Origin of the sequence: Halomonas korlensis (assembly GCF_900116705.1) — a bacterium.
Lineage (GTDB): Bacteria > Pseudomonadota > Gammaproteobacteria > Pseudomonadales > Halomonadaceae > Halomonas > Halomonas korlensis.
The window spans coordinates 1-47,126 of sequence record NZ_FPBP01000019.1; the positions used below are offsets into that span (position 1 = coordinate 1).

Annotated in this window: 51 protein-coding genes; 19 read left to right on the forward strand and 32 right to left on the reverse strand. The window is 62.8% G+C overall.

All coding sequences use genetic code 11. The annotated features are described in order from the left end of the window. The first annotated feature begins 67 nt into the window (after positions 1–67). Together BM341_RS17725 and BM341_RS17730 are read left to right on the forward strand one after the other, a co-directional pair. A protein-coding gene (locus BM341_RS17725; protein ID WP_089792638.1) for an IS3 family transposase occupies positions 68–1,230 on the forward strand; the annotation gives its coding sequence in 2 pieces (ribosomal slippage) (positions 68–323 and positions 323–1,230; 1,164 coding nt in all). Positions 1,231–1,252: 22 nt separating this feature from the next. Then, the gene (locus BM341_RS17730; protein WP_089797460.1) at positions 1,253–2,095 is read left to right on the forward strand and encodes a nitrilase-related carbon-nitrogen hydrolase; all 843 of its coding nucleotides are present in this window, start codon (positions 1,253–1,255) and stop codon (positions 2,093–2,095) included. Between the two features lie 13 nt (positions 2,096–2,108). Here the strand turns inward: BM341_RS17730 and BM341_RS17735 are convergent, their stop codons facing one another. The 4 genes from BM341_RS17735 to BM341_RS17750 form a co-directional block, all read right to left on the reverse strand. Next, positions 2,109–2,333, reverse strand: coding sequence for a BrnA antitoxin family protein (locus BM341_RS17735; RefSeq protein WP_217646257.1), 225 nt, complete (start codon positions 2,331–2,333; stop codon positions 2,109–2,111). Next, on the reverse strand, positions 2,311–2,604 hold the full coding sequence (locus BM341_RS17740) for a BrnT family toxin (protein WP_089797462.1): 294 nt from the start codon (positions 2,602–2,604) through the stop codon (positions 2,311–2,313). The genes BM341_RS17735 and BM341_RS17740 overlap by 23 nt, the downstream gene beginning before the upstream one ends. A gap of 148 nt (positions 2,605–2,752) precedes the next feature. Beyond that, on the reverse strand, positions 2,753–4,036 hold the full coding sequence (locus BM341_RS17745; protein ID WP_089797464.1) for a M24 family metallopeptidase: 1,284 nt from the start codon (positions 4,034–4,036) through the stop codon (positions 2,753–2,755). 13 nt (positions 4,037–4,049) lie between these two features. After that, positions 4,050–4,973, reverse strand: coding sequence for a HalD/BesD family halogenase (locus BM341_RS17750; protein WP_245784325.1), 924 nt, complete (start codon positions 4,971–4,973; stop codon positions 4,050–4,052). A 111-nt stretch (positions 4,974–5,084) separates the two neighbouring features. Between BM341_RS17750 and BM341_RS17755 the strand changes: the two genes are divergently transcribed. Genes BM341_RS17755 through BM341_RS17765 form a run of 4 tightly spaced genes read left to right on the forward strand, consistent with a single transcriptional unit; the run spans position 5,085 to position 6,774 of the window. Then, positions 5,085–5,960, forward strand: coding sequence for a LysR substrate-binding domain-containing protein (locus BM341_RS17755; protein ID WP_089797465.1), 876 nt, complete (start codon positions 5,085–5,087; stop codon positions 5,958–5,960). 37 nt (positions 5,961–5,997) lie between these two features. Beyond that, the gene (locus BM341_RS19405) at positions 5,998–6,174 is read left to right on the forward strand and encodes a hypothetical protein (RefSeq protein ID WP_217646258.1); all 177 of its coding nucleotides are present in this window, start codon (positions 5,998–6,000) and stop codon (positions 6,172–6,174) included. Further along, positions 6,158–6,421, forward strand: a complete 264-nt coding sequence (locus BM341_RS19410) for an MBL fold metallo-hydrolase (RefSeq protein ID WP_217646259.1) — start codon at positions 6,158–6,160, stop codon at positions 6,419–6,421. Before BM341_RS19405 ends, BM341_RS19410 begins: the two co-directional genes overlap by 17 nt. Next, on the forward strand, positions 6,418–6,774 hold the full coding sequence (locus tag BM341_RS17765; RefSeq protein WP_089797467.1) for a type II toxin-antitoxin system HicB family antitoxin: 357 nt from the start codon (positions 6,418–6,420) through the stop codon (positions 6,772–6,774). The genes BM341_RS19410 and BM341_RS17765 overlap by 4 nt, the downstream gene beginning before the upstream one ends. A gap of 95 nt (positions 6,775–6,869) precedes the next feature. Here the strand turns inward: BM341_RS17765 and BM341_RS17770 are convergent, their stop codons facing one another. Together BM341_RS17770 and BM341_RS17775 are read right to left on the reverse strand one after the other, a co-directional pair. Beyond that, the gene (locus tag BM341_RS17770) at positions 6,870–7,253 is read right to left on the reverse strand and encodes a diguanylate cyclase domain-containing protein (protein WP_089797469.1); all 384 of its coding nucleotides are present in this window, start codon (positions 7,251–7,253) and stop codon (positions 6,870–6,872) included. 96 nt (positions 7,254–7,349) lie between these two features. After that, complete coding sequence (locus BM341_RS17775) at positions 7,350–8,321, reverse strand: GlxA family transcriptional regulator (RefSeq protein ID WP_089797471.1); 972 nt, start codon at positions 8,319–8,321, stop codon at positions 7,350–7,352. Between the two features lie 175 nt (positions 8,322–8,496). Between BM341_RS17775 and BM341_RS17780 the strand changes: the two genes are divergently transcribed. Next, positions 8,497–8,922 carry a GFA family protein gene (locus tag BM341_RS17780; protein ID WP_089797473.1) on the forward strand — a complete coding sequence of 142 codons (426 nt, stop codon included), beginning with the start codon at positions 8,497–8,499 and terminating at the stop codon, positions 8,920–8,922. A 110-nt stretch (positions 8,923–9,032) separates the two neighbouring features. After that, on the forward strand, positions 9,033–9,926 hold the full coding sequence (locus tag BM341_RS17785; RefSeq protein ID WP_089797475.1) for a DMT family transporter: 894 nt from the start codon (positions 9,033–9,035) through the stop codon (positions 9,924–9,926). Positions 9,927–9,961: 35 nt separating this feature from the next. Here the strand turns inward: BM341_RS17785 and BM341_RS17790 are convergent, their stop codons facing one another. Next, entirely contained in the window at positions 9,962–11,476 is a 1,515-nt protein-coding gene (locus BM341_RS17790; protein ID WP_089797477.1) for an FAD-dependent oxidoreductase, read from the reverse strand. A gap of 449 nt (positions 11,477–11,925) precedes the next feature. Here BM341_RS17790 and BM341_RS17795 point away from each other — a divergent pair, with 449 nt between their 5' ends. Continuing rightward, positions 11,926–12,417 carry a YciE/YciF ferroxidase family protein gene (locus tag BM341_RS17795; RefSeq protein ID WP_089797479.1) on the forward strand — a complete coding sequence of 164 codons (492 nt, stop codon included), beginning with the start codon at positions 11,926–11,928 and terminating at the stop codon, positions 12,415–12,417. A 502-nt stretch (positions 12,418–12,919) separates the two neighbouring features. On the opposite strand, the gene BM341_RS17800 is transcribed toward BM341_RS17795, so the two are convergent. The 4 genes from BM341_RS17800 to BM341_RS17810 form a co-directional block, all read right to left on the reverse strand. Beyond that, positions 12,920–13,360 carry a DUF411 domain-containing protein gene (locus BM341_RS17800; RefSeq protein WP_089797482.1) on the reverse strand — a complete coding sequence of 147 codons (441 nt, stop codon included), beginning with the start codon at positions 13,358–13,360 and terminating at the stop codon, positions 12,920–12,922. Then, complete coding sequence (locus BM341_RS19295; RefSeq protein WP_175507904.1) at positions 13,357–13,500, reverse strand: hypothetical protein; 144 nt, start codon at positions 13,498–13,500, stop codon at positions 13,357–13,359. The genes BM341_RS17800 and BM341_RS19295 overlap by 4 nt, the downstream gene beginning before the upstream one ends. Before the next feature lie 76 nt (positions 13,501–13,576). Beyond that, positions 13,577–13,879 carry a hypothetical protein gene (locus tag BM341_RS17805; RefSeq protein WP_139233036.1) on the reverse strand — a complete coding sequence of 101 codons (303 nt, stop codon included), beginning with the start codon at positions 13,877–13,879 and terminating at the stop codon, positions 13,577–13,579. 119 nt (positions 13,880–13,998) lie between these two features. Beyond that, a complete protein-coding gene (locus BM341_RS17810) occupies positions 13,999–14,568 on the reverse strand; it encodes a Spy/CpxP family protein refolding chaperone (RefSeq protein WP_089797486.1) in 570 nt (189 codons plus the stop codon). 213 nt (positions 14,569–14,781) lie between these two features. Here BM341_RS17810 and BM341_RS17815 point away from each other — a divergent pair, with 213 nt between their 5' ends. The 7 genes from BM341_RS17815 (at position 14,782) to BM341_RS17845 (ending at position 21,377) form a co-directional block, all read left to right on the forward strand. After that, positions 14,782–15,279 (forward strand): cupredoxin domain-containing protein, encoded by a 498-nt coding sequence (locus tag BM341_RS17815; RefSeq protein ID WP_089797488.1) that lies wholly within the window; start codon positions 14,782–14,784, stop codon positions 15,277–15,279. 9 nt (positions 15,280–15,288) lie between these two features. After that, on the forward strand, positions 15,289–15,954 hold the full coding sequence (locus BM341_RS17820; RefSeq protein ID WP_089797490.1) for a response regulator transcription factor: 666 nt from the start codon (positions 15,289–15,291) through the stop codon (positions 15,952–15,954). Further along, a complete protein-coding gene (locus tag BM341_RS17825) occupies positions 15,935–17,269 on the forward strand; it encodes a sensor histidine kinase (protein ID WP_089797491.1) in 1,335 nt (444 codons plus the stop codon). The genes BM341_RS17820 and BM341_RS17825 overlap by 20 nt, the downstream gene beginning before the upstream one ends. Before the next feature lie 71 nt (positions 17,270–17,340). Beyond that, positions 17,341–19,146 (forward strand): copper resistance system multicopper oxidase, encoded by a 1,806-nt coding sequence (locus BM341_RS17830; protein WP_089797492.1) that lies wholly within the window; start codon positions 17,341–17,343, stop codon positions 19,144–19,146. Between the two features lie 9 nt (positions 19,147–19,155). Further along, positions 19,156–19,926: a copper resistance protein B gene (locus tag BM341_RS17835; RefSeq protein WP_245784326.1), complete on the forward strand. Its 771-nt coding sequence runs from the start codon at positions 19,156–19,158 to the stop codon at positions 19,924–19,926. 223 nt (positions 19,927–20,149) lie between these two features. After that, a complete protein-coding gene (lgt, locus tag BM341_RS17840; RefSeq protein ID WP_089797493.1) occupies positions 20,150–20,959 on the forward strand; it encodes a prolipoprotein diacylglyceryl transferase in 810 nt (269 codons plus the stop codon). A gap of 76 nt (positions 20,960–21,035) precedes the next feature. Next, on the forward strand, positions 21,036–21,377 hold the full coding sequence (locus BM341_RS17845) for a hypothetical protein (protein ID WP_089797495.1): 342 nt from the start codon (positions 21,036–21,038) through the stop codon (positions 21,375–21,377). Positions 21,378–21,717: 340 nt separating this feature from the next. Here the strand turns inward: BM341_RS17845 and BM341_RS17850 are convergent, their stop codons facing one another. The 8 genes from BM341_RS17850 to BM341_RS17875 all read right to left on the reverse strand — a co-directional run bounded on the left by BM341_RS17850 (position 21,718) and on the right by BM341_RS17875 (position 27,939). Next, entirely contained in the window at positions 21,718–22,824 is a 1,107-nt protein-coding gene (locus BM341_RS17850; protein WP_175507905.1) for a YncE family protein, read from the reverse strand. Positions 22,825–22,897: 73 nt separating this feature from the next. Then, the gene (locus tag BM341_RS19300) at positions 22,898–23,230 is read right to left on the reverse strand and encodes a hypothetical protein (protein WP_175507906.1); all 333 of its coding nucleotides are present in this window, start codon (positions 23,228–23,230) and stop codon (positions 22,898–22,900) included. Between the two features lie 111 nt (positions 23,231–23,341). After that, entirely contained in the window at positions 23,342–23,593 is a 252-nt protein-coding gene (locus tag BM341_RS17855; protein ID WP_089797498.1) for a hypothetical protein, read from the reverse strand. Beyond that, on the reverse strand, positions 23,590–26,142 hold the full coding sequence (locus tag BM341_RS17860; protein WP_245784327.1) for a heavy metal translocating P-type ATPase: 2,553 nt from the start codon (positions 26,140–26,142) through the stop codon (positions 23,590–23,592). Before BM341_RS17860 ends, BM341_RS17855 begins: the two co-directional genes overlap by 4 nt. A 77-nt stretch (positions 26,143–26,219) precedes the next feature. Further along, a complete protein-coding gene (locus BM341_RS17865) occupies positions 26,220–26,819 on the reverse strand; it encodes a Spy/CpxP family protein refolding chaperone (RefSeq protein ID WP_089797501.1) in 600 nt (199 codons plus the stop codon). 169 nt (positions 26,820–26,988) lie between these two features. Continuing rightward, positions 26,989–27,447: an ATPase gene (locus BM341_RS17870; protein ID WP_089797503.1), complete on the reverse strand. Its 459-nt coding sequence runs from the start codon at positions 27,445–27,447 to the stop codon at positions 26,989–26,991. A gap of 57 nt (positions 27,448–27,504) precedes the next feature. Then, a complete protein-coding gene (locus tag BM341_RS19695) occupies positions 27,505–27,627 on the reverse strand; it encodes a hypothetical protein (protein WP_281246507.1) in 123 nt (40 codons plus the stop codon). A gap of 66 nt (positions 27,628–27,693) precedes the next feature. Continuing rightward, complete coding sequence (locus BM341_RS17875; RefSeq protein ID WP_089797505.1) at positions 27,694–27,939, reverse strand: DUF2933 domain-containing protein; 246 nt, start codon at positions 27,937–27,939, stop codon at positions 27,694–27,696. Positions 27,940–28,423: 484 nt separating this feature from the next. Here BM341_RS17875 and BM341_RS19415 point away from each other — a divergent pair, with 484 nt between their 5' ends. Together BM341_RS19415 and BM341_RS17890 are read left to right on the forward strand one after the other, a co-directional pair. Beyond that, a complete protein-coding gene (locus BM341_RS19415; RefSeq protein ID WP_217646260.1) occupies positions 28,424–28,654 on the forward strand; it encodes a hypothetical protein in 231 nt (76 codons plus the stop codon). A 100-nt stretch (positions 28,655–28,754) separates the two neighbouring features. Continuing rightward, positions 28,755–31,073, forward strand: coding sequence for a heavy metal translocating P-type ATPase (locus tag BM341_RS17890; protein WP_089797509.1), 2,319 nt, complete (start codon positions 28,755–28,757; stop codon positions 31,071–31,073). On the opposite strand, the gene BM341_RS17895 is transcribed toward BM341_RS17890, so the two are convergent. From BM341_RS17895 to BM341_RS17950, 12 genes are all read right to left on the reverse strand, one after another. After that, positions 31,057–31,161 carry a serine dehydratase beta chain gene (locus tag BM341_RS17895; protein ID WP_089797510.1) on the reverse strand — a complete coding sequence of 35 codons (105 nt, stop codon included), beginning with the start codon at positions 31,159–31,161 and terminating at the stop codon, positions 31,057–31,059. The genes BM341_RS17890 and BM341_RS17895 overlap by 17 nt on opposite strands. A 4-nt stretch (positions 31,162–31,165) precedes the next feature. Continuing rightward, on the reverse strand, positions 31,166–32,410 hold the full coding sequence (gene sstT / locus BM341_RS17900; RefSeq protein ID WP_089797512.1) for a serine/threonine transporter SstT: 1,245 nt from the start codon (positions 32,408–32,410) through the stop codon (positions 31,166–31,168). Between the two features lie 120 nt (positions 32,411–32,530). Further along, entirely contained in the window at positions 32,531–32,719 is a 189-nt protein-coding gene (locus tag BM341_RS17905; RefSeq protein WP_342713902.1) for a UTRA domain-containing protein, read from the reverse strand. Between the two features lie 15 nt (positions 32,720–32,734). Further along, positions 32,735–34,114, reverse strand: a complete 1,380-nt coding sequence (locus tag BM341_RS17910; RefSeq protein ID WP_089797516.1) for an L-serine ammonia-lyase — start codon at positions 34,112–34,114, stop codon at positions 32,735–32,737. 37 nt (positions 34,115–34,151) lie between these two features. Then, positions 34,152–35,018, reverse strand: a complete 867-nt coding sequence (purU, locus tag BM341_RS17915) for a formyltetrahydrofolate deformylase (protein ID WP_089797518.1) — start codon at positions 35,016–35,018, stop codon at positions 34,152–34,154. Between the two features lie 66 nt (positions 35,019–35,084). Further along, positions 35,085–35,735: a sarcosine oxidase subunit gamma gene (locus BM341_RS17920; RefSeq protein ID WP_089797520.1), complete on the reverse strand. Its 651-nt coding sequence runs from the start codon at positions 35,733–35,735 to the stop codon at positions 35,085–35,087. Continuing rightward, a complete protein-coding gene (locus BM341_RS17925) occupies positions 35,728–38,778 on the reverse strand; it encodes a sarcosine oxidase subunit alpha (protein ID WP_089797522.1) in 3,051 nt (1,016 codons plus the stop codon). Before BM341_RS17925 ends, BM341_RS17920 begins: the two co-directional genes overlap by 8 nt. Next, a complete protein-coding gene (locus tag BM341_RS17930; RefSeq protein WP_089797524.1) occupies positions 38,775–39,167 on the reverse strand; it encodes a sarcosine oxidase subunit delta in 393 nt (130 codons plus the stop codon). The genes BM341_RS17925 and BM341_RS17930 overlap by 4 nt, the downstream gene beginning before the upstream one ends. 14 nt (positions 39,168–39,181) lie before the next feature. After that, positions 39,182–40,432: a sarcosine oxidase subunit beta family protein gene (locus tag BM341_RS17935; RefSeq protein ID WP_089797525.1), complete on the reverse strand. Its 1,251-nt coding sequence runs from the start codon at positions 40,430–40,432 to the stop codon at positions 39,182–39,184. Between the two features lie 24 nt (positions 40,433–40,456). Further along, positions 40,457–41,764, reverse strand: coding sequence for a serine hydroxymethyltransferase (gene glyA, locus BM341_RS17940; RefSeq protein WP_089797527.1), 1,308 nt, complete (start codon positions 41,762–41,764; stop codon positions 40,457–40,459). 300 nt (positions 41,765–42,064) lie between these two features. Further along, entirely contained in the window at positions 42,065–43,102 is a 1,038-nt protein-coding gene (locus BM341_RS17945) for a GlxA family transcriptional regulator (protein WP_089797529.1), read from the reverse strand. Positions 43,103–43,256: 154 nt separating this feature from the next. Continuing rightward, entirely contained in the window at positions 43,257–44,363 is a 1,107-nt protein-coding gene (locus BM341_RS17950; protein WP_089797531.1) for an FAD-binding oxidoreductase, read from the reverse strand. Between the two features lie 343 nt (positions 44,364–44,706). Between BM341_RS17950 and BM341_RS17955 the strand changes: the two genes are divergently transcribed. Then, positions 44,707–45,993 carry an aromatic ring-hydroxylating oxygenase subunit alpha gene (locus BM341_RS17955; protein WP_089797533.1) on the forward strand — a complete coding sequence of 429 codons (1,287 nt, stop codon included), beginning with the start codon at positions 44,707–44,709 and terminating at the stop codon, positions 45,991–45,993. An 83-nt stretch (positions 45,994–46,076) separates the two neighbouring features. Here the strand turns inward: BM341_RS17955 and BM341_RS17960 are convergent. Continuing rightward, positions 46,077–47,126, reverse strand: a 1,050-nt coding sequence (locus BM341_RS17960) for a molybdopterin oxidoreductase family protein (protein ID WP_175507907.1), incomplete at its 5' end; no start/stop codon positions are given.

Genomic DNA, 47,126 nt, shown 5'->3' on the forward strand with positions numbered 1-47,126 from the left:
TGTAGTGGTCCAATGAAACCGGACACCAACGTAGGTGGTAACATTGCCACCGTTCACGAGGTGTCTGATGACCAGGAAACGACGATCTTTTACACCGGAGTTCAAGCAGGAAGCGGCCTGTCTGGTGCTTGACCAAGGCTACTCTGTTGCCGAAGCCAGCCGTTCTTTGAATGTCGGCGAAAACGCCCTCAGGCGATGGGTGAAGCAGCTCTCTGAAGAGCGTGGCGGGGTGACTCCCCAGTCCAAAGCGCTGACGCCGGAGCAGCAGCGGATCCAGGAATTGGAAGCCCGTTGTGAGCGCCTGGAACGGGAAAAATCGATCCTAAAAAAGGCTACCGCTCTCTTGATGTCGGACGAGATGAATCGTACGCGCTGATAGACCAGTTAAGTGAGCAGGAGCCGGTTGAGATGGTCTGTAAAGCGTTTGAGGTATCCCGGTCCAGCTATTACGACTATCGCCGCAGACGGTCCGTAGTGGATGCCGAAAGAGTCGTGCTGCGAGCCGATGTGAGCCGGATATTCCGCAAGAGCCGAAGCTCAGCGGGCAGCCGGATGATCACCAGCATGCTCAATGACGAAGGTGTCAAAATCGGACGCTTCAAGGTCCGTCGACTGATGAGTGAGCTGGGGCTGATCTGCAAACAGCCAGGGCCACACGCTTACAAGCAGGCCACCGTGGAGAGGCCAGACATTCCTAATCGGTTGAACCGTGAGTTCAGCGTCAGTCGCCCAGACCAGGCGTGGTGCGGCGATATCACATATGTGTGGGCCGGCCAGCGCTGGAGCTATCTGGCGGTCGTTCTGGATCTTTACGCCCGTCGTATTGTGGGTTGGGCATTATCGGACCGACCTGATGCCGAGTTGGTGGTAAAGGCACTGGTTCATGCTTACGAGCAACGAGGCAAGCCGACCGGGGTTCTCTTCCACACTGACCAAGGCAGTCAGTACGCCAGTCGATTGTTCCGTCAGAGGCTCTGGCGTTATCGCATGGAGCAAAGCATGAGTCGCCGGGGAAACTGCTGGGACAATGCCCCGATGGAGCGAGTCTTCCGAAGCTTGAAAAGCGAATGGATCCCTTCACTCGGTTACCGCTCAATTCCTGATGCACGAAAGGATATTGGCGACTACCTGATGGACTACTACAACAGGCAACGTCCTCATACCTTCAATGACGGCATGCCACCCGTGGTCGCTGAAGAAAAACTTAAAATACTGTCCGGGATTAGTTGACCACTACAAGGGGAGTTTTCCCATGCATTACCAGGATACGCTGCGCGTTGGCGCCGCTCAGATCAACGCCTCTTTAGGCGACATCAACCTCAACTTGGAACGCCACCTTGAGGTGATTGCCGAGGCCCGGGAGCGTCAGCTGGCGTTGCTGGTGTTTCCTGAGCTCTCGCTGACCGGCTATGGGCTTGGCAGCGACGTGATGCAAGCGGCGATGCCTATTGAAGATCCGCGCCTCGCCCGGCTGGCCCGGGCCGCCGGCGAGATGCAGACGATAGTGGGCTTTGTCGAGGAGGCGAGTCCCGGCGAGTACTACAACGCCTTGGCTATCCTCCAGGACGGTGAGATCGTCGCGGTGCATCGCAAGCTCAACCTGCCGACCTACGGCGGGCTTGAAGAAGGCAAATGGTTCACCCACGGCAATGCGCTGACGCAGACCACCGTGCGCCCCGGCTGGTCGGCCACGCAGCTGATCTGCGCCGATCTTTGGAATCCTGCGCTGGTGCATGCCGCCCTGCTGCCCCGCCCCACCGTGCTCTGCGCGCCGATCAATTCGGCCAGCGGCATCGTCAGCGAGGCGTTTTCCAACGAGCAGAACTGGGCGCTCAATGTACGCTTCTACGCCATGACCTACGGCACCCCGGTGATCATGGCCAACCGCTACGGCAGCGAGGGCGAGAGCTACTTCTGGGGCGGCTCGCGCATCCTGGGGCCGCGCGGAGAAGCGCTGGCCGAGGCCGAGGACTGCGAGATGCTGATTACTGCCGAGCTGTCACGCACCGCCATCGCCAAGGCGCGCTTCGAGCTGCCGACCCTGCGCGACGCCGACACCCCGCTGATTCGCGAGCTGATGGCGGGGTATCGTTAGCTGGGCTACTTGTTCACTTCCACTCAATCTTGAGATCTTTATGCGATTGGGCACAGTCTCTGAGGTAGAGGTTTATGAGGCTCTGGTAAGGTAGGTCTTTTTCATCGGCAAGCTTCTTGAAATACTCAATAGTATCTTCATCGAGCCTTATCGTGACCTGCTTTTTGAGCTTTTTTGCATAGGGGTTCTTGACCGAATCAGAAAAATCATAATGATCACGCATGCCTGTACCCTTCATAAATCTTTCGTTCACGCTTGTCGGCTTTACGCGCAGAGATGATGCGTATGGTCTCGCCACTTCTAGCACAATGGCACACAACCAACAGGCGAGAGTGAATACTCGTACCAAGGAGTATGAACCAGTCCTCCTCGTCAGAATGATCCGGATCCGCGATTAAGCGAGCGTACTCGTCCGTAAAGGCGGTTTTTGCTTCGTGGAATGAAACGCCATGCTTCTTCTGGTTAGAAGCATCTTTCTGTGGATTCCATTCGAAGCTCAGGCGGCTCATAACTACAGTGTAATTATATTGTAGTTAATGCCAATATTGGCATGGCCAAAATGCACTCTAAAGGATCGTGATGAAGGGCCCTGAGGCTGACCGTGCCCCTCCCAGAGCCAGAGAGGCGTAGTCGTTTTCCTTCAACATACCGCTGGCCTCAGAACTCGCGGCCGAGCAGCGCCTCGCTGAAAGGGTAGCGGCTAAGCTTTGCAATTCCAGTCTCGGTGACCAGGACCTCCTCCTCGAGCTTGACGCCGTCGGCGCCACCGACTTCGCCGATATAGCTTTCCACCGAGACCACCATGCCGGGCTCCAACTCACCATCCTTGGAGAAGCGGTCGAAGTCCATGTGATGGGCGACCAGCGGCGTTTCGCCGTGCATGCCGACCCCGTGGATGATCGAGGGGTAGCGGCGATCGAGGAAGCGCTCGGGGATCTTCCAGGCGCGTTCGGCGATCTCGCGGTAACTGATCCCCGGCTTGAGGATCGCCATGTTGTGATGCACCTGTTCATAGGCCATCCGATACAGGCTCTGCTGGTAGCCGGTCGGCTTGCCCGGCCCGACGTGGAAGGTGCGCGAAAAGTCGGAATAGTAGCCATGACAGCCGATGGTGTCGGTATCCAGCGCGACCAGTTCGCCGGGGCGAATCACCCGATCGCTGGCCTCGTTGAACCAGGGATTGGTGCGCGGGCCGGATGACAGCAGCCGGGTTTCGATGAACTCGCCGCCCTGCTTGATGACGTTGCCGTACATGATCGCGAACAGGTCGTTCTCGGTGAGTCCCGGCTTGATCGCCGCTTCCACTTCCGCCACGGCCGCTTCGCTGCCGGCCATAGATTGCGCCAGGCAGGCGACCTCTTCCGGGGTCTTGATGCGACGACAATGCAGGGTGTCCTGCATGCAGTCGAACACGTCCAGGCCCTGGGCCTCGAGCGAGCGCGCCAGGTTCAAGGTGCAGCGGTCGAGCCCGACCTTGCGGTTTCCTTGGCCGTGGGCATTGACCAGTTCGGCGATCTCGATGCCGAAGGGGTCGGACGACAGGTTGTCGCGCTGATTGACGGCGGACCACACCACTTTTGAGGTGCGTGCCTCGTCGATCGTCTCGAGCCAGGTCGATATATGGGCACTGCCCGGATACTCAAAGAGGATGATCGGACCGTCCAGCGGTACATAAATGTAGCGCGTGGAATTGCGCAGGAAGTAGCCGAACATGTTGCGCGAGCCGGTGGCGTAGCGCTGGTTGTTCGGGTCGAAGAGCACTACTGCCGCATAGCCTTGCTCGGCCATCATGTGGCGCAGCCGCGCCAGGCGTCCGGCGCGCAACTGCTTGGGGTCGAAGGCCGTGGGAATGCTGTCGCCATTGCCCATCGGGGCGGAGGGCACCACGGGAATGCTGTCCGGCTCACGGTCGGATAGCTGCTCGAATTCTACTTGGTTCATTGAGAGTTTCGCCTTAATCCTGGAGGTTGTCGCTGCGCTGCATGCCGTCCTTGAGCAGCTGCTCGTGGATCGGTGCCATGCGCCCGAAGATGCGCTTGGCCCGCTCGGGACGACCGATGAAACCGGGCTCCTTGGCGTAGGCGAAGATCACCGTATGGCGCTCGCGGTCGCCCTCGACGGGCGTGACGCGGTGAAGCGAATAGCGACCGAAGAAGATCTGAAGATCGCCTGGTTGCAGATCCAGCGACTTGAGCGACGAACGATCGCCATCGAGCACTCGTTCGACCGCGTCGAAGTTCTCGCCTTCGGGGCTGCGAATGCCCGGCGAGTATTCGAAACGCCCGCCACCCTTGGCCTGCTTGGTCATCATGGTGACGATGAACTCGTTGGTGTCGTAGTGCCAGGGATGCTGGCAGCCCTCACGCAGCACGTTGATCACCAGGCCCGCCAAGGGATCGGCGTATTCGTGGATTTCTTCCATGCCCACCACGGTGGCGATGAAGCGCTGGAATTCGGGGCTTTCATAGATCTGGCGGATGATGGTGCTGTCGTCGATGCGATCACCCGCAACGAAGCCGTTGGTGCGATCGCCGAAGCGATTCTTGGGATGGGTGGGCGGCAGCGCGTCATCGCCATCGGAATTGTAGGGGTTGGTCTCGTTCTGGTTGTAGTGTGCTTCGGGCGACAAGCGCACGGTTTCACGCTCCAGGCGCGCCAGCGCCGCTTCCGGCACGAAGCGCTTGAGCACGATACAGCCATCGGCCGCCAACTGGCGGCGGCACTCGTCCACCAGCTCGCGGCCCTGATCTCCTTGCAGTGAGGTAATCGGGTAGCGCTCGAGATCGATAAGCCCTTCCAGCGCCTTTGCCTGACCGTCAGTACGCGTGGTTGCGGAGCTTCCACCTGGTAGAGAAGATCCTTCAGCTTGGAGAGACATGAAGTCGACACCTGAACAGAAAAAATTCATAACCAAGCACAGCGTAGTCCGGGTTGATTGATCATAAAAATGAATGGTTGATATGCAAACCATTTCGATAAATCATAGGTTATGGATACCGAACTTCTACGCGCCTTCGTTGCGGTGGCCGAGTGCGAGGGTTTCAGCGCGGCAGGAAAGATCGTCAACCGCACTCAATCCGCCATCAGCCTGCAGATCAAGCGGCTGGAAGACCGCATGGGTGAGTCGCTGTTCAAGCGCACCAGTCGCAGCGTGCTGCTGACCCCGGCAGGTGGCCGGCTGCTGCCCTACGCACGCCAGATCCTGAAGCTTCAGGACGAGGCCCAGCGCCTGCTCGGCGCCGAGCGGCAGGGCGAACTCATACGCTTAGGAATATCCGAGGAGCAGGCCACGGCCTACCTGCCCGAGCTGTTGCCGCGCATGGCCGAGTTGTTTCCCGAGGTCCGCATTCAGGTCACTTGCGACATCAGCAGCACGCTGGTCCGGCGCTTTCAGGAAGGGCTGCTGGACGCGGTGCTCGCCGTGCGTCACGCGCCCACCCAGACAGGACAGCTTCTCGGCCGTGAGCCCATGGTATGGATCGCAGCCGATGACACGCGGCTCGATCAATGGGATAGCCTGCCGCTGGCGCTCAATCCCGAGGGCTGCATCTTTCGCGCCCACGCCTTTGCCGCCTTGGGTCGCACGAATCGGCAATGGGAAGTCTGCTATACCAGCCCCTCGCCCACCGCCATCAATATCGCCGTGCAGGCGGGGCTGGCCCTGACCGTGAAGACACCGCGCAGCGTGCCGGTGGGTTGCCGGATCGTGGGCGCGGAGGAAGGTCTGCCGGCGCTCGAATACGTCGAGATCGAACTGCATCGAAGCCCAGGCCAGATGAGTGAAGCCTTTTCCACCTTCTGCGACACCCTGACCGAGATCGTGATGCATGGGAATTCGCTAAAAAGCGTTGATTTGGGGGTGTGAGCATCTTTACCCCATTAGCAGCAGAGGAGACCGGCCCATGTTGATTCGCGCCCGACCCGACGAGTGGTACACCACGGAAAACGTAGGTGACGGGATCACCCACATCGGCGAGCCGTTCATCCAGACGTTCTATCGTTGCAACGTCTGGCATATCAGGGGCCGGGAGCGCGACATGCTGGTCGACAGCGGCATGGGGGGTGGTATCACTGCGTGAGTGGGTGCCGATCGTCACCGAGCGGGAGCTGGTTGCCGTGGCGAGCCACACGCATTTCGATTATATCGGCTGCCACCATGAGTTCGACCACCGCGTGGTGCACCGCGCCGAGGCGGACATTCTCGCCCACCCCGGGCGGCGTGAGACGCTGACTGATCCCTACGGTGGGCATTTCCCTAGTTACGACGGTCAGCGCCATCACACGATCATCCGCCAGTGGCTGGACGAGAGAGGAATCAGACCATGACCAACGTGATCAAGTATCAGGGCTATACAGCCCGCATCGAGTTCGACGCAGAAGATGAAGTGTTCGTCGGCCATGTGCTCGGGATCACCGATCGGATCAGCTTCCACGGCGCGAGCGTCGCCGAGTTGACCGACGCTTTCCATATGGCCGTCGATCACTATCTGGATGACTGCCACGCCACCGGCCGCGAACCGCTCAAGCCGGCATCCGGCCGCGTGCTGCTGCGCATCCCTCCCGAGGTGCATGCCGCTGCCAGCATCGCCGCGCAGGCGTCCGGCAAGAGCCTGAACCAGTGGGCCGCCGACGCCATCGCCCGTGCGGCCGGCAAACCCGGTTCGCACCCCGACCATTGATGGAAGGCCTCGATCTGGGCCAACGAAGGTGAACGCGGAAATCGTCCGTTAGGAAACCTCCTCCTCATCACCAAACGAGCAGCGCGGCCTCGTGGCTACGCAGATAGTCCGCACATTCCGTGGCAGGGAAGGGCCTGGCATAGAGATACCCCTGCCCCCTGTGACAGGCCAAAGAACGAAAGTCGAAGGGCCACCTCACTCAGCACACCATCGCCCAAGGCGTGCCCGAAGACGTCGTTCACGTTCTTGAAACGGTCGAGATCCATAAAGAGAAGTGCGAGAGGCTTGCCCGAACGTTTCGCCTGCACAATGGCGACTTCCAGGCGGTCGGTAAACAGGGCTCGGTTTGGCAGGCCGGTCAGGATGTCATACTGCGCCATGTAGGTGAGTCGCTGGTTGGCCACGCGCGCGCCAGGTTTGGCAAGAAGAACCAGGGCGCGCGTTTCGCGAAAGTGGGCGAAGCCGAAATCGCGGGACATGATGACGTCGTTGACGCACTCGAGTTCGCGCCCGAGATCGGCATCGGTGTGCCACCAGGAGGCCAGCTTGGCGACGTCGGCCCGTGTCGGGCAGGGTCAGCCGGCAGGCTGGCGGCGTGCTTCGCGAGGGGACAGGCCGTAGCGAGCTCTGAAGGCGCGCGAGAAACTGGAAGCGGATGCAAAGCCGCACGCGAGCCCTACCGACAGCACCTCCCTGTCAGACTCGAGGAGCAGATGCCAGGCACGCTCGAGTCGCAAGTTCAGGTACCACTCGCGGGGAGAAGTCTCGAGATGCTGCTCGAAGAGTCGCTGAAGCTGCCTCGGGGAGACACCGCTGCGACGCGCTACCTCACTCAGGGGTAGCACCAGCTCCTGATGTCGCTCCATCAGGGAGATGGCCTCCACTAGACGGCGGTTGTGGATGCCCAGCCGCCTGGCCAGCGACATGCGCTGCTGATCGTTACGGGTGCGAGTCCGCTCGTGAATCAGCTGCTCCGAGACATCGACAGCCAATCGCGATCCGTGGCGACGCGCGATCACTTCGAGGGCCATGTCCATGGCCGCCGCACCCCCCGCACAGGAAAAACGCCGCTCACCAAGCTCGAAGAGCTCATCGGACGTCTCGATACCCGGGAAGCGTTCCTGAAAGGCCGGCAGACTTTCCCAGTGCAGGGTAACTCGCTCGCCTTCGAGCAACCCCGCCTCGGCCAGCAGAAAGCCGCCCGTGTCGAGACCACCCAGCACACAGTTAGCCTGATCCAGGCGATGCAGCCAGGCCATCAGGTGGCGGCTCAAGGTCTGCTCGGGCCCGAAACCACTACACACCGCCAGCGACGGCAGCTGGTGTATTTCTCCGATGGCGCAATCGGCCAGCAGTGTCATGCCGTTGGAGGCGGTGACGGGCTCGCCGTCCTCGCTGATCAACGTCCAGTCGAACAGCGGTCGCGCGGCGATTCGATTGGCGATCCGCAGCGGCTCGACCGCCGAGAAGAACGCCATCATCGAGAATCGCGGCAGCAACAGAAACCCCACGGTTTCGGGCAAGAGCCCTTGATAGTCCAGGCGCAATAACCGGCTCCTTGGTATCGATGGTCCGAGGATAACAGCAAGCGCTGCTGACACAGCATTCGAGCACCCCTCCTCCGATGCCGGCAATCACGCCATCCTCGACCTAGACTGAAGGGCGTCGAGGGAGGCGACCACGTTGCCCCTTTCCTGGAACATGCCGATAGGGAGGTCCCATATGGACGACTTGATGACGGCCAGCGGCCACTGCCTTTGCGGTGCCGTGCGTGTGAGCATAAGGGTGAACCGACAGAATGTGGCAGCCTGTCACTGCCGGATGTGTCGCACCTGGGGCGGCGGCCCGCTTCTGGCGCTCGAGACGGTCAGCGAGGCGCAGATCGAGGGCGAGGAGAACGTTACCTTTTACACCTCGTCGGATATCGCCGAGCGCGGATTTTGCCGGCGCTGTGGCACCCATCTCTTCTACCGGCTAAAGGCGGACGGGCAGTATGCCATTCCGGCCGGTCTTGTCGACGGCGGCGAGGCCTGGACCTTCGATACCCAGGTCTTCATCGACGAGAAGCCATCCTGGTATGCCTTCGCCAACTCGACCCGCGACCTGACCGGGCGAGACGTGATCGAGGCCTACACCAAAGGGAATTGATGAGCCGTCATGAGTCGAGCGCGAGGCCATGGTGGTCTATGGCGCGGCGGTGCTTAGCGCCAGCTCATTAGCCTGCTAGTATTAAATTCCCTTCTTTTCTCCAGGACCCCATGGCGACCTCACCGACTCCCGCATTGCCCCTGCCAGCCGACCGCCCCCTATTGGGCATTGCCTTCATGCTCGCCGCGGGGCTGCTGTTCACCCTGCTCGATACCGGCGTGAAGTGGCTCACCCAGAGCTATTCTCCCGTTCAGATCGTATGGGCGCGCTACACCGGCCACATGCTGGTGCTGGGGGCCTACCTGCTGATGCTTGGCTGGCCGCGCTGCCGAGCGATCATGACCTCCGTCGAATCGCTGCCGGGTCAGTTCCTGCGCGGCCTGCTGCTGTTAGGCGCCAGTACCTTCGCGTTTCTCGCCTTTCGCGAGCTGCCACTGCTGCAGGTCTACGTGATCAACTTCAGCACGCCGCTGCTGGTCACCCTGTTGGCGATCCCGCTGCTCAAGGAGCGCGTTACCCTGGCTCGCGGCCTGGCCGTTGCCACCGGTTTCGTCGGCGTCATCATTGCCATCGGCCCCGTGGACTGGCGAGCCCAGCCCGCGGCCCTGCTGCCCTTTGGCATGGCTTTCTGTTTCTCGCTCTATCAGCTGGCCACGCGACGCTTCGGCCGCAATGACCATCCCCTGGCCTCGCTGTTCTACGCGGGCCTGGCCGGGGCCCTGGCAAGCTCGATTATCGTGCCATTCTTCTGGTCGCCGATCGCCATGGGCGATATTCCCCTGTTCCTGGTGGTGGGGACCCTGGGGGCGGCCAGCCAGTTGGGGTTGATCATGGCCATGCGCTGCGCGCCCGCCTCCCTGGTATCGCCCTTCCTCTACCTGCAGATCGTCTGGGCCACTATCTCCGGTTATCTGGTGTTCGGCGATGTGCCGCTGATCGAGACCTATCTGGGTGCCGTGCTGATCGTCGGGGCGGGGATCTACCTGGCGACCCGGCGCGGGTAAGACCAGTCCGGCAGATACCCCCGCTTTGAAGCCCTCTAATGAGGCTGCTCACGACGCGCCAAGGGGTGATAGGCTGGCCCTTCGATGACCTCACCCTGGATATCGAAGCGGCTCCCATGGCACGGGCAATCCCAACTCGTTTCGGCACCGTTCCAGTGCACTAGGCATTTCATGTGCGGACACACCGCTGAAAGCACGGAAAGCTCGCCGTCATGGCTCATGTAGATAGCGAGCTTTTCGCCCTTTAGCGTCATGACCTTGCCTTGGCCTGGCGAAACGTCTGCCAGTTCCTTGAGATTGCGTGTGCCCAGGTAATCCTTGGCGAGGTGCTTGGTCACCGAGGCATTCTCTCTCGCCCAGTTCATGGCCGACTTGCCGGGCGTGAAACGCCGTGAATCGAAGCGGCTGGAATCGAAATGCGTGCGCCAGGGGCTGTCTCGCCGCGTGACCAGGTCGGCGATGATCATCCCGGCCAGCGACCCCCAGGTCAGGCCATCGGCGGCAAAACCGGTCGCCAGGTAGGCGTTATCCTTGCCGTGCATCCGGCCTATGTAGGGCAAGCCATCGGCGGGGCTGTATTGCTGGTTTGACCAGCGGTAAGCGATGCTCTCGACATCGAAGTGCTCGCTGATATAGGCGTGAAGGCGCTCGAAATACGCAGCGTCGGCCTGTCCCTCACCCGTCTTGTGTTGCTCGCCAATCACTACCAGGTAATGTTCGTCCCCGTGCCGGTAGCTGCGAAGCGAATGAAACGGGTCATGCACGAAGAAAATGCCTTCGGGATAGGCACCGCTGTTCAATTTAACGCCGATGCCGTATTCACGGGAGGGCAACAGGCTAGCATGCAGGAGATTGATCCCCTTGGGCGTATGCGTGGCATGAATGATGTGGTGCGCGGTAACGGTTGCCTTGTCGGTCACGACAACCCCCTGTGGATACTTCACTTCGCGAACCGGGCTTCCTTCAAAGATCCTCACGCTCTGTTGGCTGACTGCGCGGGCCAGCCCCTGGACATAGCGTAAGGGGTTGAATTGAGCTTGCCCCTCGATTTTGAGCCCATGCGTCATCTGGAACGGCAGCATGGCGTCTTCCGCCGACTTGACCTCGAGTCCGGCGCAGCGCATGGCCTCACGCTCCGCATCGAGCGTCTCGAGGATCTGCTTATCCTCGGCTTTGGCGATATGGTACAAAACGCGGCGATGGAACTGGCAATCAATACCGAAGCGCTCCACCAAGGCCTCGATATGGTCGATGGCCAGGGCGCGGGCGTTGACCACGTCGCGGATGGTCGCGTCGTCCCACGTCTTGCGCAACGGCGCCAACCCCCTCGCCACGGTGCTGTAGAGATTCCCTGTCGAACCTCCCGTGCCCCCTTGCCCGACGGCCAGCGCCTCAAGTACCACCACGTCCATTCCGGCGTCCGCCAGTTGCAGCGCCGTGGTAATCCCGGTGATGCCCGCGCCGATCACCACCGCGTCGGCGCTGATATCCTCATTCAAGGTCGGGTAGTGGTGTTGATCAGTACCGCCGATTCCCCAGATGGCTTCCATGCTAATGCTTCCTTGCAAAAGGTTGACGATCTGTAGACAGGTGTCGCGTGTCGGAGCGAGCCATTACTTATATACGGCTTTTTTTACTTACCCCGCTCAACTTTCCCTGCCCAACGTTCCCTGTTCAACTTTCCACCAGCATGGCACAAAGCAACAATAGCGGCAGGCTTTCTGTACCGCTTGTATAAATTATTTAATCAATATTTAGACAACTAAAATTTCCCAGGAAAGACAACCACATGGGGAGCAGTGGCTGAAGGGGCCCATGATCAAGCCGTCTTTTAAACAAGAAAAGCTTTTTTAAACTTTATTTATACGTATTACCGACTTTGTCGCGCTAGAAGACATCAGATACAAAACGTAACGCATTGTCACCATGAGACCTTCAGGACATTGCTACGTTATAGAAGCCAACATGGAACGATGTATCACGCGTAAAGGAGCCACGCATGAAGATCGAGAATCCTAACGACCTGTTCATTCGCCTGCTCTCGGAAGCCAATAGCGCAGAGAAGCAACTGACGCGTGCACTGCCCAAGATGGCTCGTGCGGCTGATGACGAATCGCTCGTGGAGGCATTCAAGGAGCACCTTGAGGAAACCCGCGGACAGGTTGAGCGAATCGAGCAGGTAGTGGAATCAGATGACAGTATTCGCACCAAGCGCCTCAAGAACTACGCCATGGAAAGCCTGATTGAGGAAGCCCAGGAGCTGATCGACGGCTCCGAGAAAGGGCCGGTGCGCGATGCCGCTCTGATTGGAGCTGCCCAGAAGGTCGAGCATGTGGAGATCGCCACCTACGGCACTCTGGCCACGCTCGCCGAACAGCTCGGATACCAGAAGGCCAAGGAGCTTCTCGCCGAAACCCTCCAGGAAGAGAAAGCTGCCGATGAGAAACTGACCAAGCTGGCCAAGAACGATGTAAACCGCAAGGCCGGATAGTTAAACTTTCCTTCCCTTATTTCTTACCTTACTTAAAAGCAGGCCAGACACGCTGGCCTGCTTTTTCATGCCGGTTTTTCATGCTGATGATGCTGACCTTGGCCAGTGAGGCTTGTCTAAAGATTAGACTTTATTAGTTATGATAACTATTACAAATATGTCTTAAATTAAAAAGAAAGCCCAACCTTCACAGGTTGGGCTTTTACCTTTTCATCCTTGTTCGCTTATCGCGCACATCCTGTCCGCGCATCCCTGTATGTATCGAGCGGTCCATGCTCGGTCTTCCTAGTTGAGCCCTCCATGGCTCTATAGATTTAGCTTACGGCTATTCAGCGAGAAAAACATTAATGCACATTAAAACAGCGTGTAGGAAATTGCCGACAAAAAGCGGCAGATATTGCCCTTGCTCAGCCCATGCTTATAGTGCCAAGAAGAAATCAAAGTTCGAATCGCCCCGATAGCGGCCGGGGCGACATCTGTTGGCGGTGGGTTAAATGTGCCTTCAAAGGGTCATGAAGGTTGCCTCTTGTCGGTCGGTGAACTGGTAGACCTCGTAGGGCGCCTGCTGGGGACCGGGCATACCGGGTGTGCCGATGGGCATACCGGCCAGACCGATGCCATCGATGGCTGGCAGCTCTTCGAACAATTTCTCCACCGCCGCCAGCGGCACATGACCCTCGATCACGTACTCGCCCATCTCGATGGTGTGGCAGGAGCCGAGTCCATAGGGGAGGCCGGAAGCTTCCTTGATCTGGCCGAGATCGGCATCATCGATGGCGGTAACCGCGATGCCCATCTCCTCGAGATGCCTGGCATAGCCATCGCAGCAGCCGCACTGGGGATTCTTATACAGGGTGGCCTCGTTCGGCATGGCGGCCTGGGCCGTCGCGGCGCCGAACATCAGAGCGCCGGCGAGCAACAAGGAAGTGGTATGGCGATTCATGAGCGATCCTCCTGGGGGTGACGGGAAGTAAGCAGGTATTTGACGAGGGCGGAGATACCGAGGCCCAGCAGCAGCAGGACGGCGAGCGGCATCAGCCAGCCCATCCAACCCATCAGGGCGAAGCAGTCGGTGGTCATCATGGTGAGACTCCTGACGAAAACGCGGAAATTTCGGTGGCGGGCGGTTGCCAGCATCACCGAGTTAGCGGATGCGCCGTCAGGGTCTAGGAGGTTGCCGGGGCGGTAGGGGAATGTATTCGACCACGGCCGGACGGGAGGCGTCGGCCAACGTGTCGAGGCTCACAGGGGCGATGGCGCGAGTAGCGGTCAAGGTCGTACAGGCGCTGCACTCGTGGTCGGTGTTATCCACCATATCAACCTGAGCCGTCGTGCAATCGGAAGCGCAGGCGTCCATGGCCGCATGGCCGGCCAGGCTGGTCACCGACAACAGCAGCGCGAGCATCAACGCCAAAAGGCGTCCTGCTCGTGTGCGATGTAGCGGTGTGGCCTGAGTGGTCATGATGATTGCCTCGTCGTCCTTGCGTCATTCTGAGTCAGTCATGCAAGTCGCCGCATTGATCCAGCGCAAGTGAGAGCGTGATGGACGAGAGGTGCCCGCCAGGCGGCGGGCACCAAGGGTCATTGCTGGCTTTTGCGAGAAGAGGCGCCCTGCTTCATTTGTTCGCGCTGCTCGTCGGTCAAAAGGTCCTGCATCTGATTATGCATACGCACCTTGTCCGCCATCATCTCGCCGTGCAGGGTGGCCATTTGACCATGGAGAGCCTTCACTTCCTCCGGATCCGGACGCTCCGCCTGCATCAGCAGCATCATGTCGTCACGCAGATTCATCATTTCGGCCATGCGTTCGAAGTGGGAGGTGCGGTGCTCCTGGCGCATCTCGCGCAGAGAGTTCTGCTGTTCTTCGTCGAGCATTCCGGCCATGCCAGACATGCCGCCCATGCCAGACATCATGGGGCAGGGCATCATTCCGCCTTGTCCGCCCATCATCATGCCGGAGTTCATGCCGCTCTGGCCGCCCATCATCATGCCGGAACCCATGCCGCCCTGGCCGCCGCCCATCATGCCGTGGCCCATGCCGCCCTGCATGCCCTGGCCCTGCTGCATACCTTGAGCAGAAACGGCGCCGCTGGCGGCGACCCCCATGCTGGCGGCTAGCGCTAAGGCGAGAAACTGCTTGTGCTTAACCATGGTATTTCCCCTCATCTTGCTGATGGTAGAGAAGTCGCCTTCCCTGCTTGGAGAAGGCGGGGCTAGCTTCAATTATAAGCTTACAACCTATGGGTTGCCCCATGGTCAAGACGGATTTTCCTCTTTGCAACCCTGCGGCCCCGGGTTCAGTCTCGTTTCAGGTTCGTACGGTATAAACGAGCTTCCCCCAGATCCCACTCGAGAGGTAACAAGATGCGCAAGACACTGCTGGCCTTGGCACTGGGCCTGACCACCACGACGGCCTTCGCTGCCGGTGAGCACGGCGGCTCCCACGCTACGGTGAGCGACGCCGACATCGATCGCACCATTCGCTTCGAGGCAGGCGACATGTGGTTCGATCCCGAGCGTCTCGACATTACGCCTGGCGAGACCATCAAGTTCGAGATCGCCAACACCGGTAATCTCGAGCATGAATTCGTCATCGGTGATGCAGAGGCGCAGGAAGCGCATCGCAAGATGATGCAGGAAATGAGTGGCGACCACGGTGATGGTGGACATGGCAATCATGGCGGGCATGACATGGCCGAAGGTAAGCATGGCGGTAGCATGCCGGCGATCACCATCGCGCCCGGGGAGACCGCCGAGCTCGTCTGGACCGCCCCCGAGAACGTCGGTGAGCTGGAGTACGCCTGCAACATCCCGGGTCACTATGAAGCCGGCATGTCAGGGAATATCGATCTTCAGGGATGATGCTCCCGCATGAAATTGTTGCTGCTCGAAGATGACGACCTGCTCGCGGAGAGCCTGGCCGAGAGCCTGAAGGACAACGGTTACCGCGTCGACCTGGCCACTTCCTTGAAGGCGGCCAAGTCGCTGATGGCGACAGAACACTATGTGCTGGCGATCCTCGATCTCGGATTGCCAGACGGTTCCGGCCTCGCGTTGCTGTCTCAGTGGCGCAAGGAAGGGCAAGATCTCCCTGTGCTGATCCTCACCGCCCGCGACACCTGGGAAGACAAGGTCGTCGGCCTGGAAGGCGGCGCGGACGACTATCTCACCAAACCCTTCCACGAGGGTGAGCTTCTCGCACGACTCAAGGCACTGCTGCGTCGCCGCTCCGGCAGCATGTCGCAGGAACTGTTGCTCAATGGGGTCAGCCTCGATGAAGCCAACCAGTGCGTCCGCATCGATGGGGGTTCTTGGCAACCGCTGACAGGTACCGAATTTCGACTGCTGCGCTACTTCATGCATCATCCCGATCGCGTCCACTCGAAGGAGAAGCTGATCGATCAGCTCTATGCCCTGGAACAAGATGCGGCAGCGCCGAACCTGGTGGAGGTCTATATCGGTCGGCTGCGGCGCCGTCTTGGCAAGCCGATTATCCAAACGCGGCGCGGGCAAGGGTATGTCTTCGTTTCGCATTGACCGACGCAGCCTGCGCTTCCGGTTGCTGGCCTGGCTATCCGGCATTGCCCTGCTGGTGGCGGTGGCGACGTGGCTCCTGCATGGCATCCTGTTGCAGGATCTGGCCCGTGATTTCCTCGGGGAGCGCCTTGAGCGTGAAGCCGATCATGCGATCGAGCAGTTGCAGCAGGATCGCCTCGCTATTCCCATGACTTTGGACTCGGCGAGTCGGAGCTATCAGATTTTCCACCATCTCTACGTGCTACAGCTGAGTGGGATTACCTCGGCATCGGATGACCGCTGGCAGGAGATCCTGGCGCCCCTGCTCGATGAGGCAGACGATGCTCTCATCGAAGTAAAGGAGGATGAACGACATCTGCTCGTCTACCGGCGCCGTTTCACGCGAGATGGGGAAGCCGGTGTATTGCTGGTGGGTGAGGATTTTTCCCAAGTGGAAGCGGGGCTGCAGCAACTTCACTGGTGGGTCGCCGGTATCGCTGCCGGGCTTCTGGTGCTGCTTGTGACCTTGAACCTGCTGGCGGTCAACCGTGGACTGGTCCCGCTTTCCCGGCTCCGCGATCAGCTGGGGCAACTCCAGGACGGTGAGCGCGAGCGGCTGTCTCTCGACGTGCCTGCCGAGCTCGATGGCCTGGTAATGCAGCTCAACCGCTTCATGGATGAGATCGACAGTCGCCTGCAACGCTCCCGCGAATCGGTGGCGAACCTGTCGCACGCGCTCAAGACGCCGCTCGCGGCAGTCACCCAAGTGCTGCGAGGCTCGCGTCCCATCGATGAGGTTCGTCGCAAGAAGTTGGTGCAGCGCCTCGAAGAGATTCACGCCCAGCTCGATGTCGAACTCAGGGGGTCGCGTATCGCCGGTCCCAATGCCGGACGGCTCTCCCTCCTTCACCGTGACGGCACGCGGCTGATCGAGATGTTTCGGGGAATGTATCCAGACAAGCGATTTCATCTGCTCCTGCCGGAAGACAGTGACCAACGCGTCCCGGTCGAGTCCCAAGATCTCTCCGAGATGCTCGGCATCGTGCTCGACAATGCGGGGAAATGGGCGGCCCGCGAGGTGGTCTGCAAAGTGGCGGTGGATGGAGCGCTCAGGATCAGTGTCGAGGACGATGGGCCAGGAGTTGCAGAGAAAGATCTGTCTGGCCTTGGCCAGCGAGGCATGCGCCTCGACGAGCGCCAGCCCGGATACGGACTGGGTTTGTCGATCCTGACACAACTCATGCCTCGGTATTCAGGGCAGGTGAGGTTCGACATCGGTCCTCTGGGTGGCTTGAGAGTCGAGCTGACGATTCCCCTCAAGGAGCGCTTGATGTGATGACACCTATTCAGCTGTGATTCAGCTTAACCCGTCAAGATGCTGCGTTCAGACATCGACGGGAGTTACACATGGCAAGTTCCAGCGTCATCACGCACCCGCTGTCACGCCGCCAGATCCTGAAAGGCGGTGCGGCACTGGGCCTGGGATCGGCGGCAGCGCTTGGCTTGCGTCCCAGCTGGGCCAATCCCTGGGGCCGGACCAACGCCTATGCCAAGGGGGTCGAGGAAGGCCCCGAGGTGGCACTGGCCATCCGTCGTGAGTCGCTGCCGGTCGCGGGCCAGCAAACCCATCCGATCAGTATCAACGGGTCCAGCCCGGGGCCGCTGATTCGTCTCAAGGAAGGCCAGGATGCGGTACTGCGCGTCACCAACCTGCTCGACGAGCCCACCTCCATCCACTGGCATGGATTGATCCTTCCGCCAGGCATGGACGGGGTGCCGGGATTGAGCTTCGCCGGCATCGCCCCGGGCGAGACCTTCACCTACCGTTTCCCGGTGCGCCAGAACGGCACCTACTGGTATCACAGCCACTCCGGTCTGCAGGAGCAGCTCGGTCATGCCGGGCCGCTGATCATCGATGCGGCCGAGCGCGAGCCTTTCCGCTACGACCGTGAGCACGTCTTGCTGCTCACCGACTGGACCTTCGAGGACCCCATGTCGGTCTTCCGCAACCTAAAGACCGCCGAGGGCTACTACAACTTCCAGGAGCGAACCATCGCCGACTTCTTCGCCGACGTGCGCGAGAAGGGATTTGCCGCGACGGCCGAGATGCGCGGCATGTGGGCGAAAATGCGCATGAGCTCGCGGGATATCGCCGACGTCACCGGCAGCACCTATACCTATCTGCTCAATGGCCACTCGCCCGAGGAGAACTGGACGGCGCTGTTCAAGGCCGGTGAGCGGGTTCGCCTGCGGGTGATCAACGGCTCGGCCATGTCCTACTTCGACGTGCGCATCCCCGGACTGAATATGACCGTGGTGGCCGCCGACGGCCAGCCGGTGCAACCGGTTCCGGTCGATGAGTTCCGCATCGCAGTGGCCGAGACCTATGACGTTCTGGTCATGCCCGAGGACAATACCGCCTACACCCTCTTCGCCGAGTCCATGGACCGCAGCGGCTATGCGCGCGCCACCCTGGCGCCCCGCGAGGGCATGGCCGCTGAAATTCCCGAGCGCCGCCAGATCGCCGATCGTGGCATGGAGGCCATGGGGGCTCATGGCATGGCGGGCATGGATCATTCCGACATGGAGAGCATGGACCACGCCAACATGCAGGGCATGGATCATTCCGATATGGAGAGCATGGACCACGCCAACATGCAGAGCATGGATCACTCCAGCCTGGGGGGTATGTCGGATGAGCGTAACGGAATGAAAGCCAGCGGCATGCTGGCAGCGGGGGCGGCGCAGCCGGGCTCTCGCTACGACCAGGCCGGTATCGGCATCGATCCCGACGCGCGCCGGACGCTGGTCTATCGCGACCTCAAGGCCTTTACGCCCTGGACGGACCGACGAGAACCGGGACGGGAGCTGGAGTTGCACCTCACCGGCAATATGGAACGCTACATGTGGTCCTTCGACGGCAAGAAATTCAGCGAGGTGACGGGTCCCCTTCACTTCGACAAGGACGAGCGACTGCGCCTGATCCTGGTCAACGACACCATGATGGAGCACCCCATCCACCTCCACGGCATGTGGATGGAGCTGGAAAACGGCCAGGGCGAGCTGATCCCCCGCAAGCACACCCTGAACGTCAAGCCCGGTGAGCGCGTCTCGGCACTGATCACCGCCGACGCGGAAGGCAGCTGGGCGTTCCACTGTCACCTGCTCTATCACATGGATGCCGGCATGTTCCGGGTCGTCAAGGTTTCGTAAGGAGAAGGCATGACTATCAACATCCCCATGACCGCCGCCGGCGCCGTGCTGACCATGCTGACGCTTTCCGTCGCTCAGGCGGAAGACGGCTATGAGGCCCCGGACGACTGGCCCTCCCCCATGGTCGAGCACAACATGGCCATGGCGCTGTTCGACCGACTCGAGTACGCCGTGCCCAACAAGGGGGACGAGGCGCTGGTCTGGGACTTCGAGGCCTGGTACGGCGGTGACGTCAACCGGGTCTACCTCAAGTCCGAGGGCGACAACGTGCAAGGCGACGGCGAGGATGCCGAGTTCGAGTCGCTGGAGTTGCTCTATAGCCGGCTCGTCGCCGACTTCTGGGAACTGCAGGGCGGCATCGGCTACCAGGGTGGGGTATTTTCGGATGACCATGCCGAGCGAACCTACGGCGTGGTGGGCCTGCAAGGGGTCATGCCCTATGGCATCGAGACCGACCTGGCCCTACAGGTCAGTGATGAGGGAGACGTCTCGGCGAGCGTCGAGGGCGAGTACGACCTGCGCCTGACGCAACGCCTCTATTTGCAGCCACGTACCGAAATTGCCGTCGCTGCCAGCGAGGTCGAGGCGTTCGGCGTCGGCGAGGGGCTCAACTCCGTGCGTGTCGGTATGCGCCTGGGCTATCAGGTAACCCGGCGGTTCGCACCCTACGTGGGTGGCTATTGGGAGAAGCAGTACGGCGACACCGCCGATCTCGCTCGCGCCAGCGGTGATGCCACGGAAGATACCGGCGTGGTGGCCGGCGTCCGGCTAATGTTCTGACCTTCATTGTGTTTTCGATACCAACGCCACCGAAAGGTGGCGTTCTCGATTGAGCCTGCTTTTCCATAATCATTTGACCGCGATCAACCGCCGGTCAGGCTAGATTCAGGATGAGTTCAGTTAGCGAGCCGAGACTGACACCAGCCATGACCTTGAGTCTTTGGTGCCAACCTAAGCAGAACACCGTCCAACTTCGGCAACCCGGAGCCACGAGGAGAACGCCATGATTCCATATCCACAGATCGATCCCGTGGCATTTTCCTTTGGACCGATACAGCTCCATTGGTACGGCCTGATGTATGTGGTAGGGCTGACGGCTGCATGGTGGCTGGGTCGGCGTCGCGCGCCTCGTCTTGGCCTGACCGACGATGATATCGGCGACCTGATTTTCTATGGTGCCTTGGGGGTCGTTGTCGGTGGCCGCCTGGGCTATGCGCTTTTCTATGGGTTCGAGCAACTCCTGGCCAATCCCCTGTGGCTATTCAAGGTCTGGGAAGGCGGCATGAGTTTCCATGGCGGGCTTGCCGGTGTGCTGATAGCGGCGTGGCTGTTTGCTCGCCGTCACCGCTTGGCCTTCTTTCAGCTGACCGATTTCATCGCCCCGCTGGTGCCGATCGGCCTGGGTGCCGGGCGACTTGGCAATTTCATCAATCATGAGCTGCCGGGGAAGATCAGTGATGTTCCCTGGGCGATGGTCTTCCCTCCCATGATGGGAGTGGGACCTGAGCCGCGCCACCCATCAGCGCTCTATGAGTTTGCTTTGGAAGGCGTGGTGCTGTTTGCCGTGCTGTGGTGGCTGTCGCGGCGGCCGCAGCAGCAAGGCTTGATATCGGGGTTGTTCCTGCTTCTGTACGGCGCCTTCCGTTTCACCGTCGAGTTCGTGCGCTTGCCCGGTCCTCAGCTGGGCTTCATCGCCTTCGGCTGGCTGACCATGGGTCAGTTACTGACATTACCGATGCTGGCAGCAGGCGCGCTGCTGATTATCACGGCGTATCGCCGCCAGCAAACCTTGGTTGCTTCATCGGGGCATTGAGATATGCCACTGCCATGGGAGACATGGCGATAAGATTGGAAAAGCCTTATCGATATTGCACTTTACGGAGGTTGCCATGAAACAACGTCGAGTGCACCGCTTGGGAGTCTCTGAAACTACTTTGGTTAACCGGCACTTAAAGCTTGATTCCAGAGACCTGAATGCAGTCCACGCGGCAGTAGCGGATATTGATGAGCTCTACGGGATCGACAATGTTTCCTTCGATGACAAGAAACGAAAGCTTCATCTGGCCTATGATGCCTCGCGCCTCTGTCTCGACTGTGTTGAAGAAATCCTGGATAAATATGCTGTCGAAATCAGCCATGATTGGTGGACCCGCTTCAAGGAAGAGCATTACCGGTTTGTCGACCAGAACGTGAAGGACAATGCCCAAAAGGAACCTTGGAGCTGCCATTGAATGGCATTTTTACTCATGCGCAAGGCTAGCCTGCGGGTGAGCGCTGCATGAAGCTACGCTTGGTCCGCTGAGCAACGGAGCTGCATGTAGCGCTTTTGCTTGGGATCATCGCATTTCGGCATGAAGACACCGACAGTTCCTTAATAGGAGCGAAATTCATGGTACGAATGGTGCCGAGAGGCCTCCCCGGCTGAGTGCCTAAGGCCGGGGAGGCCTCCGGCCTCCTTTCGCGATCTAAAGAGCGCTCCCACGGTGTGCCCTACGCGCGGCGTTCTTTCCTGCCGCCCAGCATCACGTCAATGTATGAAGAGTCGCATTGTGCCGTCATGGTGGTGGCTCCTTACTGGCCTACCCAGGTCACGCCATTGGGACCTGGGCCGGTGTCATGGCGGCTGATGACGGTGCCGGCGTCCAGGTCGATGACCGAGAGGCTGTCGTCATACAGGCTGGTGATGAAGGCAAAGCGGCCGGTGTCGTCGACACTGATGCCATGGGCCCCGGGACCGACTTCATGGGTGGCCACGACCGACAGGCTATCAAGCGCGATGACCGAGACCCGGTTGTCGGGTTCGGCTTCACTGCCCTCATTGGCCACCAGCATGAAACGGCCATCCACGGTGGCATGTACCTGGATCGGCATCCGGCCGACCTCGATACGCTCGATGACTTCACGGCTGGCGGTGTCGATGACGGCCACGCGATTCTCGTCGCGCAGTGAGACGAAGGCCCGAGCCCCATCCGGGGTGAAGCCCACCTGGACGGGTGCCTGACCCACCCGCAGGCGAGCGACCTCATCCCGCGCCGCGACATCGATCACCGAGACGCTGCCGTCCAGCACGTTGGCCACATAGAGCTCTCGGCCGTCGGGGCTCAGGCGCAGGCCGTGGGGATACTCTCCGGTAGCGATGCTGGCCACGCTCTCCCTGGCCTCCAGGTCGACGACCGAGACGCTGTCCCCTCCGGCATTGGTGGCGAAGGCGAATCGACCTTCCAAGTCACTGACCACATGGGCTGGGTGGCGGCCTACGTCGATGCTGGCCACAGGAGCGCCGAGCGTCCCATTGGCCTGGTAGAGCTTGAGCTGCCCGGGGGCATCACCGTGGGCATGCCCGCCGCCGTTGCCATGACCATGGTCGTCGGATACTGCTTCCCCCACGGCCATCAGGTAGCGGCCGGTCGCGCTGACCTGGACGTTGTGGGGCGTGATGCCGATGGATCGGGTAGTGGTCTCACCGCTTGTCAGGTTGATACGCGTGAGGGAAGCGCCATGCTCGTTGGCGGTAACGACCTCCCCCGCGGGAAGGGAGGCGGCGAGCGTCGGTGTCGTGGAGAGGGCCAGCCCGGCAGCTATGAGCCAGCAGAGGAGCAGGGGCTTCCCGTTGGGGGAACGGGTGGAAAGCAGGGATGCCTGGCGCGCCATTGCGGCCGATGGGAAACGGATAATCATGATGAACTCCTGATGAACGTAACGTTGATGCGAGTGGGTGTCGCGATCCGACGGCGATACCGTTGGCGTTCGATCAGGCTCTGGGAGGGCGTCTGGGGGGTAGTGGGAACTGGGGGAGCACGGCCATGGCCAGTGTGATGGCCTGGCGTTGCGGACCCACCACGGGCAGCTGCGCCTGGACCGTGGTGGTAAAGCAGGTGACGCAGGAAGAGGCCTCATGGTCGTGCTCGATGTTATGGCCTTCACCCAAATGGCCATCAACCGATATCCATTCGGCTGCGATACCACAATCGACCTGAGGGCTCTCCATGGCGCCGTGGCTCGACAGCGTGACCATCGCAAACAGCAGCGCGAGCAGGAGGGCCAGTAGGCGGCCTCCCGTGCGCTGTGAGGATAATGTCCGCATGGTGAACTCCCTTGAGCCAGGCCCTTAGCTTGCCTCCTTGTCCCCGGCGTTGCACTGACCTAGGGCAACTTTCCCTGAGAGTGTCACGATGAGAGGCGCGGGCAGGGCTGTTCACTCATCGCGGTGCTGACCGTGGCGATGCATGAACAGGTGCATGCCCAGGCAAAGCCCCATCGGCAGGAGCAGCAGCCAGATGCCGGCGCCGACGGGGGGGCCGAGCCACATGACAAGCAGCACGGCACCTCCCATCAATACCAGGCAGGCGGTCATCATCCCTTTATGGAGGGCCCCGGCATGTGGTGACGGCGCCTCCTGTGACTCGGGCGTTCCTGAGGGGGGCTTGGTGGACTCTGGCCGTGTCATGAGCGGTCTCCTTGGGCTTGGGGCTGGGCCGTTGGGGCAGCAGTTGATTGCTCATGGCGGGGTTGCTTGCGGGCATAACGCCGCTTGAGCAGCAACGAGTTGCCGATCACCGAGAGGGAACTGGTGGTCATGGCGATGACGCCGATCATCGGGTGCAACAGGCCGATGGCGGCGATGGGGATAGCCGCCACGTTATAGGCGCTGGCCCAGATCAGGTTCTGGACGATCTTGCCGAAGGTGGCGCGAGAGAGGTGCATGGCGTCCACCACCGCGGTGAGCTCGCCGCGCACCAGGGTCACGTCGGCCGCCTCGATGGCCACGTCGGCCCCGGCGCCGATGGCGATGCCCACGTTGGCCTGTTTCAGTGCCGCGGCGTCGTTGATGCCGTCGCCGACCATGGCCACGTGGTTGCCGTGCTTCTCCTGCAGGGCACGGATGGCATCGACCTTGCCTTCTGGCAGCACGCCGGCCTGGACCTCGTCGATGCCCACCTCATCGGCCACGGCGCGGGCGGCGCGTTCGTTGTCGCCGGTGATCATCACCACATGCAGGCCCAGCTCGTGCATGCCACGGATGGCCTCGACCGACTCCTGCTTGAGGGTATCGGCCACGGCGACCAGCCCCAGGGCCTGACCATCGGCGGCGACGATCACCACGGTGCGGCCCTTGCCCTCGAGCTTGCCCATGGCGTCGTCCAGGGCCTCGAGGCCGGTCACGCCTTCCTCTTCGAGCAGGCGGCGATTGCCGATCAGCACGGTTTCATCGCCCACCTTGCCAGAAACACCGCGCGCCCCCGTGGAGCGGAACTCGCTGACCTCGCCGGGTTTCACGTCGCGCTCCCGGGCGCCGTCGACGATGGCCCGGGCGATGGGGTGCTCCGGGGCGTTCTCGACGCTCGCCGCCAGGGTAAGCAGGCGGTTTTCGTCAACGCCCTCTGCGGCGACGGCCTCGGTGAGTTTGGGCTCGCCACGGGTAATGGTGCCGGTCTTGTCGAGCACCATCACCTTGACGTCCTTAAAGGTCTGGATCGCCTCGCCGGAGCGGATCAGGATGCCGCGCTCGGCACCGATGCCGGAGCCCACCATCAGCGCCGTGGGGGTGGCCAAGCCCAGCGCGCAGGGGCAGGCGATGACCAGCACGGCCACCGCGGCCAGTATCGCCAGCACCGGCGTGGCGGCCTCGGGGTTCACCCAGGGCAGGAAGGTGGCGCCCCAGTCGAGGATCGGCCGCAGAGCATCAGGAAACAGCGCCCAGACAATCAGGCTCGCCAGGGCAATGGCCAGTACTGCCGGCACGAAGCGGCCGGTCATGCGATCGGCAAATTCCTGGATCGGCACGCGCGAGCCCTGCGCCTGGTCGATCAGGCGCACCACCTGGGAGAGAAAGGTATCGCCGCCGACACGGGTCGCCTTGATCCGCAAGCGTCCCTCCTTGTTGATGGTGGCACCGATCACGCTGTCCCCGCTGCTCTTGTAGACCGGTATCGACTCGCCGGTGGCGATGGACTCGTCGAGGTGGCTCTCGCCCTCGACCACCTCGCCGTCGGTGGGGATCTTGTCGCCGGGACGCACGATCATGATGTCGCCCGGGGCCAGCTCCTTTACCGGCACCTCGACCTCCTCGCCATCGCGCTCGACGCGTGCCGTCTTGGCGCCCAGGGTCATCAGGCGGCGGATGGCCTGGGAGGCACGTCCCTTGGCCAAGGCCTCCAGGTAACGCCCCAGCAGGTGGAAGGTCATGATGGTGGCGGCCATCTCGATGAACGAGGTCATGGGATAGACGAAGCCGACCAGGCCGATCAGATAGGGCGGCAGGCTGCCCATGGAGATCAGCACATCCATGTTGAAGGTGCCGTTCTTCAGCGAGCGCCAGGTCGACTTGTGGGTGGCGATACCGCCATAGAGGAACACCACCGGGAAGGCCAGTACGGCGATAATGGCGAGATACCCCGGAATCGGCTGCCAGAACATGTGCGGTATCATCAGCAGCATGATCAGGGTGGTGGGTACCGCGGCGATGATCAGCCGCATGCGGGCCTGAGAAAGGTAGGCCTCCTCGATCTCGGCGTCGCTGTCGGCGTCGTCCGCCTCGTCGGCCTGCACGGCGGCCACGTCGTAGCCGGCTCCTTCCACGGCGCGCTTGAGTGCGTCACCATCGGGGCCATTCCTGGTCACGGTCACCGACACACGGTGGCTGGCGATATTGGTGTCGATCGATTCGATACCTTTGAGCCGCTCTAGGGTGCTGCGGATGATACCAGCGCAGTGGTCCGAGCCCATGCCCGGCACCGTCAGGCGAACCTGTTGCTTGCCGATCCCTCCACTGACGGCGGCCACGTCATACCCGGCCCCCTCAACGGCTTCCTTCACGGTGCCACCGTCGGGCCCGCCTGTTTCGATGGACACGCTGACATGGTGGTTGGCGATGTTGGTCTGGATCTCGCCGACGCCGTCGAGGCGTTCCAGTGTCTTGCGCACGATACCGGCACAGTGGTCGCTGCCCATGCCGGGCACCGTCAGGGTAATCGTGTTAGAGGGCGAGTCGCTCATCGCTTGTCTCCTGCGGGCATTGCCGAGTGGACGGCCAAACATGGCCGTCCTGTTGCCTGAGTCTGTGACACCCCCGGTCAGTGATGGGCCTCGTGGTCCTCGGGGTCGACGTCACTCTCGGGGGTGGCCTGCTGAAGCTGCTGACGTTGTTCGTCGGTCATCAGGTCATGCATGGCATTTTGCATGCGCACCCTCTCGGCCATCATCTCGCCGTGAAGCTCGGCCATCCGGCCGTGCAGGGCCTGGACCTTTTCGGGGTCGGGGCGCTCGCCGCGCATTTCCGTCATCAGGTCATCGCGCAGGTTCATCAGGCGTCCCATGCGCTCGAACTGGGCGGGGCGGTGCTCCTGCGTCAGCGCGCGCATCTCGTCGCGCTGCTCCGGGTCGAGCATCTCCTGCATCATGCCCATGCCAGCGCCTCCCATCATCGGGCAGGGCATCATTTCGCCACCCATCATGCCTCTCATCATGCCTGGCCCCATGCCGCCTTGGCCGTCGCCCATCATTCCCCCCATCATGCCGGGATCCATACCGCCTTGGCCGCCGCTACCGCGCATCATGTCGCTTCCCTGACCGGGCTGACTGTCAGGCATGCTCTGGGCGAGGGCGACGCCGCTCCCACTGGCACCGAGTGCCAGGGCGAGTCCGAGGGCGAGAGTATGCTTGCGAATTTCCATGATCGTTCTCCTGGCGAACCATTGGGTCCATTCAGGACCTTTACTTACATTCTTTCCGCTATGTGTCGCACAGCGGTCAACATCGAAAACAGGTACCGACTCTTCCCCTTCAAGGCCTGACTACCCCTGTCTCCCCGGAGCCGGATGGTGATCCCTGTTCATCGCCTGGCTACATGTCCCGAGCCCGGTTGGTCTGCTGGGCCAGGCGCATCGACTCGTGTTCCTCAAGCTTCAAGAGTTCGCGAACGAGTTCGCGAGTCTCGGGGATTTCGGCCCGCCCTTCCAGGTAGCGATACAGCTCGATGACCTGGTCATGCAGCGAAAAGATGGTCCGGCAGATATCATCGAAGCTCATCTCGGCATAGGGTGAGCGACACACCTGGTGCGGAGCGATGGGGGCATGGGACAGGTAATCGTAGACCCAAGTGTGAAGGGCCTTCGGGTCGGCCTGTTTCTCGAAGCCGGCTACTGTTTGCTCCAGTGTCGCCTCGTGATCCGCAAGATACTCCAGTAACCACTTGGCACGGGCTTCCTCCTGCTGGGTGGCACAGTGCTTGAGGCACTCTGCCAGATGGCCATGCAGCTGCCGGGTCCAATCGATCAGGTCTTGAAAGGTCTCGATATTCATCCAGTGCGCTCCCTTGAAGGCATGTGCTAACCGTATGTGTTGTGAACCGGACCGGTTTCAGCTACGTCTCTCGTTCTCACGCGACAGCCTCCAGCCATAGAGGCCCTGAAACCATGTCTTGCACATGCTGTTGCGCATGGTGCCGGCAAGACTCAGTATCGAGGCAATCGACTCGCTCACGCGGTCCTCCCACAGCCGAAGGTGGCCGGGCCGGAGATAGCCTAAAAGCCATAGGCGGGTACGCCGTCACTCATCGCGTCCTCCTCTATGGTCGTCATGCCCGCCATTACCTCCGTGGCCACCATGCCCGCCGTGCATGAACACATGCATCAGCGGACAGGCGAGCAGGATCAGCCAAGGCAGGGCACCAAGCATATGCACCTTGTGCTCCTCCCAGAGCAGGAAGCCCATTACCCCCAAGGCAAGTGCCGCCATGAGCCAGAAAGTGCCCTTGCTGGGCCCTCTGTCCAACCACCCCCTTTCGTCATTCATGATCAGATCTCCCCCGGCGCAGGCGCAATGAATTCATCAACACCGACTGCGAGGCTGCGCTCATTAATGAATAGATATAACTGCTGCTAAGGGTCATGAAGTGCCATTGATTGATGCCTGAAATCGTACTTACGCCTTTTAGACCCTTGCCTAACTTAAACATAGGTGTAAAAGCTGAACTGAAGCTGAATTAGTCGGCTTCTATCCTGGCATTGGCTTTGTTGGTTCTTGACTATATTACGGTCGTCAGGATCGATGCTGGGGCTGGCTTGCCAGGAGTTAAACGACCATGAGGTCTTGTCGCGATACAACGCTTGACCCTTGGGTAACACGCAGGTTATAGGCTGAGAATACGTGGCGATTATCGACCCATCCAGCATCTGCGGTACCTGGATCATTAGGAGGGATCAACATGCCGGACACGGACCGTTCGCCAGCCTAGCAGGAGAACAGTCTGTCGTTTGCCGTGGCCTTGGGCACCGGCGTGATGATCGGCGCAGGTATTTTCGCCTTGACGGGGCAGATGGCCGAGATGACGATTGAGCTCTTTCCCCTGAAGACGAAAGATTATTCCTTGGCGGCTGCCGCCCGGCCCGCGCTGGGACAGGCCGCCGTCTGGTTCACGCTCATCCTGCTCGGCGAAGGGTTATTCCTGTCGCGTCGCGAGCCGCCTGATGAGTCGACTGGCGATAACGAACATTCGCACTCACACTGATTTGTCCGGGAGACACCTTCCGGACCTCAAGTCCTTCGGTGAGTGGATCGATTGGCGCAGTTTCGCGAGCCTCTGGCTCGGTCGACAGGGAGCATGAACGATGCCGGATAGCCATTCCCACCACATGGTCAAGGACCCGGTCTGCGGGATGGACGTCGACCCGCACGCGACCGAGCACCGCGCTACCCACGCGAACAAGACCTGGTACTTCTGCTCCGCGAAGTGCCGGGAGAAGTTCGAGGCGGACCCCGAGGCCTACATGGGCGATAAGCCACCGGCCGAATCGGCGCCACCAGGGACGATCTACACCTGTCCGATGCATCCCGAGGTCCGCCAGGAGGGCCCCGGCGACTGTCCGATCTGCGGCATGGCTCTGGAGCCCGAGACGGTCTCCGCCGACACCGGGCCCTCGCAAGAATTGCAGGACATGACGCGGCGCTTCTGGATTGGCCTGGTGCTGACCCTGCCGGTACTGGTGCTGGAGATGGGTGGTCATCTGGTCGGGCTTGATCATCTGATCGCCCCGCAGGTCTCGAACTGGGTTCAGCTACTGCTCGCCACGCCGGTGGTCGTCTGGGCCGGTGCGCCCTTCTTCGTGCGCGGCTGGCGCTCCATCGTGCGGCGCAGCCTCAACATGTTCACCCTGATCGCCATCGGCACCGGCGCGGCGCTGGTCTACAGCCTGCTGGCAACGATCGTGCCGGGCATCTTCCCCGAAACCTTCCGCCAGGCCGACGGCTCGGTGGCCGTCTACTTCGAGGCCGCGGCGGTGATCGTGGTACTCGTGCTGCTGGGGCAGGTCCTGGAGTTGCGGGCCCGGGAGAAGACCTCCGGGGCGATCCGTGCGCTGCTTGACCTGGCCCCGGCCACCGCGCGTCGCCTCGACGACCAGGGGCAGGAAGAAGAGGTCTCCCTCGACCAGGTTCAGGTCGGCGATCGCCTGCGCGTGCGCCCCGGCGACAAGGTGCCGTTGGACGGCGAGGTGCTGGAGGGGCGCTCCAACGTCGACGAGTCGATGGTCACCGGTGAGCCACTGGCGGTGCGCAAGGAAGCCGGCGCCGGCGTGATCGGCGGCAGTATCAATGGCCAGGGGTCGTTCATCATGCGTGCCGACAAGGTAGGCCGCGACACCATGCTGTCGCAGATCGTCCAGATGGTCGCCAGCGCCCAGCGCAGCCGGGCGCCTATCCAGGGGCTGGCCGACAAGGTGGCCGGCGTCTTCGTGCCGGTGGTGATCCTGGTGGCCGTGGTGGCCTTCATCGCCTGGTCGCTGTGGGGGCCGGCACCGCCCATGGCCTTCGGCCTGATCGCCGCGGTCAGCGTGCTGATCATCGCCTGCCCCTGCGCCCTGGGCCTGGCGACGCCGATGTCGATCATGGTCGGCGTGGGACGGGGTGCCCAGGCCGGCGTGCTGATCCGCGACGCCGAGGCCCTGGAGCGCCTGGAGAAGGTCGACACCGTGGTCGTCGACAAGACCGGCACCCTGACGGAGGGCAAGCCTCGGGTGACCGAGCTGCGGCCGGCGGAAGGCTTCGATGAGGCAGAACTGCTGCGGTTGGCCGCAGGACTGGAGCGCGGCAGCGAGCATCCCCTGGCGCAGGCGATCGTCGACAAGGCCAAGGAAGAGGGCGTGACGCTCTCGGAGGCCACGGAGTTCGACGCCCCCAACGGTAAGGGCGTGACGGGCCGGGTCGACGGTCATCGCGTCGCGCTCGGCAATCGCCTGCTGATGGAGAGCGAGCAGGTGGAGCTCGCCGAACAGGCCGAGGCGGCTGAGGAGCTGCGGGGCGACGGCGCCACGGTAATCTTCGCCGCCGTGGATGGTCGCCTGGCCGGCCTGCTGGCCATTGCCGACCCGGTCAAGGAAACCACCGGCGAGGCCATCCGCGCCCTGCAGGCGGACGGCATCCGGGTCGTTATGCTCACCGGCGACAACCGCACCTCCGCCGAGGCGGTGGCACGGCGGCTGAACATCGACGAGGTGGAGGCCGAGGTGTTGCCCCAGGACAAGGGACGCGTGGTGCAGCGCCTGCGCGACGAAGGACGCGTGGTGGTAATGGCCGGCGACGGCGTCAACGACGCCCCCGCCCTGGCGATCGCCGACGTGGGCATTGCCATGGGCACCGGCACCGACGTGGCCATCGAGAGCGCCGGCGTGACCCTGTTGCGTGGCGATCTGATGGGTATCGTCGAGGCGCATCGCCTATCGCGGGCGACCATGCGCAACATCCGCCAGAACCTGTTCTTCGCATTCGTCTACAACGCCGCGGGGGTGCCGATCGCCGCCGGCATCCTCTATCCCTTCACCGGCATGCTGTTGTCACCGATCATCGCCGCCGCGGCGATGTCCCTCTCCTCGGTCAGCGTGATCGCCAATGCGCTGCGACTGCGAATGGTGGCGCTTAATTTCGAAAAATGAAGCGGTGGGTGGCCCGCATAGGGCCCAGAGTGTGCGAGTTCGAGGGCCCCAAGTTGGCCTTTAACAAGTCGAAGACGCTGACGAACATGGAATCACCCTTTGCTCGCGTAAGCGGCGGCCTGACGCTTTTCTGCAGCACGGCAGGCGGCCGCGGTAAACAGCACGTCGGTGGAGGAGTTTAGCGCCGTCTCGGTGGAGTCCTGCACCACGCTGATTACGAAGCCGATCGCCACCACCTGCATCGCCACGTCGGTGGAGATGCCGAACAGGCTGGCTGCCATGGGAATCAGCAGCAGCGAACCACCGGCCACGCCCGAGACGCCACAGGCGGCCAGCGCCGAGACCACGCACAGCAATATGGCGGTGGGGAAGTCGACACTGATGCCCAGGGTGTTGGCCGCGGCCAGGGTGATCACCGAGATGGTGATCGCCGCGCCGGCCATGTTGATGGTGGCGCCCAGCGGAATGGAGATGGCATAGGTGTCGGGGTCGAGATCGAGGCGCTCGCACAGCGCCATGTTGACCGGGATATTGGCCGCCGAGCTGCGGGTGAAGAAGGCGGTGATGGCACTGCCGCGCAGGCAGGTGAAGACCAGCGGGTAGGGGTTGCGGCGGGTCTGCCAGAAGACGATCAGCGGATTGGTGACCAGCGCCACGAACAGCATGCAGCCGACGATCACACCCAGCAGTCGGCCATACTCGAGCAGTGCGCCCAGTCCGGCTTCCGCCAGGGTATTGGCGACCAGACCGAAGATGCCCAGCGGGGCGAAGCGGATGACTACGCGGACGATACCGGAGATGGCTTCGGAGAGGTCGTTGAGCGCGCCGCGGGTAGTCTCGCTGGCGTGGCGCAGCATCAGACCGAGGCCGATGGCCCAGGCCAGGATGGCGGTGAAATTCGCCTCCATCAGCGCGGTGACCGGGTTAGCAACAGCATTGAGCAGCAGGTTGCGCAGGATCTCCAGAATGCCGCCCGGGGGATTGCCGCTAACCTCCGGCATGTCCAGCGTCAACGTTGTCGGGAAGGCAAAGCTCGCCACCACGGCGACCAGCGCCGCCACCAGGGTTCCGATCACGTAGAGTAGCAGCACGCCGCGAATATGCGTCGGCTGTCCCTGGCGGTGGCCAGCGATGGCGGCCGCCACCAGCACGAAGACCAAGATGGGGGCCACTGCCTTGAGGGCCGAGACGAACAGCTCCCCGAGCAGCGAGACCGACACGGCGGCCCCGGGCGCAAGGACGGCGAGCAGGATACCGCAAACGATGCCGATAGCGATCTGAGTGATCAGGCCCAGACGCAACAGCGGGCCGAAGAGGGCGTTAAGCGTAGAAGTCATCGAGGAACTCTCTCAGTTAATGAGCAGCCCCAACTGGTTCAACAGTTAGGGCTTATTTAAATCAACGCCGCCCTCGTCACCCAAACATCACCATCGGCGGAACAAATGTCAGGTCCGTCACTAGCCCTTGTTGGGCGTGTAACGCGCAAAATCGGTATCGGAATAATACGGGACCCAGCGCGGATTGACGAAGCGCCTTTCGAGCTGGATGGGTACGTCATTTTCGAGATGAAGGATCAGGGTGTGGAAGACCCGGCTGCCGAGCCGGACGCCCAGGCGCGGCGCCATGTCAGCATCACTTCGAGCCACCTTTTATCGGCTTCCTCAGCACTCGATGGCATTGACCGCCAGCCCGCCGCGGGAGGTCTCCTTGTACTTGTCCTGCATGTCGGCCCCGGTATCGCGCATGGTGCGGATCACCTTGTCGAGTGAAATAAAGTGCTCGCCGTCGCCGCGCAGCGCCATCTGCGCGGCGTTGATCGCCTTCACCGAGGCGATGGCGTTGCGCTCGATGCAGGGCACCTGAACGAGGCCACCCACCGGGTCGCAGGTCAGCCCCAGGTTGTGCTCCAGGCCGATCTCGGCGGCGTTTTCCACCTGACCCACGCTGCCGCCCATCAGCTCGGCGAGGCCGGCGGCGGCCATGGCGCAGGCCGAGCCGACCTCGCCCTGGCAGCCCACCTCGGCGCCAGAGATCGAGGCGTTCTTCTTGCACAGCACCCCCACGGCGCCGGCGGTGAGCAGGTAAACCACCACGTCGCGCTCGCTGGCGCCACGACGGAACTGCATGTAGTAGTGCAGCACCGCGGGGATGATGCCCGCCGCGCCGTTGGTGGGCGCGGTGACCATGCGCCCGCCGGCGGCGTTCTCCTCGTTGACCGCCAGGGCGTAGAGGTTGACCCAGTCCATGGCCGACATCGTCGAGGCGATCAGCGAGTGGTCGTCCTCGCTGGCCAGCATGCGCTGGTACAGCGACTTGGCGCGACGCCTGACGTTGAGCCCGCCGGGCAATACGCCTTCGGCTTCCATGCCCTGCCTGACGCAGTCCTGCATCGCCGCCCAGATCGTCAGCAGGCCCTGGCGGATCTCGGCTTCGCTGCGCCACGTCTTCTCGTTTTCCAGCATCAGCTCGCTGATGCGCAGGCCGCTCTCCCGGCACATGCGCATCAGCTCGTCACCGGTCTGGAAATCGTAGGGCAACTGGCTGGCATCGGTATCGAGCTCACCGCAACCAGCCTGGGCCTCGTCGATGACGAAGCCGCCGCCCACCGAGTAGTAGGTGTTGCGGTAGCGCTCGCCGTCGTCGTCGTAGGCGATCAGGCGCATGGCGTTGGGGTGGTGCGGCAGGCTCTCCTCGTGCAACTGCATGTCGCGCGCCCAGCGGAAGGGGATCGCGTGGTCACCCGCCAGCCGCAGCGAATCGGACGCGCGCAGGGCATCGATGGCGGGGCCGATGATCGCCGGGTCGATGCCGTCGGGCCGCTCGCCCATCAGGCCCATGATCACCGCCCGATCGGTACCATGGCCGATCCCCGTCGCCGACAGCGAACCGAAGAGCTGGACCTCGACGCGGGTGATGCGCGCGAGCAGGTCGCGCGCCGTTAACTCGCCGAGGAAGTCGAAGGCGGCCCGCATGGGGCCAACGGTGTGCGAGCTCGAGGGCCCGACACCGATCTTGAACAATTCGAAAACGCTGATTGGCATGCTTCCCACCCTTGCAGAATATTTGTCGTTGTCTGTGTTAGCGATCGAAGACCACCGTGCGCCTGGCATGCAGGAAGACGCGGCGCTCCACGTGCAGGGCGACGGCCCGGGCCAGTGTCAAGCACTCGATATCGCGGCCCTTGGCCACCAGGTCTTCCGGGTAGTCGGTGTGGCCAACCGGCTCGACGCCCTGGGTGATGATCGGCCCCTCGTCCAGGTCGTCGTTGATGTAGTGGGCCGTCGCGCCGACCAGCTTGACGCCCTTGTCGTAGGCCTGGTGGTAGGGCTTGGCCCCCTTGAAGCCCGGCAGCAGCGAGTGGTGGATATTGATGGCGCGGCCACTGAGTCGCTCGCACATCCCGCTGGACAGCACTTGCATGTAGCGGGCCAGGATCACCAGCTCGGCGCCGGTTTCCTCGATCACCCGAGCGACCTGCGCCTCTTGCTCGAGCTTGGTCTCCGGCGTAATCGGGAAATGGTGATAGGGAAGGTCGTGCCATTCCGCCAGCGGTGCCAGGTCCGGGTGGTTGGAGACGATGGCGCGGATATCGATCGGCAACTGGCCGACGCGATAGCGGTAGAGCAGATCGTTGAGGCAGTGATCGGCCTTCGACACCATGATCACCACCGGCATGCGCCGCCCCGGCGGGGTCAGCTCGAAGCGCATCGCGAACTCGGCGGCTCGCTCGGCGAAGCCGGCCTCGAAGGCGTCGGCGTCAAAGCCGTCTGCCTCGGGCCGGAACTCGGTGCGGATAAAAAAACCACCGTTAAGCCGGTCATCGAAGGAGTGCTGCTCGGTGATATAGCAGCGCTGCTCCTTGAGAAAGCGCGTCACCACGTCCACGGTGCCGAGCCGGCTCGGACACTGGGCCGCCAGGATCCAGCGGTTGTTGTTGTCTTGCATGATGTGTCTCTCCTGGACGGGACCGGCGGCTGCCGGCCCCCCTCTCTCCTGTCAAGCCATCTGCTGTCAGGCCTCGACGCCGATGGCATATTCCGCGCCGGCGTCCAGGATCCAGCGATAGAGGTAGTCAGCGAAGCTGCGCCGCAGTACCAACTCCCAGCGCTGCTCGTCCGGGCGCCGCAGAATCACCGTCGCCTTGGCGAACACCGTGGTGACGCCCTTGCCCACCGGAAAGGCATCGGGGTGGACGTCGTAGGGGGTCGACTTCATCAAGAGCTCGCGGGCCATCTCGCCCTCGAGTTCGATCAGGGTCTGGCCGCCGCTGGCGTCGACGATCGCGTAGTGGGCCTCGCCCAGGGCCTTGCGCAGCTTGCCCTCCAGGGCGAACTCCTCGCCACCGGGCACGATGACCAGCCACTCGTCGGGCGAGAGCCACTGGATCGAGCGCTCGCCGCTTGCGTCCCGGGTCAGGCCGTTGGGTCGCCCTGGCAGGCCGAAGCCGAGTACCTGTCGCACCGCCTCGTCGAGCACAATGGCGCCGCCGCGCAGGATCAGATGACCCAGCATGGCGCGCTCGCGCAGCACCACGCGGCTCTTGGCGCTGGCGCTGGGGCGGCCGCTGTGATGATAGGACCAGGCCAGCGGAGACTCTGCCGGCACCGTGGCTTCGGGATGCGTCTCGAAGGTCCTGACGTTCTGGGCAACCGAATTAGACATGCTGGCGCTCCCCCTTGGGATCGTAAAAGACATTGCTGACGATCTCGGCCTCGTGCACCTGGCCATCGACCATGGGCAGGTAGACCGTCTCGCCCATCCGGTTATGCCCGCCCTTGACCACCGCCAGGGCGATACCGTGGCCGAGAATGGCGCTGTAGTAGCTGGAGGTCACATGGCCCACCATCGGCATCGGGATCGCATGGTCCGGGTCGAGAACGATCTGTGCCCCTTCCTCCAGCACCACTTTCGGATCACGAGGCTTCAAGCCCACCAGCTGCTTGCGGTCGACCCGACGCGTGTCGGGGCGTGACAGGGCGCGCTTGCCGATCCAGGCAAATGGCTTGTCGTAGCCGACGGCCCACTGCATGCCCAGATCCTCCGGCGTTACCGAGCCGTCGGTGTCCTGGCCGGCGATGATCAAGCCCTTCTCGGCCCGCAGCACGTGCATGGTCTCGGTGCCGTAAGGCGTCAGGTCATACTTCTCGCCGTGCGCGAACAGGGTCTGCCAGACGTGCATGGCGTAGTTGGCCTGGACGTTGATCTCGTAGGCGAGCTCGCCGGTGAAGGAGATACGGAACACCCGCGCCGGCACCTCGGCCACCTTGCCCTCGCGCCAGTCCATGAACGTGAACTGCTCCTTGTCGAGATCGATATCGGTGATCTCGGCGAGCAGCTTGCGCGCCTCCGGGCCGGTAACGGTGATCGTCGCCCAATGGTCGGTGACGGAGGTGAAATAGACCTGAAGCTCGGGCCACTCGGTCTGATGCCATAGCTCCAGCCACTCCATGACCCCTGCCGCTCCGCCGGTGGTGGTGGTCATCAGGAAGTGATTCTCGCCCAGACAGCTGGTGGTACCGTCGTCCATCAGCATGCCGTCGTCCTTGCACATCAGTCCGTAGCGCACGCGACCGGGTGCCAGCTTGGCCCACTTGTTGGTGTAGACCCGCCCCAGGAATTCCCGGGCGTCCGGTCCCTGGATGTCGATCTTGCCCAGGGTCGAGGCGTCCAGCACCCCCACCCCCTGGCGGACGGCCAGGCACTCTCTCGCTACCGCCTCGTCCAGCGTCTCGAGTTTGCCGTTGACGCGCTTCGGGAAGTACCAGGGGCGTTTCCACTGGCCAACGTCCTCGAACTCGGCACCGTGCTCCACGTGCCACTGGTGCAGCGCGGTGTAGCGCTCGGGATCGAACAGCTCGCGGCAATGGCGCCCGGCAATGGCGCCGAAGGTCACCGGGGTGTAGTTGGGACGGAACACCGTGGTGCCCACCTCGGGGATCGACTTGCCCAGGCAGCGGGCGGCAATGGCCATGCCGTTGATGTTGCCGAGCTTGCCCTGATCGGTGCCGAAGCCCATGGCGGTGTAGCGCTTGACGTGCTCGATGGACTCGAAGCCCTCGCGCGTCGCCACCTCGATGGCCGCCGCGGTGACATCGTTCTGCAGGTCGACGAACTGCTTGGGCCCACGCAGCGTCGGCTTCTCATGAGGCACGTGGTAGAGCGCGCAGGCGGCGCCTTCCCGGCGGGCGTCGACCTGGGGCAGTTCGATCGCCTTGGCCGAGCGGCCTAAGGAATCCAGCGCCCGAGACGCCATGGTGATGCCATCGGCCAAGCCTTCGGCCAGATCATGGAGTCCGCGGGCGCTGCCGGCGGCATGCACGCCCTTCACCAGGCCGGGCACGAAGCCGAGGATCTCGTCGTTCCAGGTCGGTCGGGCACCGGTGTGGGAGGCCAGGTGGATCACAGGGCTGTAGCCACCGGAGCTGGCGATGGTGTCGCACTCCAGCGTCTCGGCCTGGCCGGTGACCTTGAACGCTTCGGCGTCGATGGTGGCGACGCGGGCGCCGTTCACGCGGTTGCTGCCCTTGGCCTCGAGCACGGCACTGCCGGCGATCACCCGGATACCGAGGGCACGGGCCTGCTCGACCAGCTCACCGTCCGGTGACTTGCGCGCATCGACGATGGCCACCACCTCGCGACCGGCATCGTTCCAGTCCAGGGCGGCGCGGTAGGCGTGATCGTTGCTGGTGGAAAGTACCAGCTTGTTGCCCGGCACCACCCCGTAGCGGCGGATATAGGTGGAAACGGCGCCGGCCAGCAGGTTGCCCGGCACGTCGTTGTTGCCGTAGACCAGCGGCCGCTCGTGGGCGCCGGTGGCCAGCAGTACCTGGCCGGCACGCACACGATGCATGCGCGAGCGGGCGGGGCGATAGCCATCGACCAGCGGCGCGGTCTCGCCGAGATGCTCGGTGCGCCGCTCGTGCAGGGTGACGAAGTGGTGGTCGTGGTAGCCGTTGGCGGTGGTGCGCGGCAGCAGGGTGACATTGTCGAGTGCGGCCAGCTCGGCGACGACGCGCTCCGCCCACTGGGCGGCGGGCTGATGGTCGAGCAGCTCGCGGCTGTCGAGCAGCGAGCCGCCCATCTCTTCCTGCTCATCGCAGAGAATCACCCGGGCGCCGCTGCGCGCCGCCGTCAGCGCCGCCGACAGGCCGGCCGGGCCAGCGCCGACCACCAGCAGATCGCAGTGCTGGTGAAGATGGTCGTAGCTGTCGGGATCGCGCTCCATGGGGCTGCGGCCCAGGCCGGCGCCCTTGCGGATGTATTTCTCGTAGGTCATCCACATGGACGCCGGGGCCATGAAGGTCTTGTAGTAGAAGCCCGGCGGCATGAAGCGCCCGCCCAGCTTGCCGACCAGGCTCATGACATCGCGCTGTACGTTCGGCCAGCCGTTGGTGCTTTGCGCCGTGAGGCCATCGAACAGCGCCTGCTGGGTGGCCCGCACGTTGGGCACCTGAGCCGCCTCGGTGCTGCCCAACTGGACCAGCGCATTGGGCTCCTCGGCGCCGGCGGCGACGATGCCGCGGGGGCGCGAGTACTTGAAGCTGCGGTTGACGATGTCCACCCCGTTGGCCAGCAAGGCCGAGGCCAGGGTGTCGCCGGCATGGCCTGAATAACGCTTGCCGTTGAAGGTGAAGCTCAGCGTGCGGGCGCGATCGATGCGACCGCCCTGCGCCAGGCGGTTGGACTGCTGTGCATTGCGTGTCATACCTTGGCCCCCCTTGAGTCTTTCACCGCGCTGTCGCTTGCGCCCACCGTCTGCTGACCGCCACCGGCGACCTGCACGCCCGCGAGCTTCTCGGTGCTCGCCAGGCTCTCGGCAGTGATTGCCGGCTGCTCGCCCATCTTGTAGGTCTCGAGGATCTCGTAGGTCACGGTGTTGCGCGTGATGTTGAAGAACTTGCGACAGCCAATGGCGTGCACCCACAGCTCGTGATGTATGCCACGCGGGTTGTCGCGGAAGAACAGGTAGTCGCCCCACGCCTCGTCGCTGCAGGCCTCGGGGTCGGCCGGCCGGGCGATATGCGCCTGGCCCTTGGGGTGGAACTCCTCTTCCTCACGGAGCTCTTCGCAGTAGGGACAATGAATATGGAACATGGGTTTGGCTCCTCCTAGTGGGCCACGCCGGCGGCGCCGTGTTCATCCACCAGCGCCCCGGTGTGGAAGCGGTCGATGGAGAACGGCGCGGCGAGCGGATGAGCCTGGTTCTTGGCCAGGGTCCAAGCGAAGACGTGACCGGAGCCCGGGGTGGCCTTGAAGCCACCGGTGCCCCAACCGCAGTTGAAGAACAGCCCCTTCACGGGTGTCGCGGAGAGGATCGGACAGGCGTCCGGGCAGGTGTCGACGATGCCGCCCCACTGGCGGTTCATGCGCACCCGGGAAAATATCGGGAACATCTCGACGATGGCCTGCAGGGTGTGCTCCACGGTGGGGTAGCTGCCGCGCTGACCGTAGCCGTTATAGCCGTCGATGCCGGCGCCGATCACCAGGTCGCCCTTGTCGGTCTGGCTGATGTAGCCGTGCACGTGGTTGGACATCACCACGGTATCGAGAATCGGCTTGAGCGGCTCGGAGACCAGCGCCTGCAGGGGATGCGACTCCAGCGGCAGCTTGAAGCCGGCCATCTTGGCCAGTACACCGGAGTTGCCGGCCGCGACGCAGCCGACGGTCTTCGCCTCGATGTCGCCACGGTTGGTGTGCACGCCATAGACGCGACCGTCGCGGACCTTGAAGCCGGTGACCTCGGTGTTCTGCAGCAGATCGACGCCCAGCGCATCGGCCGCCCGGGCGTAGCCCCAGGCCACGGCGTCGTGGCGGGCCACGCCGGCACGGGGCTGCCAGGAGGCCCCCAGGACCGGGTAACGCGCGTTCTTCGAGCAGTCCATGATCGGCACGATCTCCTGGATCCGCTCGGGGGTGATCACCTCGCTGTCGATGCCGTTGAGACGGTTGGCGTTGACCCGGCGCTGGACGTCGCGCATGTCCTGCAGCGTGTGGGCCAGGTTCATCACGCCGCGCTGGGAGAACATCACGTTGTAGTTGATGTCCTGCGACAATCCTTCCCACAGCTTCATGGCGTGCTCGTAGAGCGCCGCCGACTCATCCCATAAATAGTTGGAGCGCACGATGGTGGTATTACGCGCCGTATTACCGCCGCCCAGCCAGCCCTTCTCGACCACGGCCACGTTGGTGATGCCGTGCTCCTTGGCCAGATAGTAGGCGGTGGCCAGGCCGTGGCCGCCGCCGCCGACGATAATTACGTCGTACTGCTTCTTGGGCGTGGGATTGCGCCATTGGCGCTCCCAGTTCTCATGATGACTCAGCGCGTGCTTGGCCAGCCCGAAGCCTGAATAGTGTTGCATGGGGAGTTCTCCTGACGGATGAATTCAGGCGAGGGATGTCTCGCTAACCGCGCCGGTGTCGGACGATGCCGTACCGTAGACCGGATGGCGCTCGCACAGCTCGGCGACCTTCTCGCGCACCTCGGCTTCGACCGCCTCGGTGTTGCCGCGCTCGGCCAGCACGTCGAGGATGTCGCAGATCCAGCCCGCCAGCTCGGCGCACTCCGTTTCATCGAAGCCACGCGTGGTGACCGCGGGAGTGCCGATGCGCAGGCCGGAAGTGACGAAGGGGCTCTCCGGGTCATTGGGCACGGCGTTCTTGTTGACGGTGATATGCGCACGCCCCAGGGCCGCATCCGCGTCCTTGCCGGTGACGCCCTGCTTGATCAGCGACACCAGGAAAAGATGATCGTCGGTGCCGTTGGAGACCACGTCATAGCCGCGCGCCATGAATACCTTGGCCATGGCGCGGGCGTTGTCGATCACGCACTGCTGGTAGCGCACGAATTCCTGGCTCATCGCCTCCTTGAAGGCCACCGCCTTGGCGGCAATCACATGCATCAGCGGCCCGCCCTGCTGGCCGGGGAAGACCGCTCCATTGAGCTTCTTGTACAGCGCCGGGTCGCCATGGGCGGAAAGGATCAGGCCACCGCGCGGGCCGCGCAGGGTCTTGTGGGTGGTGGTGGTCACCACATGGGCGTGGGGAATCGGGCTCGGGTAGTGGCCGGCCGCGATCAGGCCCGCGACGTGCGCCATATCGACCATCAGCCAGGCGCCGATCTCGTCGGCGATGGCGCGGAAACGCCGCCAATCGACCACCCGCGCGTAGGCCGAGAAGCCGGCGATGATCATCTTCGGCTTGTGGCTGCGCGCCAGGCGCTCGACTTCCTCGTAATCGATCTCACCGGTTTCCGGGTTCAGGCCGTACTGCACGGCGTGGTAGTGCTTGCCGGAAAAGTTGGGCGCCGCGCCGTGGGTCAGGTGGCCGCCGTGGGCCAGGCTCATGCCGAGCACGGTATCGCCCGGCTTGATCAGCGCCATGAAGGCCGCGGCATTGGCCTGGGCGCCGGAGTGCGGCTGCACGTTGGCATAATCGGCGCCGAACAGATCGCAGGCGCGATCGATCGCCAGCTGCTCGACCACGTCGACGTGCTCGCAGCCGCCGTAGTAGCGCTTGCCCGGGTAGCCCTCGGCGTACTTGTTGGTCAGTTGGGTGCCTTGGGCCTCCATCACGGCCCGGCTGGCGTAATTCTCGGAGGCGATCAGCTCGACATGCGCCTCCTGGCGAGACACCTCGTCGGCGATGGCGGCAGCGATCTGGGAATCGAAGTCGGTAAGGGAAGAATGGTTCATGAAAGACTCCTGTTGTTCTTGAAGATGGGCAGGGTTTTTCCTCGAATCTATCGATAACCTGCCAGGGTGAAAAATTTGAAATCCTTATGCGCAGATAATCGCTGCACAGCTCATCGGGCTCACGTTTCGATTAAAGGCGATAGGGAGGGGTAAAGATTGAACAGATGCGACAGGTTTCCTGAACGTCCGGCACGCCAAGCCATTAGCGCCTCTCTTCGCAGCGAGCTTCTCGCAGCGAGCTTCCGGTGGAGCAGCGCCGCCACGTGGGGGAGCTCGAGATGACACGAAGCGAGCCAACGCTCAGAGCGTAGGGCGGCCGTCGATATGCAGGAAGAAGGGATCGACCCGCTCGCTTCCAGGCTCGCCGGCGAGCTTGCGCATCGCCGACGGCGTCGCGCCGAAGGCATTACGGAAGTGACGCGAGAAGTGAGCCGTATCGGCGAAGCCGCAGCGCTCGCCGATCTCGGTGATGTTCTTGCCGGTGTAGTGCAATAGCCATAGGCCATAGCGCAGGCGAAGGTCACGGGCGAATTTCTGCGGCCCTACGCCGAGCACCTCGCGAAAACGGCGCTCTAGGTTGCGACGTGACGTCCCCACGCGCTCGGCGAGCATTTCCATGGTGATCGACTCGCCCAGATGCTGCTCAAGCACGGCGATGGTACGACGCACCAGGCGGTCCTCGATCTTGCCGAACACCACCGGCTGCGGCTGCGGGTGTGTACCGATGCGAGCTTCGTCGAGCAACATGATATGCAGGCTCTTCATGGCCCACGCCTTGCCCAGGTGCCTCTCGACCAGGTAGGCGGCCAGGTCCGCGGAGGCCGCCCCGCCCGCGCAGCTGAGTCGGTCGCCATCGTCGATGAACAGGCGGTCGGCTACCGGCTCGATAGCGGGAAAGCGCTGGATCATGTCGCGATGGTGGTACCAGCTGACGCAGCAGCGCCGCCCCGCCATCACCCCTGCCTGGATCAGGGCGAATACGCCGGTGCAAAGCCCCACCAGCGGAACCTGGGCGGCCGCCGCCTGACGTAGATAGGCCAGGGCCGTGGTATCGACCTGGTCGCGCTCGTCCTGGACGCCGCCGATCACCACGATGTAGTCAAACTCGGCCGGACTCCGGAACGACAGGCAGGGTGTAATCGCGGCACCGCAGCTGGAGAGGGCCTCCTGACCGGAACTGGTCATCAGCGTCCAGTGGCAACGTAGCTGGCGGCTACGGTCCCCCTCGTCGGCAGCGAGACGCAGGCAGTCAACGAAGGCCGCAAAAGGCAACAGGGTGAAGCGGTGCAAAAGGACGAAGCCGACCGAGAGCGACGCATCTGCGGCGACAGGGGGCATGACAGAGCGCTTGCTGGCTCTCTCTGAAGAGCGGATAGGACTTTTGATGTCGTTCATTGCACGACTCTAGCGCATTCGCCACGGCAGGTAACACCTATACGCTGCTTGCCTGCCCCCTTCCTATAAGTGCAGATAAACGCAGGGAGCCGTCGCGTCAGTACTCCACCACCACGTCGCCCAGCGGCTTGCTGCAGCAGGAGAGGATATAGCCCTCGGCGAGATCCTCGTCGGTGATGCCACCGTTGTGATCCATGTCCACCTGCCCGGAACTCAGGGGGACCCGGCAGGTCCCGCAGATGCCCATCCCGCAGGCCTTGGGAATGTGCAGGCCGAGCTTGGCCGCTGCGGAGTGCACCGTTTCACCGGGCTGGATGCGCACGCTCTTGCCCGAAGATGAGAATTCCACGCTGATCAAGTCGGCGGCGTCGAACTCCTCGGCCAGCGCCTCGGCCTGTTCGACGTTTTCCAGCACATCCTCCTGGACCTCAATTGGCGTGGCAGCGAAGGACTCCTCATGGTAGTGGCTCATGTCGAAACCGTTATCGCGCAGGAGCTTCTTCACGGCATTCATGTAGGGCGTGGGGCCGCAGCAGAAGATTTCACGCTCGAGGAAGTCCGGCGCCATGAGCTCCAGCATCGGCTGGGTCAGATACCCGCGGTAGCCGGCCCAGGCCTCGCCGATGTCGTCCTTTTTCTCGCAGACGATATGTAACTTAAACTCGGGAATTCGCGAGAACATGTGCACCAGCTCGCGATGGTAGATGACGTCGCGCGGTGCACGGGCGCTGTGGATGAATTCGACGTCGACGTTGGCGTTGGTGTCGAAGAGCCAGCGGGTCATCGACATCAGTGGCGTGATACCGACGCCGCCGGAGAGGAACAGCACCTTGTCGGCGGGGAAGTCGATCGAGTTGAAGTTGCCCACCGGGCCGTGTACCGCCAGCTCGTCGCCAACCTTCACGTTGTCATGCAGCCAGTTGGACACCCGGCCGCCTGGCACCCGCTTGACGGTGATCGAGAAGCTGTAGGGAACCGACGGCGAGCTGGAAATGGTGTAGGAGCGCATGGTCGGCTCGCCATCGACCTCCAGCTCCAGGGTCACGAACTGTCCCGGCTTGAAGAAGAACAGTACCGGCTGCTCGGCCATGAAGCAGAAAGTACGGACGTCCCAGGTCTCCTGGATCACCTTGACGCAGCGCACCGCATGGCGACCATTGGTCCAGGTCTGGGTCGTGACGGGGTTGAGGAAGTTCATAGTCATTGTCATGTCGCCTGGGCTGCACCATGGGAGGCTCCGACCGCGGTGCCACCGCCTTGTCGTTGAGCGAAATTCTGCGCCAATCGATGGCGTCCCCACTTGCCTGTCAGCGACACGGACATGCCCATGATCTCCACCCGGCGTCTCTTGTCATGAGCCGGCGTCGCTCCTGCATCGTCGCCTGTCGCCGGCAAGCAATTCTGCCCTCGCCGGCTGATTCACACTTGGCCTGTTTTCATCCAACACCGCGACTGGCGTATGCGGCCCATCACACGACGCCATGTCTCTCACAACATCAATAATCCGCCCGATGCCGCACAAGCGGCCTGCACGAGGACGTGTTTCCATGGATATCAATGCCCATCTCGCTCTGGATGATGATCTGGCCCCGGCACGCGAGGCCACCAGTGCCATGCTTGCCAGTCGCGCGCGAAACCTCTCGCTGCCTCAGCCCTTCTACAACGATGCCCGGCTGTTCGCCCTGGACATGCAGGAGATCTTCGGCAAGGAATGGTTGTTTGCCGGCATTACCTGCGAGATTCCCGCCAAGGGCAACTACATGACCCTGGAGGTGGGCGACAACCCGGTGATCATCGTGCGGGGCGACAAGGGCGTGATCCATGCGTTCCATAACGTCTGCCGGCATCGCGGCTCCCGGCTGTGCGTCAGCGAGAAGGGCAAGGTCGCCAAGCTGGTCTGCCCCTACCATCAATGGACCTACGAGCTCGACGGCCGGCTGCTGTTCGCCGGCTCTGACATGGGCACGGACTTCGACCTCGGCCAGTACGGCCTCAAGCCGGTGCAGGTGAAGACCGCCGGCGGCTTCATCTTCGTCAGCCTGGCCGAGCAGCCGCCGGCCATCGACGACTTCCTGGTGACGCTGGAGCACTATCTCGAGCCCTACGACATGGCCAACGTCAAGGTGGCGGTGGAGTCGCACATCGTCGAACAGGCCAACTGGAAGCTGGTGCTCGAGAACAATCGCGAGTGCTACCACTGCAACGGCGCTCATCCCGAGCTGCTCAACTCGCTGCAGGAGTTCGACGATACCGACGACCCGCGCGCCACACCGGCCTACAAGAGCCTGGTCGCGCGCAAGCAGGCCGACTGGGATGGCGACAAGGTGCCCTGGCAGCTCAGGCGTTTCGGCAAACGCAACCGCCTGACCCGCACCCCGCTGCTCGAAGGCACCGTGTCGATGACCCCGAATGGTCAGCCGGGCTGCAAGAAGCTGATGGGGCGCCTACAGAGCCCCGACATGGGTTCGCTGCGCATCCTGCATCTGCCCAACTCCTGGAACCACTTCATGGGCGATCATGCCGTGGTATTCCGGGTGCTGCCGCTGGGCCCGCAGCAGACGGTGGTTACCACCAAGTGGCTAGTCCACAAGGATGCCGTGGAGGGCGTCGACTACGACCCCGAGCAACTGCGCCGGGTATGGGACGCCACCAACGCCCAGGACAAGCGGCTGGCCGAGGAGAACCAGCGCGGCATTAACTCGAAGGCCTACGAGCCGGGCCCCTACTCCGAGACCTACGAGTTCGGGGTGATCGACTTCATCGACTGGTACAGCGAGCGGATGCAGGAGAACCTGGAGCATAGCGCCCCGAGCCTGCGAGTGGTTCGCGGCTGATCCTTTGCCAATAACGCGACAGGGCCCGCTATCATGCGGGCCCTGTCGTTTTGGCCCCCTCGAGAATAGGGGCCGCGGCCTTTTTATTCGCTCTCTATCAATGCCTCTTCCGCGCGACTCAGCCGACAGGCGGCGTACTTGAACTCGGGGATCTTGCCGTCGGGGTCGAGCGCCGGGTTGGTCAGCAGGTTGGCCGCCGCCTCGACGTAGCAGAAGGGCACGAACACCATGCCTTCCCTCATCTGCGGGTCGACCCGCGTCCTCAGGGTGATCGCGCCGCGCCGGGTGGCGATGGTCAGCGGCTCCCCCGGTGAGAGGCGCAGCCGCACCAGCTCGGCGGGCGCGAGGCTCGCCACCGCCTCGGGCTCCAGATCGTCGAGCACCCGGCTGCGGCGGGTCATGGCGCCGGTGTGCCAGTGCTCGAGCTGGCGCCCGGTGATCAGCACCGTGGGGTAGTCGGCGTCGATGGGTTCGTCCGGCGGCAGCGGCCGGGTCGGCGTGAAGCTCGCCCGCCCGCTGGCGGTGGGGAAGGCATCAGAGAACACCACGTCGGCGCCGGGCGCGTCGTCGGCCGGACACGGATAGGTCACCGAGCTCTCGCGCTCGAGACGCGCCCACGAGATATGGTCGAGCGAGGCCATGCCGCGCTTCATCTCGGCGAACACCTCGCGGGGATGGGTATAATCCCAGTCCAGGCCCAGGCGGTTGGCGAGTTGCTGGATGATCCACCAGTCGGGCTTGGCCTCCCCGGGCAGCGGCACCGCGGCGCGCCCCAGCTGCACCTGGCGGTTGGTGTTGGTGACGCTGCCGTCCTTCTCCGGCCAGCTCGAGGCCGGCAGGATCACGTCGGCGAACTGGGCGGTCTCGGTGATGAACAGGTCCTGCACCACCAAATGCGTGAGCTTGCCCAGCGCCGCCCGCGCGTGGTCGAGGTCGGGGTCGGACATCGCCGGGTTCTCGCCGAGGATATACATCCCCTGGATGGTCCCGGCGGCGATGGCGTCCATGATCTCGACCACGGTGAGCCCCGGCTCGGGGTCGAGTTCGGTGTTCCACAGCTCCTCGAAGGCGCTGCGCACCTGGGCATCAGTCACCGGCTGGTAGTCGGGCAGCACCATGGGGATCATGCCGGC

What these genes read in the sequence shown, in the direction of transcription:
- BM341_RS17730 (WP_089797460.1), top strand. Translation starts at nt 1,253, where the DNA reads ATGCATTACCAGGATACGCTGCGCGTTGGCGCCGCTCAGATCAACGCC.
- BM341_RS17735 (WP_217646257.1), bottom strand. Translation starts at nt 2,333, where the DNA reads ATGAAGGGTACAGGCATGCGTGATCATTATGATTTTTCTGATTCGGTC.
- BM341_RS17740 (WP_089797462.1), bottom strand. Translation starts at nt 2,604, where the DNA reads ATGAGCCGCCTGAGCTTCGAATGGAATCCACAGAAAGATGCTTCTAAC.
- BM341_RS17745 (WP_089797464.1), bottom strand. Translation starts at nt 4,036, where the DNA reads ATGAACCAAGTAGAATTCGAGCAGCTATCCGACCGTGAGCCGGACAGC.
- BM341_RS17750 (WP_245784325.1), bottom strand. Translation starts at nt 4,973, where the DNA reads ATGTCTCTCCAAGCTGAAGGATCTTCTCTACCAGGTGGAAGCTCCGCA.
- BM341_RS17755 (WP_089797465.1), top strand. Translation starts at nt 5,085, where the DNA reads ATGGATACCGAACTTCTACGCGCCTTCGTTGCGGTGGCCGAGTGCGAG.
- BM341_RS19405 (WP_217646258.1), top strand. Translation starts at nt 5,998, where the DNA reads ATGTTGATTCGCGCCCGACCCGACGAGTGGTACACCACGGAAAACGTA.
- BM341_RS17765 (WP_089797467.1), top strand. Translation starts at nt 6,418, where the DNA reads ATGACCAACGTGATCAAGTATCAGGGCTATACAGCCCGCATCGAGTTC.
- BM341_RS17770 (WP_089797469.1), bottom strand. Translation starts at nt 7,253, where the DNA reads ATGTCCCGCGATTTCGGCTTCGCCCACTTTCGCGAAACGCGCGCCCTG.
- BM341_RS17780 (WP_089797473.1), top strand. Translation starts at nt 8,497, where the DNA reads ATGGACGACTTGATGACGGCCAGCGGCCACTGCCTTTGCGGTGCCGTG.
- BM341_RS17785 (WP_089797475.1), top strand. Translation starts at nt 9,033, where the DNA reads ATGGCGACCTCACCGACTCCCGCATTGCCCCTGCCAGCCGACCGCCCC.
- BM341_RS17790 (WP_089797477.1), bottom strand. Translation starts at nt 11,476, where the DNA reads ATGGAAGCCATCTGGGGAATCGGCGGTACTGATCAACACCACTACCCG.
- BM341_RS17795 (WP_089797479.1), top strand. Translation starts at nt 11,926, where the DNA reads ATGAAGATCGAGAATCCTAACGACCTGTTCATTCGCCTGCTCTCGGAA.
- BM341_RS17800 (WP_089797482.1), bottom strand. Translation starts at nt 13,360, where the DNA reads ATGAATCGCCATACCACTTCCTTGTTGCTCGCCGGCGCTCTGATGTTC.
- BM341_RS19295 (WP_175507904.1), bottom strand. Translation starts at nt 13,500, where the DNA reads ATGATGACCACCGACTGCTTCGCCCTGATGGGTTGGATGGGCTGGCTG.
- BM341_RS17805 (WP_139233036.1), bottom strand. Translation starts at nt 13,879, where the DNA reads ATGACCACTCAGGCCACACCGCTACATCGCACACGAGCAGGACGCCTT.
- BM341_RS17810 (WP_089797486.1), bottom strand. Translation starts at nt 14,568, where the DNA reads ATGGTTAAGCACAAGCAGTTTCTCGCCTTAGCGCTAGCCGCCAGCATG.
- BM341_RS17815 (WP_089797488.1), top strand. Translation starts at nt 14,782, where the DNA reads ATGCGCAAGACACTGCTGGCCTTGGCACTGGGCCTGACCACCACGACG.
- BM341_RS17820 (WP_089797490.1), top strand. Translation starts at nt 15,289, where the DNA reads ATGAAATTGTTGCTGCTCGAAGATGACGACCTGCTCGCGGAGAGCCTG.
- BM341_RS17825 (WP_089797491.1), top strand. Translation starts at nt 15,935, where the DNA reads ATGTCTTCGTTTCGCATTGACCGACGCAGCCTGCGCTTCCGGTTGCTG.
- BM341_RS17830 (WP_089797492.1), top strand. Translation starts at nt 17,341, where the DNA reads ATGGCAAGTTCCAGCGTCATCACGCACCCGCTGTCACGCCGCCAGATC.
- BM341_RS17835 (WP_245784326.1), top strand. Translation starts at nt 19,156, where the DNA reads ATGACTATCAACATCCCCATGACCGCCGCCGGCGCCGTGCTGACCATG.
- lgt (WP_089797493.1), top strand. Translation starts at nt 20,150, where the DNA reads ATGATTCCATATCCACAGATCGATCCCGTGGCATTTTCCTTTGGACCG.
- BM341_RS17845 (WP_089797495.1), top strand. Translation starts at nt 21,036, where the DNA reads ATGAAACAACGTCGAGTGCACCGCTTGGGAGTCTCTGAAACTACTTTG.
- BM341_RS17850 (WP_175507905.1), bottom strand. Translation starts at nt 22,824, where the DNA reads ATGATTATCCGTTTCCCATCGGCCGCAATGGCGCGCCAGGCATCCCTG.
- BM341_RS19300 (WP_175507906.1), bottom strand. Translation starts at nt 23,230, where the DNA reads ATGCGGACATTATCCTCACAGCGCACGGGAGGCCGCCTACTGGCCCTC.
- BM341_RS17855 (WP_089797498.1), bottom strand. Translation starts at nt 23,593, where the DNA reads ATGACACGGCCAGAGTCCACCAAGCCCCCCTCAGGAACGCCCGAGTCA.
- BM341_RS17860 (WP_245784327.1), bottom strand. Translation starts at nt 26,142, where the DNA reads ATGAGCGACTCGCCCTCTAACACGATTACCCTGACGGTGCCCGGCATG.
- BM341_RS17865 (WP_089797501.1), bottom strand. Translation starts at nt 26,819, where the DNA reads ATGGAAATTCGCAAGCATACTCTCGCCCTCGGACTCGCCCTGGCACTC.
- BM341_RS17870 (WP_089797503.1), bottom strand. Translation starts at nt 27,447, where the DNA reads ATGAATATCGAGACCTTTCAAGACCTGATCGATTGGACCCGGCAGCTG.
- BM341_RS17875 (WP_089797505.1), bottom strand. Translation starts at nt 27,939, where the DNA reads ATGAATGACGAAAGGGGGTGGTTGGACAGAGGGCCCAGCAAGGGCACT.
- BM341_RS17890 (WP_089797509.1), top strand. Translation starts at nt 28,755, where the DNA reads ATGCCGGATAGCCATTCCCACCACATGGTCAAGGACCCGGTCTGCGGG.
- BM341_RS17895 (WP_089797510.1), bottom strand. Translation starts at nt 31,161, where the DNA reads ATGTTCGTCAGCGTCTTCGACTTGTTAAAGGCCAACTTGGGGCCCTCG.
- sstT (WP_089797512.1), bottom strand. Translation starts at nt 32,410, where the DNA reads ATGACTTCTACGCTTAACGCCCTCTTCGGCCCGCTGTTGCGTCTGGGC.
- BM341_RS17910 (WP_089797516.1), bottom strand. Translation starts at nt 34,114, where the DNA reads ATGCCAATCAGCGTTTTCGAATTGTTCAAGATCGGTGTCGGGCCCTCG.
- purU (WP_089797518.1), bottom strand. Translation starts at nt 35,018, where the DNA reads ATGCAAGACAACAACAACCGCTGGATCCTGGCGGCCCAGTGTCCGAGC.
- BM341_RS17920 (WP_089797520.1), bottom strand. Translation starts at nt 35,735, where the DNA reads ATGTCTAATTCGGTTGCCCAGAACGTCAGGACCTTCGAGACGCATCCC.
- BM341_RS17925 (WP_089797522.1), bottom strand. Translation starts at nt 38,778, where the DNA reads ATGACACGCAATGCACAGCAGTCCAACCGCCTGGCGCAGGGCGGTCGC.
- BM341_RS17930 (WP_089797524.1), bottom strand. Translation starts at nt 39,167, where the DNA reads ATGTTCCATATTCATTGTCCCTACTGCGAAGAGCTCCGTGAGGAAGAG.
- BM341_RS17935 (WP_089797525.1), bottom strand. Translation starts at nt 40,432, where the DNA reads ATGCAACACTATTCAGGCTTCGGGCTGGCCAAGCACGCGCTGAGTCAT.
- glyA (WP_089797527.1), bottom strand. Translation starts at nt 41,764, where the DNA reads ATGAACCATTCTTCCCTTACCGACTTCGATTCCCAGATCGCTGCCGCC.
- BM341_RS17945 (WP_089797529.1), bottom strand. Translation starts at nt 43,102, where the DNA reads ATGCCCCCTGTCGCCGCAGATGCGTCGCTCTCGGTCGGCTTCGTCCTT.
- BM341_RS17950 (WP_089797531.1), bottom strand. Translation starts at nt 44,363, where the DNA reads ATGACTATGAACTTCCTCAACCCCGTCACGACCCAGACCTGGACCAAT.
- BM341_RS17955 (WP_089797533.1), top strand. Translation starts at nt 44,707, where the DNA reads ATGGATATCAATGCCCATCTCGCTCTGGATGATGATCTGGCCCCGGCA.